The organism is Kaistia sp. SLG-1 (genome assembly GCF_059699055.1).
On record NZ_AP048544.1, the window covers coordinates 4133131 to 4190091 of the forward strand.

At 67.1% G+C, this 56961-nt stretch carries 51 protein-coding genes (2 of these 51 cut by a window edge); 30 read left to right on the forward strand and 21 right to left on the reverse strand.

Annotation, left to right across the window (positions count from 1 at the left end; genetic code table 11):
* On the reverse strand, positions 1–914 hold the 5' portion of the coding sequence (locus AC6HZP_RS19135) for an L-idonate 5-dehydrogenase (protein ID WP_497524125.1). 115 nt of this gene lie to the left of the window's left edge; 914 of the gene's 1029 nt are visible here — the first part of the coding sequence; the start codon lies at positions 912–914; its stop codon lies beyond the left edge, outside the window.
* A gap of 82 nt (positions 915–996) precedes the next feature.
* On the reverse strand, positions 997–1410 hold the full coding sequence (locus tag AC6HZP_RS19140) for a GFA family protein (RefSeq protein WP_497524126.1): 414 nt from the start codon (positions 1408–1410) through the stop codon (positions 997–999).
* Between the two features lie 179 nt (positions 1411–1589).
* On the opposite strand from AC6HZP_RS19140, the gene AC6HZP_RS19145 reads away from it, so the two are divergent.
* From AC6HZP_RS19145 to AC6HZP_RS19165, 5 genes are all read left to right on the forward strand, one after another.
* Positions 1590–2372, forward strand: a complete 783-nt coding sequence (locus AC6HZP_RS19145) for an SDR family oxidoreductase (RefSeq protein ID WP_201400595.1) — start codon at positions 1590–1592, stop codon at positions 2370–2372.
* Between the two features lie 220 nt (positions 2373–2592).
* Positions 2593–4086, forward strand: a complete 1494-nt coding sequence (locus tag AC6HZP_RS19150) for a sugar ABC transporter ATP-binding protein (protein ID WP_497524127.1) — start codon at positions 2593–2595, stop codon at positions 4084–4086.
* Between the two features lie 82 nt (positions 4087–4168).
* Positions 4169–5212, forward strand: coding sequence for an ABC transporter permease (locus AC6HZP_RS19155; protein WP_497526828.1), 1044 nt, complete (start codon positions 4169–4171; stop codon positions 5210–5212).
* A 29-nt stretch (positions 5213–5241) separates the two neighbouring features.
* Positions 5242–6351 (forward strand): substrate-binding domain-containing protein, encoded by a 1110-nt coding sequence (locus AC6HZP_RS19160; protein WP_497524128.1) that lies wholly within the window; start codon positions 5242–5244, stop codon positions 6349–6351.
* Between the two features lie 245 nt (positions 6352–6596).
* The gene (locus AC6HZP_RS19165) at positions 6597–7595 is read left to right on the forward strand and encodes a LacI family DNA-binding transcriptional regulator (protein WP_201404534.1); all 999 of its coding nucleotides are present in this window, start codon (positions 6597–6599) and stop codon (positions 7593–7595) included.
* Positions 7596–7685: 90 nt separating this feature from the next.
* Here the strand turns inward: AC6HZP_RS19165 and rhaM are convergent, their stop codons facing one another.
* From rhaM to AC6HZP_RS19200, 7 genes are all read right to left on the reverse strand, one after another.
* Positions 7686–8000: an L-rhamnose mutarotase gene (gene rhaM / locus AC6HZP_RS19170; protein WP_497524129.1), complete on the reverse strand. Its 315-nt coding sequence runs from the start codon at positions 7998–8000 to the stop codon at positions 7686–7688.
* Positions 8001–8057: 57 nt separating this feature from the next.
* Positions 8058–9449 (reverse strand): FAD-binding oxidoreductase, encoded by a 1392-nt coding sequence (locus AC6HZP_RS19175; protein WP_497524130.1) that lies wholly within the window; start codon positions 9447–9449, stop codon positions 8058–8060.
* Positions 9450–9479: 30 nt separating this feature from the next.
* Positions 9480–11126, reverse strand: a complete 1647-nt coding sequence (locus tag AC6HZP_RS19180; protein ID WP_497524131.1) for a GMC family oxidoreductase — start codon at positions 11124–11126, stop codon at positions 9480–9482.
* Entirely contained in the window at positions 11123–11632 is a 510-nt protein-coding gene (locus tag AC6HZP_RS19185) for a gluconate 2-dehydrogenase subunit 3 family protein (RefSeq protein ID WP_497524132.1), read from the reverse strand. Before AC6HZP_RS19185 ends, AC6HZP_RS19180 begins: the two co-directional genes overlap by 4 nt.
* A gap of 2 nt (positions 11633–11634) precedes the next feature.
* Positions 11635–12663 (reverse strand): ABC transporter permease, encoded by a 1029-nt coding sequence (locus tag AC6HZP_RS19190; protein WP_497524133.1) that lies wholly within the window; start codon positions 12661–12663, stop codon positions 11635–11637.
* A 5-nt stretch (positions 12664–12668) separates the two neighbouring features.
* Positions 12669–14186 carry a sugar ABC transporter ATP-binding protein gene (locus tag AC6HZP_RS19195; RefSeq protein ID WP_497524134.1) on the reverse strand — a complete coding sequence of 506 codons (1518 nt, stop codon included), beginning with the start codon at positions 14184–14186 and terminating at the stop codon, positions 12669–12671.
* An 89-nt stretch (positions 14187–14275) separates the two neighbouring features.
* Positions 14276–15253: a substrate-binding domain-containing protein gene (locus tag AC6HZP_RS19200; RefSeq protein WP_497524135.1), complete on the reverse strand. Its 978-nt coding sequence runs from the start codon at positions 15251–15253 to the stop codon at positions 14276–14278.
* A 406-nt stretch (positions 15254–15659) separates the two neighbouring features.
* Between AC6HZP_RS19200 and AC6HZP_RS19205 the strand changes: the two genes are divergently transcribed.
* The 3 genes from AC6HZP_RS19205 to AC6HZP_RS19215 all read left to right on the forward strand — a co-directional run bounded on the left by AC6HZP_RS19205 (position 15660) and on the right by AC6HZP_RS19215 (position 17833).
* A complete protein-coding gene (locus tag AC6HZP_RS19205) occupies positions 15660–16355 on the forward strand; it encodes a GntR family transcriptional regulator (protein WP_497524136.1) in 696 nt (231 codons plus the stop codon).
* Between the two features lie 81 nt (positions 16356–16436).
* Positions 16437–17234: a potassium channel family protein gene (locus AC6HZP_RS19210; protein ID WP_497524137.1), complete on the forward strand. Its 798-nt coding sequence runs from the start codon at positions 16437–16439 to the stop codon at positions 17232–17234.
* 44 nt (positions 17235–17278) lie between these two features.
* The gene (locus AC6HZP_RS19215; RefSeq protein ID WP_497524138.1) at positions 17279–17833 is read left to right on the forward strand and encodes a methylated-DNA--[protein]-cysteine S-methyltransferase; all 555 of its coding nucleotides are present in this window, start codon (positions 17279–17281) and stop codon (positions 17831–17833) included.
* Between the two features lie 285 nt (positions 17834–18118).
* Here AC6HZP_RS19215 and AC6HZP_RS19220 read toward each other — a convergent pair whose 3' ends face one another.
* Complete coding sequence (locus AC6HZP_RS19220; protein ID WP_497524139.1) at positions 18119–18961, reverse strand: NAD-dependent epimerase/dehydratase family protein; 843 nt, start codon at positions 18959–18961, stop codon at positions 18119–18121.
* Between the two features lie 443 nt (positions 18962–19404).
* Here AC6HZP_RS19220 and AC6HZP_RS19225 point away from each other — a divergent pair, with 443 nt between their 5' ends.
* From AC6HZP_RS19225 to AC6HZP_RS19285, 13 genes are all read left to right on the forward strand, one after another.
* Positions 19405–19764 (forward strand): DUF423 domain-containing protein, encoded by a 360-nt coding sequence (locus tag AC6HZP_RS19225; RefSeq protein WP_497524140.1) that lies wholly within the window; start codon positions 19405–19407, stop codon positions 19762–19764.
* Positions 19765–19895: 131 nt separating this feature from the next.
* Positions 19896–21482: a peptide chain release factor 3 gene (locus tag AC6HZP_RS19230; RefSeq protein ID WP_497524141.1), complete on the forward strand. Its 1587-nt coding sequence runs from the start codon at positions 19896–19898 to the stop codon at positions 21480–21482.
* A 100-nt stretch (positions 21483–21582) separates the two neighbouring features.
* Positions 21583–21930: an MmcQ/YjbR family DNA-binding protein gene (locus AC6HZP_RS19235; RefSeq protein ID WP_497524142.1), complete on the forward strand. Its 348-nt coding sequence runs from the start codon at positions 21583–21585 to the stop codon at positions 21928–21930.
* A gap of 149 nt (positions 21931–22079) precedes the next feature.
* Positions 22080–23282, forward strand: coding sequence for a lytic murein transglycosylase (locus AC6HZP_RS19240; RefSeq protein WP_497524143.1), 1203 nt, complete (start codon positions 22080–22082; stop codon positions 23280–23282).
* A 262-nt stretch (positions 23283–23544) separates the two neighbouring features.
* Entirely contained in the window at positions 23545–24090 is a 546-nt protein-coding gene (locus AC6HZP_RS19245; RefSeq protein WP_497524144.1) for an RBBP9/YdeN family alpha/beta hydrolase, read from the forward strand.
* Positions 24091–24449: 359 nt separating this feature from the next.
* Positions 24450–26894 carry a membrane-bound PQQ-dependent dehydrogenase, glucose/quinate/shikimate family gene (locus tag AC6HZP_RS19250; protein WP_497524145.1) on the forward strand — a complete coding sequence of 815 codons (2445 nt, stop codon included), beginning with the start codon at positions 24450–24452 and terminating at the stop codon, positions 26892–26894.
* 478 nt (positions 26895–27372) lie between these two features.
* A complete protein-coding gene (tauA, locus tag AC6HZP_RS19255; RefSeq protein WP_201400615.1) occupies positions 27373–28389 on the forward strand; it encodes a taurine ABC transporter substrate-binding protein in 1017 nt (338 codons plus the stop codon).
* 329 nt (positions 28390–28718) lie between these two features.
* Positions 28719–29489 (forward strand): taurine ABC transporter ATP-binding protein, encoded by a 771-nt coding sequence (locus tag AC6HZP_RS19260; RefSeq protein WP_497524146.1) that lies wholly within the window; start codon positions 28719–28721, stop codon positions 29487–29489.
* Positions 29486–30334, forward strand: coding sequence for an ABC transporter permease subunit (locus AC6HZP_RS19265; protein WP_497524147.1), 849 nt, complete (start codon positions 29486–29488; stop codon positions 30332–30334). Before AC6HZP_RS19260 ends, AC6HZP_RS19265 begins: the two co-directional genes overlap by 4 nt.
* An 89-nt stretch (positions 30335–30423) precedes the next feature.
* Entirely contained in the window at positions 30424–31887 is a 1464-nt protein-coding gene (locus AC6HZP_RS19270; RefSeq protein ID WP_497524148.1) for a patatin-like phospholipase family protein, read from the forward strand.
* Between the two features lie 159 nt (positions 31888–32046).
* Positions 32047–32601: a LemA family protein gene (locus AC6HZP_RS19275; protein WP_201400619.1), complete on the forward strand. Its 555-nt coding sequence runs from the start codon at positions 32047–32049 to the stop codon at positions 32599–32601.
* A gap of 7 nt (positions 32602–32608) precedes the next feature.
* The gene (locus AC6HZP_RS19280; protein ID WP_497524149.1) at positions 32609–34534 is read left to right on the forward strand and encodes a DUF2207 domain-containing protein; all 1926 of its coding nucleotides are present in this window, start codon (positions 32609–32611) and stop codon (positions 34532–34534) included.
* A 94-nt stretch (positions 34535–34628) separates the two neighbouring features.
* The gene (locus AC6HZP_RS19285; protein ID WP_497524150.1) at positions 34629–35063 is read left to right on the forward strand and encodes a DoxX family protein; all 435 of its coding nucleotides are present in this window, start codon (positions 34629–34631) and stop codon (positions 35061–35063) included.
* A 36-nt stretch (positions 35064–35099) separates the two neighbouring features.
* Here AC6HZP_RS19285 and AC6HZP_RS19290 read toward each other — a convergent pair whose 3' ends face one another.
* From AC6HZP_RS19290 to AC6HZP_RS19315, 6 genes are all read right to left on the reverse strand, one after another.
* Positions 35100–36518 carry a virulence factor family protein gene (locus AC6HZP_RS19290; RefSeq protein WP_497524151.1) on the reverse strand — a complete coding sequence of 473 codons (1419 nt, stop codon included), beginning with the start codon at positions 36516–36518 and terminating at the stop codon, positions 35100–35102.
* A complete protein-coding gene (gene mprF / locus AC6HZP_RS19295) occupies positions 36515–39148 on the reverse strand; it encodes a bifunctional lysylphosphatidylglycerol flippase/synthetase MprF (RefSeq protein WP_201400623.1) in 2634 nt (877 codons plus the stop codon). The genes AC6HZP_RS19290 and mprF overlap by 4 nt, the downstream gene beginning before the upstream one ends.
* 238 nt (positions 39149–39386) lie before the next feature.
* Positions 39387–40640, reverse strand: coding sequence for an aminopeptidase (locus tag AC6HZP_RS19300; protein WP_497524152.1), 1254 nt, complete (start codon positions 40638–40640; stop codon positions 39387–39389).
* 35 nt (positions 40641–40675) lie between these two features.
* Positions 40676–42112, reverse strand: a complete 1437-nt coding sequence (locus AC6HZP_RS19305) for an MFS transporter (RefSeq protein ID WP_497524153.1) — start codon at positions 42110–42112, stop codon at positions 40676–40678.
* A 144-nt stretch (positions 42113–42256) separates the two neighbouring features.
* Positions 42257–43729, reverse strand: a complete 1473-nt coding sequence (locus tag AC6HZP_RS19310; protein ID WP_497524154.1) for a M81 family metallopeptidase — start codon at positions 43727–43729, stop codon at positions 42257–42259.
* 105 nt (positions 43730–43834) lie between these two features.
* Positions 43835–44209, reverse strand: a complete 375-nt coding sequence (locus AC6HZP_RS19315) for a RidA family protein (RefSeq protein ID WP_497524155.1) — start codon at positions 44207–44209, stop codon at positions 43835–43837.
* Between the two features lie 183 nt (positions 44210–44392).
* Between AC6HZP_RS19315 and AC6HZP_RS19320 the strand changes: the two genes are divergently transcribed.
* Positions 44393–45148: an SDR family oxidoreductase gene (locus AC6HZP_RS19320; protein WP_497524156.1), complete on the forward strand. Its 756-nt coding sequence runs from the start codon at positions 44393–44395 to the stop codon at positions 45146–45148.
* A gap of 55 nt (positions 45149–45203) precedes the next feature.
* Entirely contained in the window at positions 45204–46271 is a 1068-nt protein-coding gene (locus AC6HZP_RS19325; protein WP_497524157.1) for a D-TA family PLP-dependent enzyme, read from the forward strand.
* Between the two features lie 57 nt (positions 46272–46328).
* Here AC6HZP_RS19325 and AC6HZP_RS19330 read toward each other — a convergent pair whose 3' ends face one another.
* Positions 46329–46691 (reverse strand): hypothetical protein, encoded by a 363-nt coding sequence (locus AC6HZP_RS19330; RefSeq protein WP_497524158.1) that lies wholly within the window; start codon positions 46689–46691, stop codon positions 46329–46331.
* Between the two features lie 249 nt (positions 46692–46940).
* Between AC6HZP_RS19330 and AC6HZP_RS19335 the strand changes: the two genes are divergently transcribed.
* The 3 genes from AC6HZP_RS19335 to AC6HZP_RS19345 all read left to right on the forward strand — a co-directional run bounded on the left by AC6HZP_RS19335 (position 46941) and on the right by AC6HZP_RS19345 (position 49828).
* Positions 46941–48218, forward strand: a complete 1278-nt coding sequence (locus AC6HZP_RS19335; RefSeq protein WP_497524159.1) for an L-fuconate dehydratase — start codon at positions 46941–46943, stop codon at positions 48216–48218.
* Between the two features lie 150 nt (positions 48219–48368).
* Positions 48369–49454 (forward strand): transporter substrate-binding domain-containing protein, encoded by a 1086-nt coding sequence (locus AC6HZP_RS19340; protein WP_497524160.1) that lies wholly within the window; start codon positions 48369–48371, stop codon positions 49452–49454.
* A gap of 26 nt (positions 49455–49480) precedes the next feature.
* Entirely contained in the window at positions 49481–49828 is a 348-nt protein-coding gene (locus AC6HZP_RS19345) for an MmcQ/YjbR family DNA-binding protein (protein ID WP_497524161.1), read from the forward strand.
* A gap of 99 nt (positions 49829–49927) precedes the next feature.
* Here AC6HZP_RS19345 and AC6HZP_RS19350 read toward each other — a convergent pair whose 3' ends face one another.
* A complete protein-coding gene (locus tag AC6HZP_RS19350; protein ID WP_497524162.1) occupies positions 49928–50110 on the reverse strand; it encodes a hypothetical protein in 183 nt (60 codons plus the stop codon).
* A gap of 177 nt (positions 50111–50287) precedes the next feature.
* Between AC6HZP_RS19350 and AC6HZP_RS19355 the strand changes: the two genes are divergently transcribed.
* Positions 50288–50530, forward strand: a complete 243-nt coding sequence (locus AC6HZP_RS19355) for a hypothetical protein (RefSeq protein ID WP_201400635.1) — start codon at positions 50288–50290, stop codon at positions 50528–50530.
* Positions 50531–50593: 63 nt separating this feature from the next.
* Here the strand turns inward: AC6HZP_RS19355 and AC6HZP_RS19360 are convergent, their stop codons facing one another.
* Positions 50594–51256 (reverse strand): hypothetical protein, encoded by a 663-nt coding sequence (locus AC6HZP_RS19360; protein WP_497524163.1) that lies wholly within the window; start codon positions 51254–51256, stop codon positions 50594–50596.
* A gap of 143 nt (positions 51257–51399) precedes the next feature.
* Positions 51400–53457 carry a choline-binding transcriptional repressor BetI gene (gene betI / locus AC6HZP_RS19365; protein ID WP_497524164.1) on the reverse strand — a complete coding sequence of 686 codons (2058 nt, stop codon included), beginning with the start codon at positions 53455–53457 and terminating at the stop codon, positions 51400–51402.
* A 318-nt stretch (positions 53458–53775) separates the two neighbouring features.
* Between betI and AC6HZP_RS19370 the strand changes: the two genes are divergently transcribed.
* The 3 genes from AC6HZP_RS19370 to choV all read left to right on the forward strand — a co-directional run bounded on the left by AC6HZP_RS19370 (position 53776) and on the right by choV (position 56843).
* Complete coding sequence (locus AC6HZP_RS19370; RefSeq protein WP_201400638.1) at positions 53776–54726, forward strand: choline ABC transporter substrate-binding protein; 951 nt, start codon at positions 53776–53778, stop codon at positions 54724–54726.
* Positions 54727–54810: 84 nt separating this feature from the next.
* Positions 54811–55662 (forward strand): choline ABC transporter permease subunit, encoded by an 852-nt coding sequence (choW, locus tag AC6HZP_RS19375; protein ID WP_201400639.1) that lies wholly within the window; start codon positions 54811–54813, stop codon positions 55660–55662.
* 2 nt (positions 55663–55664) lie between these two features.
* Positions 55665–56843 carry a choline ABC transporter ATP-binding protein gene (choV, locus tag AC6HZP_RS19380; protein ID WP_497524165.1) on the forward strand — a complete coding sequence of 393 codons (1179 nt, stop codon included), beginning with the start codon at positions 55665–55667 and terminating at the stop codon, positions 56841–56843.
* Positions 56844–56846: 3 nt separating this feature from the next.
* On the opposite strand, the gene AC6HZP_RS19385 is transcribed toward choV, so the two are convergent.
* Positions 56847–56961: the final stretch of a M24 family metallopeptidase gene (locus AC6HZP_RS19385; protein WP_497524166.1), read on the reverse strand. 1064 nt of this gene lie beyond the right edge of the window; only the last 115 of its 1179 coding nucleotides appear in the window; its start codon lies beyond the right edge, outside the window; the stop codon is at positions 56847–56849.

Consider the following 56961-nt stretch of genomic DNA (forward strand, 5'->3'; position numbering starts at 1 on the left):
CGCGCGTCGATCAGCTTCACCGCCAGCGCGAACTCGTCGTGGAAGCGGAACGAACCGGTGAGCGCGATCTCCTTCGCCACCACGACGTTCTGCGGCAGCGACAGCTCGCCACCGAGGCCGACCTGCACGATGGTGCCGCGCGGCTGCACCACCTCGAGGCCGGAGCGGAGCGCCCGCTCATTGCCCGAGCATTCGAACATCACGCCGACCGTGCCCTTGTCGACACCGAGCGCCGCCAGCGCCTCGGGTTCGGTCGCGATGTTGATGGTGCGGTCGGCGCCCAATTCGCGGGCAAAGGCGAGCGGCTCGTCGACGACGTCGGTGACGATGATCTCAGCCGCGCCGTGGAAACGGGCAGCGGCAACGACGAGCGCGCCGATCGGGCCGCAGCCGGTGACCAGCACGCGCTTGCCAAGCAGCGACGGCGCCCGCGACAGCGCATGCAGCGTCACAGCGAAGGGCTCGGCCATCGCCAGCTCAGCGACCGTGGCCTGGTCGCCCTTCTCGCACTGGATCGCCATGCAGACGAGTTCCTGCCGGAACGCGCCCTGGATGTGCGGCATCGGCATGGCACTGCCGTAGAAGCGCATGTTGAGGCACTGGTTCGGCAGGCCCTCGTAGCAGTAGCGACAGGCGCGGCAGGGGCGAGACGGGTTGACGGCGACACGGTCGCCCGGCTTGACGCGGGTGACGTCCGGCGCGACCGCGGTTACCGTGCCGGCGACCTCGTGGCCGAGGATCATCGGCTCGCGCAGCTTCACCGTACCGAAGCCGCCATGCTGGTAATAGTGCAGGTCGGAGCCGCAGATGCCGCCCGCCTCGATCCGGACCGTGACCTCGCCCGGCCCCATGGCGCCGGTTTCCCGGTCCTCGACCCGGAGGTCACGGGCGGCATGAATGACGACGGCGCGCATGGCGTCTCTCCCTGATCCGATTTTTGTTATCGATATCACGAAGTGGCGGCAAGGCAAGCCGAGTCACTTCGCCCACCCGGAATCACGACGGCTCGTCCGCTTCCGGCTCGACGGCCCCGGTATCGAGATGCCACCAGCCGGGCCGGCGATCCACGAACGAATGCCCCCGCGGCCGCAGTGCCGCCTGATCCGGCTCGTCGAACCCGCCGATCAGCAGCTCGATGGTTGGCGCGTCGTCGAGGGCGCCGATCGAGCTGCCGCATTTCGGGCAGAACGCCCGGCGGGTGATCTCCGACGAGCGGAAGGTCGCGGGCGCGCCGCCCGGCCCCGTCCAGCGCACGCTGTCGCGCGGAAACCCCGCCCAGGCCGCCGTGAGCGCGCCGGTATGCTGCTGGCACTGTCGGCAGGAGCAGGTGTGCGGATAGTCAGCCGGGCCGATCGCCTCATACCGAATCCAACCGCAGAGGCATCCGCCGCCATAGATCGTTTCTGTCACGCCCACTCCCAGCTTCCTGTCGCAATGCGGGTCGCGGCCTTGCATGGCTCGCCCGCGTCCGGTTCGGACGCCGCCTTTGTACAGCCGGCGGCGCGGGATGCCAGCGCCGGGACCGGCAGGCGCCCGCTTGACACCCGAATGTTATCGATACCCAATCCGCCCACCCCATCACCAACAGCATGATTTCAGGGAGTGATCGCGTGAACCTGTTCGATCTCAGCGGGCGACTGGCCCTCGTCACCGGCGCCAGCAAGGGCATCGGCTTCGCCATCGCCGACGCGCTAGCCTCGGCCGGAGCCCGCATCGTGCTCAACGCCCGCGACGCGGCCAAGCTGGAGGAAGCCCGCGCCGCGCTCGCCGCCAAGGGCTATGACGTCAGCACCGCCGCCTTCGACGTCACCGACCCGGACGCGGTGACCGCCGGCATCGAGAAGATCGAGACCGAGATCGGGCCGATCGACATCCTCGTCAACAATGCCGGCATGCAGCACAGGACTCCGCTGCAGGACTTCCCGCTCGAAGCGTGGCGCAAGATCACCGCCACCAACATCGACAGCGTCTACCTGGTCGGCCAGGCAGTCGGCCGGCGGATGATCCCGCGCGGACGCGGCAAGATCATCAATGTCGGCTCGGTGCAGAGCGAACTGGCGCGGCCCGGCATCGCCCCCTACACCGCGACCAAGGGCGCCGTGAAGATGCTGACCAAGGGCATGGCGACCGACTGGGCCCGCTACGGCCTCCAGGTCAACGGCATCGGCCCCGGCTATTTCAAGACCGAGTTGAACGCCGCGCTGGTCGCCGACGAGACCTTCTCGGCCTGGCTCGCCAACCGCACGCCGGCCGGCCGCTGGGGCGACGTCCAGGAGCTGGCGGGCGCGGCGATCTTCCTCGCCTCCGACGCCTCCAGCTTCGTCAACGGCCACATCCTCTATGTCGACGGCGGCATCACCGCCAGCCTCTGAGCGAACTTCCGAAGAGGAAGGCGGCCCGCGAGGCCGCCCTCCTCTCCCGGCATGAAAGTTCAGCGCCTCCTTGCCGATTCCGCCTCAAAGTCTTCGCCGGCCATAACCTTTCGTCAGCGACGCTTGACACCCCGCTTCTTGTTATCGATAACAAGGATAACCGGACAAAGAGCCGGATGGGAACGATAGCGGTGCCGCCCGCATCCGGGAGGATGAAAGCATGGCCGACGGGGGTGTCCTCCGCTTCGACGATGTCGCCAAGGCGTTTGGCGGCACGCGAGCGCTGAAGGGCGTGAGCTTTGACGTGGCGCGCGGCGAGGTCGTGGCGCTGCTCGGCGAGAACGGCGCCGGCAAGTCGACGCTGATCAAGATTCTGGGCGGCATTTTCCGCGCCGACAGCGGCCATGTCACCATTGGCGGCGAGCCGTACCGCCACCGAGCCCATGCGCGCGGCGAACGGCAGAAGGTCGCCTTCATCCATCAGGATCTCGGTCTCGTCGAATGGATGACGGTCGCCGAGAACATGGGCCTCGCCCAGGGTTTCTCCGGCCGCGCGCTGATCGACTGGAAGAGCACCGAACAGCGCGCCGCGACGGCGCTGGAGCTGGTCGGCTGCGACATCGATCCGACGACGCGGGTGCACAGCCTGAGCCGTACCGAAAAGTCGCTGGTGGCGATCGCCCGCGCGCTCGTCGTCGACTGCGATTTCCTCGTCCTCGACGAGCCGACCGCCAGCCTTCCGGCCGACGAGGTGGAACGCCTGTTCGAGGCGATCCGCCGCCTCCGCGCCCGCGGCGTCGGCATGATCTATGTCTCGCACCGGCTCGACGAGATCTTCCGCATCGCCGACCGCGTCGTCGTCATGCGCGACGGGCTCAAGGTCGGCGAGAAGCCGGTTTCCGAGACGACGCCGGACGAGCTGGTCAGCCTGATCGTCGGCTCGACGACGCTGGAGCTGTTCAAGAAGGGCGAGCTCGGCTCGGGCGAAATCCGCGTCGCCGTCCAGGATCTCGAAACGCCCTCCGCCGGCCCGGTCAGCTTCGACATCCGCCAGGGTGAGCTGCTCGGCCTCGTCGGCCTGCGCGGCGCTGGCCAGGAAGAGATCGGCCGCGCCCTGTTCGGCGCCGCCCCACATCGCGGCTCGATCCGGATCGACGGCGAAGCGCCGGACCTTTCCTCGCCCCGCGCGGCGCTCAATTCCGGCATCGGACTGGTGGCGCGCGACCGGACCGAGGAATCGGTGGCCTTCTCGCTAAGCGTCCGCGAGAACGCCTTCTTGAACCCGGCCGCCATCGGCCGCGGCCTGCTCTCCTATCTTTCGCCGCGCGCCGAGGCCCGCAAGGCGATCGCGCTCGGCGCGTCGGTCGGCCTACGCCCCAACGATCCCGACTTGCCGATCGAGGGACTTTCCGGCGGCAACCAGCAGAAGGTGGTCGTGGGCCGCTGGCTCGCCACCAACCGCCGCCTGCTGATCGCCGAGGACCCGACCGCCGGCGTCGATGTCGGTGCCAAGGCCGAGATCTACCGGCTGATCGCGCAGGCGCTGGAAAAGGGCCTCGCCGTCGTCGTCGTCTCGACCGATTTCGAGGAAATCGCCCATATCTGCCACCGGGCGCTCGTCTTCAACCGGGGCCGGATCATCGCCGAGCTGACCGGTCCCGCCCTCACCACCGAAACCGTGATCACCGCGGCCTCCGCCTCGGAAGCAGCCTAGAACCCTTCGTTTTGTCGCGTTTTCTTCACGCGAACCGGCACCCACTTCGCTCGAAAACGCTCCAGGAAGCTCGCCCATGTCCATGAACTCCGTCCGCTCCGATGCGCTGGAACCGACCCGCAGCGAACTGGAAAACGCTTCGTTCGGCGAACGTCTGCGCCGGCGCATTCCGGTCTACGGGCTACCGATCCTGCTGGTCCTGCTGATCGTTCTCTTCTCGCTCATCCTGCCGCAGACCTTCCCGACCATGCTGAACGTGCGGTCGATCATCTCGGACAAGGCGATCATCGCGCTGCTGTCGCTCGCCGCCATGATCCCGATGGCCGCCGGCAAGATCGACCTGACGGTTGGCTACGGCATCGTGCTCTGGCACATCCTGGCGATCAGCCTGCAGACCATGGCCGGCATTCCCTGGCCCTTCGCCGTGCTGATCGTCATCGTCCTCGGCGCCTGCGTCGGCCTCTTGAACGGCCTGCTGGTCGAGGTCGCCCGCATCGATAGCTTCATCGCCACGCTCGGCACCGGCACCGTGCTCTACGCCATCGCGCTCTGGCATACGGGCGGCCGCCAGGTGGTAGCGCAGCTGCCGCAAGGCTTCCTGGCGCTGAACGGGACGATGGTCTTCGGCCTGCCGATCACCGGTTACTACGTGATCGCGCTCGCCATCGTCATGTGGCTGATCCTCGAGCACCTGCCGGTCGGCCGCTATCTCTACGCCATCGGCGCCAACCCGAAGGCCGCCGCCCTGAACGGCATTCCGGTCCAGCGCTACACAATGGGCGCCTTCATCGCCTCGGGCGCGCTCACCGCGGTCGCCGGCGTGTTGCTCGCCTCGAAGCTCCGCATCGGCCAGGCCAGCGTCGGCCTCGAATATCTGCTGCCGGCGCTGGTCGGCGCTTTCCTCGGCTCGACGACGATCAAGCCCGGCCGCGTCAATGTCTGGGGCACGCTCGCCGGCGTCGCGATCCTCGCGGTCGGCATCGCCGGCATCCAGCAGTTCGGCGGCTCGTTCTGGGTCGAGCCGATGTTCAACGGTGTGACCCTGCTGATCGCCATCGGCATCGCCGGCTACGCCCAGCGCCGCCGCGGCGCCAGCAGCAAGCCATTCAAAAAGACGGGCGCTTAAGAAACCCGTCGCAACTCGGAGGGACCTTCATGAAGTCACGCAATCTGCTCTTCGCCGCCGCCAGCGCCGTCGCGCTGATGGCCATCCCGATGCTGGCGCATGCCGACGCCATCGTCGACGAGGCGAAGGCCATCGTCGCCAAGGCCGCCGGCCGCGCCGACAAATGGGACGGCCCGACCACCGGCCCGAAGGCCGTCGGCAAGAAGACGATCGTCTATGTCGCTGGCGACATGCGCAATGGCGGGATCCTGGGCGTTTCGCAGGGCGCCAAGGAAGCAGCCGCCGCCATCGGCTGGGACTATCGCGAGATCGACGGCCAGGGCACCGTCTCCGGCCAGGCCACGGCGCTCTCCCAGGCCATCGCGCTCAAGCCGGACGCGATCATCGTCGGCGGCAGCGACGCGGTCGAGCAGAAGGCCGGCCTCGAAGGCGCTGCCAAGGAAGGCATCCTGATGGTCGGCTGGCACTCCGGCCCCGTCCCCGGCCCGCTCGAAGGCACGCCGATCTTCGCCAACGTCACCACCGACGCGATGGAAGTCGCCAAGGTCGCGGCGATGAAGGCGGTCGCCGATTCCGACGGCAAGGCCGGCGTCGTCGTCTTCGCCGACTCGACCTATGCGATCGCCATCGCCAAGGGCCGCGCGATGGAAGAATGGATCAAGAAGTGCGCCGGCTGCACGGTCGTCTCCTTCCAGGACACGCCGCTCGCCGACGTCTCGACCCGCATCCCGCAGCTGACCACGACGCTCCTGCAGCAGAACGGCGCCAAGTGGACCCATTCCCTCGCCATCAACGACCTCTATTTCGACTTCATGCCGCCGGCGCTGCAGGCGGCCGGCATCGCCGGTAACGGCGACCCGCAGAACATCTCGGCCGGCGACGGCTCGGAATCGGCCTACCAGCGCATCCGCGCCGGAGACCATCAGGCCGCGACCGTGCCGGAGCCGCTCGCCATGCAGGGCTGGCAGCTGATCGACGAGCTGAACCGCGCCTTCGCCGGCGAAAAGTGGTCCGGCTATGTCCCGGGCGTCCATCTGGTGACGCCCGATAACGTCGCCTTCGACGGCGGCCCGAAGAACGTGTTCGATCCCGACAACGGCTATCGCGACGAATACAAGAAGATCTGGGGCGTCCACTGATCGCTCGCTGAGACCGGCGGCCGCCTCGCGCGGCCGCCGGATACGGTCTCGCGGGGCATCCATCGCCCCACGACAAGCTCTGGCACTCCCCGCCGGACTGCGGTAACGACGCCGCTCCGGCTTGAACTCGCAGGATCACGACCGGCCTTTTTTCGTACTTCACCGGAGGCGCCCGCGCGCCCAGGCATCAGGTAGAGAGAATGTCGACCGTCCCTCCCGGAAGAACGCCGAAGAGCCAGCCAACGATGGCCGACGTCGCCGAGCGCGCCGGCGTCTCGACGATGACGGTGTCGCGCGCCCTGAAGAAGGGCAGCCCGATCTCCGAGGAGACGCGACGGCGGATCATGACCGCGATCGACGAGCTCGGCTATGTGCTCGACCAGACAGCCGGAACCCTGTCATCGAAGCGCTCCGGCTTCATCGCGACGCTCATTCCGTCCGTCAACAATTCGAACTTCTCCGACACGGTGCGCGGCGTCACGGAGGCGATCGAGGGCAGCGGACTGCAGCTCCTGCTTGGCCACACCGACTATCTCGTCGAGAAGGAGGAGACGCTGCTGGAATCGATGCTGACGCGGCGGCCGGAGGGGATCATCCTGACCGGCGGATCGCACAGCGCCCGCTGCCGGCGCCAGCTCGACGCCATCGGCATTCCCGTGATCGAGACCTGGGACCTGCCGGAGAAGCCGGTCGAGCATGTCGTCGGCTTCTCGAACGCGGCGGCGATCCGCGCCCTGGTGCATGATCTCTACGCAGAGGGCTATCGCAATATCGGCTTCATCGGCGGCACCACCAACCGCGACACGCGCGGCGCTGACCGCCGCCTCGGCTACAGCCAGGCGATCGCGGAGCTCGGCCTGCCGCAGGCCCGCATCATCTCGTTCGGCAGTCCGCCGATCTCGATGGCGCAAGGGGCCGAGGCGATCGTGCAGCTGGTCACGCAATGGCCGGAGGTTGACGCCGCCATCTGCGTCTCGGACCTATCGGCCTTCGGCGCGCTGATGGAATGCCACCGCCGCGGCTGGGCGGTGCCGGGGCGGATCGCCATCGCTGGCTTCGGCGATTTCGAGGTGTCGCGCTGCAGCCATCCCCGGCTGACCACGGTCGCCATCGATGCGGTCGAGATCGGCCGAACGGCGGGCAAGTTGCTGTTGCGCGCCATCGAGGCGCGGCGTGGCGGCGAGGTGATCCCGCCGGAAACGCTGATCATGCCGTTCCGCGTCATCCATCGCGAAAGCACGTGACCGGGCCGAAGCCCGGTCACGATCGAGGTCCCGGCCCGACAGGCCAGCTCCAACCTCCCGAACGACGCCGGGACCTCAATTCGGGTAACTTCAGTCCATGTGGAAGACTTCGGGAAGCGGGATCATGACGGGCGTGCCGTCGGGATTGGTGTCCATGATGTCGCCCATATGCGCGAACCACTTCTGCATCAGCGGCTGTGCGTTCAAGTCGTCGGCGCGCGCGCCATCGGCGATGTGGTTGATCGCGAACAGGATGTTGGTCTCTTCGTCCAGGAAGATCGTGTAATCGCGGGCGCCGTGCTGGGCGAGCAGCTCGCGGAGCTCCGGCCAGATCTCGTCGTGGCGCTTCTTGTATTCGGCGCCGCAGCCGGGCTTCATCCGCATCTTGAAACCGATCCGCCTCATGTCTTTCCTCTCCCTTGAAACGGGCTGATGCCAGCCCTGTCTTTTCGACGGTCGCGATCAGTCGAAGATCGCGCCCGGGTTCATCAGATTGGCCGGGTCGATGCCCGACTTGATCGTGCGCAGAAGCGCCAGCTGCGTCGGCGAAACCCGGTCCGCGAAGGCATGGTGCTTTCGGCGGCCGATGCCGTGCTCGGCGCTGATCGATCCCTCATACCGGTCGACCACCGCGAAGATCGCCGTCTCGCTCGCCTCGATCATCGCGCGGCGCGGCTCGCCGGCCAGATCATCCGGCGGCACGACGACGAAATGCATGTTGCCGTCGCCGATATGGCCATAGGTCAGCACGATGCCGTTGCCGACGGTTGCCGCCAGCACCGCCTCGACCTCTTCGATGAAGGTGGCGACGCTGGAAATCGGCACGGACACGTCGGTGCGCAGATGCGTGCCGCGCTTGACCTGCGCCTCGACCACCGCCTCGCGGATCGCCCAGATCCTCTGTGCCTGCGTCGCGCTGGAAGCGCGGACGCCGTCGAGGATCATGCCCTCCTCCAGCGCATATTCGAGGAACCCGCCGACCAGCGCCTCGAGATCGAGCGGACCGCTCGAGGCCGCCTCCAGCAACACGTAGAAAGGCGACGACGTCGCCAGCGGATTGACGATATCAGGCATGGTCATCGCCATCGCGACGCTCTTGTCCGAGATCAGCTCGAAGGCGGAGAGCAGGTCGGCGAGCTGGCGGCGGGCCGCGGCGAACAGGCGGACGGCGGCCTCGGCGGATGAGACCGCCAGGAACATCGTCTCGACCTGGGAGGGTTTTGGAAACAGCTTCAGCGTCGCCGCCGTGACGATGCCGAGCGTGCCCTCGGAGCCGAGGAAGAGCTGCTTCAAGTCGTAGCCGGTATTGTCCTTGCGGAGCTTCTTGAGGCCGTTCCAGATCCGGCCGTCCGGCAGCACAACTTCCAGCCCCAGCACCAGATCGCGCATCATGCCGTAGCGCAGCACGTTGATGCCGCCGGCATTGGTGGCGACATTGCCGCCGATCTGGCAGCTGCCCTTGGCGCCGAGCGACAGCGGGAAGAGCAGATCCTCCGCCTCGACGGCCTGATGCAGCGCTTCCAGCACGCAGCCGGCCTCGACGACGACGCTGAAGTTCAGACCGTCGATCTCGCGGATACGGTTCATCCGCTCCAGGCTGACGAGCACATGGCCGCCCTCGATGCGGGCCGCAGCCCCCTCGACGAGGCCGGTATGGCCGCCCTGCGGCACGATGGCGAGGCCGTTCGCGGCGCAATAGCGCACGAGGTCGACGACCTCATCGACATTGCGGGGCCGCGCGATGAAGGACGGATTGCCATCCGCCTCGCCCGACCAGTCGCGAATATAGTGGGAGCCTGGATCGATATCCCGGATGACGATCGCTTCGTCCAGCTTGGCCTCGACCTTGCCCATGTCATGCATTCCTTCGGGGGGATCCAATTTTCAGACGAACGAACGCCCGAGACAGGCATCTTCGAACCGCTCGGCGAGGTTTTCGGCCGCGCGGTAGCTGAGCGCGGCGATGGTGCTGGTCGGATTGACGGCGGCGCCGGTCACCATGACGGAGCCGTCGATCACGAACAGGTTGGGGCAGTCCCAGGCCTGGTGCCACTGGTTGACGACCGAGCTTGCGGGATCATCGCCCATGCGCGCCGTGCCATAGAGGTGCCAGGCGTTCGGAACATAGTTGCCGTCCGCATCGCGAAAATCGTTGACCTTCATCTCGAAGGCACCGAGCGCCCGGCCGAGATCCTTTGCCCGCTCGATGCCGAACTCGATCAGCCGGCGGTCGTTGGCGCAGAGCTTGTAGTCGATCTTCGCCCCGGGCAGGCCGGAGCTGTCCCGAAGCTCGTCCGACAGCGTGACGCGGTTTTCCGCCTGCGGAAGGTCGTCGCCATAGACGAGCACGGACAGACCATGGCTGAAATGACGGCGGAACCAGTCGTGATGGCCCCGCCCCCAGGGCGCGCGATTGCCAGAATTGCTGCCGAGCGCCTGGATGCCGGCCCCGAGCTGGCGCACCAGATGCAGCGTGGTGCCGTTGACGAAGCCGCGCGAGGCGTCCGTCTCGGCGAATTCCGCCGAGATCAGCGTCGCGCCGACCGTGCCCATATGGTTCTCGGTCGGCTCGTCCAGCCACATCTCGACGAAGGCGAGCACGTGGTGCATCAGATTGCGACCGACCTGGTCAGACGAATTAGCGAGCCCATTCGGATGCGCCTCCGAGTCGGACATCAGCAGCACGCGCGGCGTGCCGATGCCGTTGCCGGCGAGAACGACGACCTTGGCCGCCTGGAAGCGGCGTTCGCCGCTGGCGCGGTCGATATAGGTCGCGCCGGTCGCCTTGCCGTCCGCATTCGTCTCGATGCGGGCGACGCGGGCATTGGTGCGGAGCTCGACGCCGGCTGCGAGCGCGCGCGGCCAATGGGTGACATGCATGCCGGCGAGCGCCCCGGTCGGGCAGCTCGCCAGGCAGTAGCCGCAATTATTGCAGGCGTTCCGGCCGAGATAATCCTCGGCGAGGATCGCGGTCGGCATCGGCCACCAGTGCCAGCCGAGCTCATCGAAGCCGCGCGCCGCATGGCGGGACATCTCGCCGCGCGGACAAGGCGGCGTCTGGAACGGGCCGCGCTCCGGCATGGACGGGTCGCCGAGGAAGCCATCGACGCCGCAATCGACGTCGGAGCGGTCATAGAATTCGGCGAGATCCTCGTAGGCGATCGGCCAGTCCGGCGCGAGGCCGTGCTCGGTGCCTTTTCGAAAATCGGAGGGGCGGAAGCGCGGCCAGGTGGCGGTGTAGAGATTGGTCGAGCCGCCGACACCGTTCCACATCAGCGATTTCTCGTCGCGCGTATCAAGCGGATAGTCGTTGGCGCGCCGGCGCTCATTCGGGAACAGCGCCCAGTCGGTGAAGCGTCGATACTCCCAGCCGGGATCGCCATGCGGATGATCGTCGACCCAGTCGCCCTGCTCCAGGCAGACGACCCTGAGGCCCTTCTCGGCCAGGATCATCGAGGTGATGGCGCCGCCGACACCGGAGCCGATGACGACGACGTCGACCGGATCGTTGCTGTGCTCCGTCGCGCTCATCCGACCCGCTCCATCAGATCGCCCAGCCCGTCCGTCGACACGCGCGTGACCGCGTCCGTCGCCACGAAATGGCCTCGCCGGTGCGTCGGCGCCTCGAGCGGGTCCTGGGCGTTGAACGCCGACATGCGATAGCCGTCCGGCTGCGGCGCGTCGGGATATTGCAGCCCCATCCGCCGGATCGCCGCCTTCACGGAAGCCGCGCCGTAGTAGGAGAGATAGAGGACGACGCAGACGGCCTGGACGTCGGACGGCTTCGCCCCCTCATGCGCCGCGAGGCGGGCGACCCGCTCCGCCTCCTCGGCGTCGGCGAAGGGCGCGCCGTCACGGTCGAGGGCTTCGCGCAGGCCGGTGAGGAAAGCCGGCCCCTGCATCTCTTTGGCGCGCGCCGCGACCAGCGCCGCGACGCCCGCTTCCGAGGCGCTCGGGAAATCCCCGTCGCCGGGGATCATGGTGTCGATCAGGGCGGCGACGAAGGCCGCGTCATCGGTGGTGTCGATGGCGCTCATGCTTACCTCCGCGACGCGATGTATTTCTGCAGGGCGTCGAGCAGCACGGCGGTGATGATGATCACGCCGGTCGCGAAATCCTGCCAGAAGATGTCGATCCGCGAGAGGTTCAGGAAGTTGCGGATCAGGACGATGATGACGACGCCGATGATCGTGCGAAGCACGTTGCCCTGGCCGCCATAGAGGCTCGTGCCGCCAATAACGACGGCGGCGATGACCTCGAATTCGAGGCCGCGGCCGGAATCCGCCTGGCTGGCGCCGACGCGCGAGAGCAGCAGCAGGCCGGCCAGCGACGCCGTCAGGCCGACGATCATCATGCAGGCAATCTTCACCCGGGCGACGCGGATGCCGGACAGCATCGCGACGGTGCTGTTGGCGCCGACGGCATAGACCTTCTTGCCGAAGGCGGTGCGGGTCAGGAGCACCCAGACCAGCGCATAGACGAGAATGGCGATCAGGAAGGGCAGCGGAATGTTCAGATATTCGAACGCGCCCGTCTCGGTGAAGCCGAGCACGTCGAGCAGCTTGCCCTGGCCGATGATCTTGAACTCGGCCGGGACGCCGGCGATCACCATGCCACCGGTGACGACGAAGGCGAGGCTTCGCGCCATCATCGACGTGCCCAACGTGACGATGAACGAGGGTATCTTGAACTGCGTGACGATGAAGCCGTTCAGAATGCCGAAGGCCGGGCCGATCAGTATGCCGGCGACGAGGCCGGCCGTGATGCCGTAGTTCACCATCAGATAGGCGGCGGTGGTCGAGGTCAGCGCCACGATGGCGCCGACGGAGATGTCGAGCTCGCCGGCAATCATCACCACCGTCATGCCGGCAGCGACGATCAGGATCACCGACATCTGCGCCATCAGATTGCTGATGTTGATCCACGTCATGAAGCGCGGCGAAAGATAGGACAGCACGATGATCAGCAGTGCCAAAACGGCGAGCGACTGGATCAGGCCGTAGGACCGCCGCAGCGTGTCCATCCAATTGCTCTGGCCCGGGGCGGGCTTGACGACAGCATCACTCATGGATTTCAGCTCCCGCTGATCGAGGCCGCCAGAACAGCCTCTCTGTTGATGTCGGTTCCGGCGTATTCGCGGATCAGCGCGCCCCGGTAGAGGATGAGGACGCGGTCGCACATGTCGACGATCTCATCGATCTCGGTGGTGACCAGGATGACGCCGACGCCCTGGGCTGTCAGATCGCGGATGATCGCCTTGATCTCCGCCTTGGCGCCGAGGTCGATGCCGATCGTCGGCTCGTCGAGGATCAGCACCTTCGGCCCGGTCTCGAGCCAGCGCGCCATCAGCACCTTCTGCTGATTGCCGCCGGAGAGCTGCCGGATGGTGGCGTTCGGCCCCGAGGTGCGGACGTTCAGGCGGCGAATGCCGGCTTCCGTCACCTCGCGACGCTGCTTCTCGTCGAGGAAGCCGGTCCCCTTGGAGAACCGGTCGAGGATCGGCAGCGTCATGTTGTCGATCAGCGAGAAATCGGGCAGCACGCCCTCGCGCAGGCGATCGCTGGTCAAAAGCGCGATGCGGTGCGACAGCGACTGGTGCGGGTTGTCGAGGCGAACCTCGCGACCCTCGAGGCGGAAGCGGCCGCCATCGCGGCGGATGTCGGTCGAGCCGAAGATCGCCTTGGCGAGGTCGCTGGCGCCGGAGCCGGTCAGACCGGTGACGCCGAGAACCTCGCCCTTGCGCAGGGTGAAGCCGACATCGCGCAGCTTGCCCGGCGCCGACAGACCCGCGACCTCGAACAGCGGTTCATCCGCGATCTCGCGCCGGGCGTGCTGGCCCGTCGCCTTGGCGGCGGCCGCCTCCGATCCCAGCATCGCCCCGACAACCACGTCGAGCGTCGTCGTCTCGCGCGGCAGATGCGCCGCGTTCTGGCCGTCGCGCAGCACGGTGATGTCGTTGCAGACCTGGAAGATCTCGGACATGTAGTGGGAGATGAACACGATGCCGACGCCCTGCTCGGCGAGCGAGCGGATCATGTCGAGGACGACGCGGACCTCGGTTTGGTTCAGCGACGAGGTCGGCTCGTCCATGATCAGAATGCGCGCGTCGCGGTTCACCGCCTTGATGATCTGGATCATCTTGCGGGCGTCGTTCGGCAACGTCTGCACCAGCGCGTCCGGCGAAACGTCGAGATGGTATTTCGCCAGCAGGTCGGCGACGCGCTTGCGGCCGTCCTTGCGACGCAGCAGCCCACCCTTCGTCAACTCGTTGTTGAGCAGGATGTTGTCGGTGACCGACAGCGACGGGATCAGGTTGATGTCCTGATGGATGGTGACGATGCGCCGGTCGAGCGCGTCGTTCGCATCGGCAAGCCGCAACTCCTCGCCGTCGAGACGGATCGAGCCTTCGTCCTGGCGATGGATGCCGGCGATGATGCGCGTCAGCGTGCTCTTGCCGGCGCCGTTTTCGCCGACGAGGCCATGAATACCGCCGCGCCGGATGGCGAAATCGACCCCGCGCAACGCACGGACGCCGCCGAACGACTTGACGATGCCGCTACATTGCAGAATTGGCACTTCCGCCCCGCTCATGGCTGCTCCCCGCTCATGGCTATTCCCTGGGCAGGGCGCCGCGCGGGCGCCCTGCGAGTTCAATGGTCGGTACGTTCGGGAAGCGGGCGTTACTTGCCGCCGGTGACCTGCGGGTCGTTGGCGAAATCGGCGGCCGTCTCCTTCGACAGGATCAGCGGCTCGATCTGCATGTCCTTCAGGACTTCGCCGCCGGTCAGCGACGCGACCATGTTGTTCATGCCGGCATAGCCCATCTCGAACGGCTTCTGGACGACGAGGCCGAGCAGCTTGCCGTCCTTGACCATGCCGTAGGAGATCGGATCGAGATCGAAGGCGACGAGCTTGACGCTGTCGGCCTTGTTGAGCGTCTCCAGCGCCGAGGCCGCGCCCTGGCCGCCGACCTGGTTCATGAAGAACACGCCGGCGACGTCCGGAATGGAGGTCAGCGTGTCTTCCATCAGGCGACGGGCATTCTCGAGGCTCAGCGTGTAGATCTTGCGCGGCTCGACGGTGAGGCCGAGCTTGACCGCCTCTTCCTCGAAGCCGCGACGACGCTCCTGACCGGCCGTGCTGTTCGGCAGGTGATCGAAGGTGATGACCTTGGCGCCGGCCGGCACGTTCTTCGCCATCAGCTGGGCCGCCAGCGCGCCGCCCTTGTAGTTGTCGGTGATGTTGAAGTGGACGTAGTCGCCCTTCTCGATGCCGATATCGGTGATCGCGACCGGGATCTTGCCCTTGTTGTAGAGGTTCACGATCGGATCGCCGACGACGATGCTGTCGCCCGGGAAGATCAGCAGGCCATCGACGCCGCGCGCATAGAGATCCTCGAGATCGGCGACCTGCTTGTTGACGTCGGTGTCACCGGCATTGGTCACGATCATGTCGACCGTGACGCCCTTGTCGGCCCATTCCTTCACGGCCTTCTCGGCGCCGGCGGCCTGCGCCAGCAGGAAGGGGTTGGTGCCCCACATCTGCGAGTAGCCGATCGTGAATTTCTTCTCTTCGGCGAAGCTGGGGCCGGACGAGATCACGGCAGTCAGGGCCGACAAAGCGAGCGCGTATTTGAACGCGGAACGGCGATTCAACATCGGTTTCTTCCTCCACAAAGCTAGCGATCGCTGCCGGCACCAAAGTCCCCACCGGGCGGCTAGTGATATCTCAGATATTTGAAAATTGACGAGGAGGCAACCCTGTCCTAGGAAGGATCCGGCGGGACGATGAAGCGGCGGTTCGGCCGTGATAGAGACGCAAAAGATGTCGAAGCGGACGGAATGCGACACGCGCCTGGACAGCAGCGCTTGGCCCCGCCGCCTCGATTTCCGGCCATGACGGGCAGTGGATGTGGATGATGACGAGCAAGCGACGCCGGGCGCGCCAAGCAGAGGCCTTCGCGACGCCCAAGCCTGGGCCATGCCATTTTTCGACGGCCGAAATATCTATAGACTACCGGACCGCCGGCCTATGGCTGGCGTCCACCAGGGGAGCGACCACCCAATGACGGCCCAGCAGATCGACCGCCCGAAATCCTTGACGGCGATGGCCTTCGACCGCCTGCTCGAAAGCATCACCCATGGCGAGATCGCCTATGGCACCATGCTGAGCGAGAAGGCCGTCGCCGAGACCTTCGGCACCAGCAAGACGCCGATCCGCGAGGCGTTCTTCCAGCTACAGTCGCTGGGGCTGGTCGAGATCCGCCCGCAGAAGGGCTGCTTCGTCCCCTTCCCCACGCTCGACCAGGTGCGCGAGCTCTGCGAACTGCGCATCGAGCTGGAATGCTACGCGCTGCGGCTCTCGATGAAGCGCGACCCGAAGAAGCTCCTGAAGGCCATGACGAGGACCATCGGCCAGATGGAGGCCATGCGCGACGACTACCAGCACGAGACCTACCACAAGCTGGACCAGGACTTTCACAAGGCCTTCTTCATCGCCTGCGGCAACGCCCTGCTCGGCGAGGTCTATGGCTCGATCGATCCGCGCATCCAGGCGCTCCGCGCCAATTTCTCCTCGCCCAACGAGACCTTGTTCGACATCTCGAAGACCGAGCATCACGCGATCGTCGAAGCGATCGCGAAGGACGACGTCGCCGCCGCGACGCAGACGATCCGCGACCACATCAGCCGCGTCCGCGACATCTATTCGGACGGCATCAGCAAGCTGAAGCAATCGGACCCGACGCTGGCCGATCACTAGCGGGTGCACCCGTCCGGACAAGCTATCGACGGACCGGCAGGCATGCTATGGCAGCAGTTCCGGTCGATCGCACGAGCCGAAATGGATACGAGCGCAAAGAGTTCGCTGGCCATCAGCTTCGCCCGGCTTCGGCGACAGCTGCATTACTTGTATCATGGCCGGTCTCGTCCGGCCCGGATCTTCCAGACCTGCGTCGTCACGATCGACCTGTTGATCATCGCCTTTTTCATCGCGACACCGATGATCCGCGATGCTTCGGCATTTCTCTGGTACGACTATGCGATCGCGGCGGTGCTGGCGCTCGACCTGGCCTGCCGGGGCCTGGCGGAGACGCGGCTGCGGCCCTGGCTGCGGCAGCCGACGGTGATCGTCGACATCTTCATCCTGATCACGCTGCTCTTCCCGGCCTATCTCGCCAATCTGGGTTTCCTGCGCATCCTGCGGCTGTGGTCGCTGTCGCGCAGCGGGATGTTGTGGCGACTGCTGACGCCGCGCCAACTCGCCCGTTGGCAGCTGCCGCTCCAGGCGGTGCTCAACCTGGTGACGTTCCTGTTCGTCGCCACCGGCTTCATCTACACCTTCTTCTTCCGCCACAGCCACGGCTTCACCGGCTATATCGACGCGCTCTACTTCACCGTGGCGACGGTGACGACGACCGGCTTCGGCGACCTCACCCTTCCCGGCCCCTGGGGCAAGCTCACCTCGATCGTGACGATGATCTGCGGCATCTCGCTGTTCGTCCGCCTGGCCCAGGCCATCGTCCGGCCCTACAAGGTGTTCCACCCCTGCCCCCGCTGCGCGCTGCAACGGCACGACCCGGACGCGGTCCACTGCAAGGCCTGTGGCGAGATCCTGGCCATTCCCGACGACGACGAGTGACGCCGCCATTTGGCTCCGTTCCCGTTTTGTGCTAGCCTCTTCGCATGAGCACAGAAGGCCTCGTCCTGTTCGAAACGCCGATCGGCCCCTGCGGCATCAGCTGGAGCGCGCGCGGCATCACCGGTCTGCAGTTTCCCGGCGAGAGCGCCGAGGCGACGCGTTCGGAGCTGGCGCGCCGTTTTCCGAAAGCGCGGGAGACGGAGCCGCCTGCTTTCGTCACCGAGGCGATCGCCGCGATCATCGCCCTGCTCGAAGGGGCGGACGACGACCTGACCAGCATCCCGCTCGATCCCGACCACATCCCGCCGTTCAACCAGCGCGTCTATGACGTGACGCGCGCCATCCCGCCCGGCGAGACGCTGACCTATGGCGAGGTGGCGGCGGCGATCGGCGAGCCGGGCGCGGCGCGCGCCGTCGGCCGGGCGCTCGGCGAAAACCCGTATCCGATCATCATCCCCTGCCACCGCGTGCTGGCGGCCGGCGGCAAGGTCGGCGGCTTCTCCGGCACGGGCGGTATCGCCACCAAGCGCCGGATCCTCGCCATCGAAAGCCGCGCCAAGCTCGACGAACTGCCGCTGTTCGGGGGTGGCGCGGACTGAGCGATCGCCTGTTTCGCGGCGCATGCAGACAGCTTCCGCCAATCAGGACAGAACTCCGTCATTCCTGCGAAAGCAGGAATCCATGCAGCCGAAGCCTCTCAGGCCGAGCCCGGGTCGAGTGGTGCGCGCTACCCCATAGCCCGGCTGCATGGCCCCCGGCTCGGAGGCCGGGGTGACGGCGGTGCTTGCCTCGGGGCTGCGTCATACCCCCGTTCGCCGTCCTCGACATCCTGAGGAGGTCCGGAGGGCCGTCTCGAAGGACGCACCGCGCACGCCCGCGCTCCCCTATCGCCAGCCAAATTGCGGCTTGTAGCCGAGGACTTTCTTCGCCTTCTCGATCGAGAGCAACGTCTCGTTCGGGTCGATCGGCCGCTTGCGAGCGATACCGGGAAACGCCTCGTCGAGCAGCGAATCGTTCGACCGGCTCATGACGCCGTCCTCATTGGCGATGACGAAGACGTCGGCGCCCTTCAGCGGCGATTCGAGCGCAAGGCGGCACGACTGCGCCGCGTCGCGCACGTCGATATAGGCCCAGAGGTTCCATTTGCGCGCGTTGATGTCGGCGTCGAAGGCGGGGAACTCGACATAGCGTTCCGGCGCGATGACGTTGGAGAAGCGCAGCCCGAAGATCTTCAGCTCCGGATCCCAGCGGCAGAACTCCTTCGCCATCTCCTCGCCCAAGAATTTCGACAGCGAATAGGCCGTCTCCGGCCGGCCGCGATAGTCCTCGTTGACCGGCACATAGGGCGGCGGCGTCTCGAACGGCAGGCCGAGAACCGTCTCGCTCGACGCCCAGACGACGTTACGAATGCCCAGCACCCGCGCCGCCTCGAACACATTGTAGGTCGAGATCATATTGGTCTCGAAGATCACGTGGTTGGGCGCCAGCCCCGGCGCCGGAATGGCGGCGAGATGGACGATGCCGGTGACCTTCTTGAACCGGTCGTCGATGCCGGAGAAGGCGGCGAGCGCCTGGCCGTAATCGGTCAGGTCGACCTTGCTGAACGGCACGCCCTGGCCCGCCGGCGGCGGCGCCATGTCGACCGAGGCGACGTCGTAGCCGTGCTCGACGAGGTCGCGAACCACGGCGCGGCCGGCAAGCCCGCTTCCACCCGTAACGATGATCATGATTTCCTCCGGTCCTACCGACGATGCGCCGACGAGACGAGGCCCGGCCGGCACGCGGCGAAGGTGGTCCTTGCCCGCCAATGCTAGCGCTAGCATAACAGCCGGACCGGCGCTGACAATGCCCTTGCGGCAGATCGACGGCGGCGAATCGGCCGATCAATCGGCTCGGCGACCGGCCGGCTGGGCGGATTTGCCACGAAGCCAATCCGGTCCGGTGCGGTCTATCCAGACGCAGACGCTTTCGCGATGCGAGTGGATTTTCGCCTCCGCACGCGGCATGAAGCGGCGTCGCTAGAGCCTTTCATCGCGTCATGGAAACGATGAAAGGCTCTAACTATTTGTTTGGTCGCGTTTTCTTCACGCGAGCCGGTATCCGCTTCGCTCGAAAACGCTCTAGGGATCGCGGCACCGGCCGGAAAGCGGCCGCCGACAGGAGAGATGGGATGAACGGACAACGCGCGCTTCTGGTGGTCGCCGGCCTTGCCGGCATGATCGGCGTGGCGATGGCAGCGGCCGGCGCGCATGTGCCGGGCGGCGAGCGGCTCGGCACCGCCGGCAACATGGCGATGGCGCAGGCGCCCGCCCTGCTCGCGCTCGGCTTCTTCGTGCCGGCGACGGCGCTTCTGATGTCGATCTCGGCCTGGGCGATCGCGCTCGGCCTGATCGGCTTCTCCGGCGCGCTCGCCTTCCATACGCTCTCCGGCAGCGCCGCCCTCTCCTTCCTCGCGCCGATCGGCGGCACGACGATGATGATCGGCTGGCTCGGCGTCGCCGTGTCCGCGCTGCACTTGAAGAAGCGCTAGAACGGGCGAAACGGGAACCGGTTCGCGCGGGAAAAAGTGCGAACCGACACGAAGAATGAGCCGGGGCTGGCCTTTCCAGCCCGTCTCGTCTATCGATGCGCCACCTCAAAAACCGTTAGAAGACTGTTTTCATGGACGCCCTTACCGGACCCGTCGATCGCCGCCGGACCTTCGCCATCATCTCGCACCCTGATGCGGGCAAGACGACGCTGACCGAAAAGCTGCTCCTGATGGGCGGCGCGATCCAGCTCGCCGGCGAGGTGAAAGGCAAGCGCGACCGCCGCCAGACCCGGTCCGACTGGATGGGCATCGAGCGCGAGCGCGGCATCTCTGTCGTCACCTCGGTGATGACGTTCGAATATGGCGACACGATCTTCAACCTGCTCGACACGCCGGGCCATGAAGACTTCTCGGAAGATACCTACCGCACGCTGACCGCCGTCGATTCCGCCGTCATGGTGATCGACGCCGCCAAGGGTATCGAGGCGCGGACCCGCAAGCTTTTCGAGGTCTGCCGTCTGCGCGACATTCCGATCGTCACCTTCATCAACAAGCTCGACCGCGAGACGCGTGACCCGTTCGACCTGCTCGACGAGATCGAGAAGACGCTGGCGCTCGACACCGTGCCGATGACCTGGCCGATCGGCCGCGGACGCGAATTCGCCGGCACCTATGACATCGTCGCGCGGACCGTCCGCCGGATCGACACCGACAATGCGGTCATCCCGGTCACCGGACCCGACGATCCGAAGATCGACGGCCTGACGACGCCCGAGGCGGTCGCCATGTTCCGCGAGGAAATGGAGCTAATCGAGGGCGCCGGCAATGGCTTCGACATGGACAGCTTCCGCCAGGGCCATCTGACGCCGGTCTATTTCGGCTCGGCGTTGCGGAATTTCGGCGTGCACGACCTGATCGACGCCATGGCCGCCTTTGCCCCGTCGCCGCGGCCGCAGCAGGCCGAGGGCCGGATCGTCGAGCCGACGGAGCCGAAGATGTCCGGCTTCGTGTTCAAGATCCAGGCGAACATGGACCCGAACCATCGCGACCGCATCGCCTTCCTGCGCGTCTGCTCGGGCAAACTGCAGCGCGGCATGAAGGCGAAGCTGGTGCGCACCGGCAAGCCGATCCCGCTCTCCAGCCCGCAGTTCTTCTTCGCGCAGGATCGTCTGCTCGCCGACGAGGCCTTTGCCGGCGACGTCGTCGGCATCCCGAACCACGGCACGCTCCGCATCGGCGACACGCTGACCGAGGGCGAGAACCTCGTCTTCCACGGCGTGCCGAGCTTCGCGCCGGAAATCATGCGCCGCATCCGCCTGCAGGATCCGATGAAGGCGAAGAAGCTGAAGGAAGCGCTGCAGCAGATGGCCGAGGAAGGCGTCGTGCAGGTCTTCGTGCCGCATGACGGCTCGCCGGCGATCATCGGCGTCGTCGGCGCGCTGCAGCTCGACGTGCTGAAGGAGCGCATGCAGGTCGAATACGGCCTGCCGATCGACTTCGAGCATTCGCGCTTCCAGGTCTGCCGCTGGGTGACCTCGACCGACAAGGTCGCGCTCGAGACCTTCATCGACCGCCACCGCTCGTCGATGGCGTCGGATCTCGACGGCGCGCCCGTCTTCATGGCGCCCTCCGCCTTCGAGCTGCGCTACGACCTCGAGCGCTCGCCGGAGATCGTCGCCAGCGAGATCAAGGACTACCAGCGCGAGAAGGCGGCTTAGCCGCCGGGACTGGCCGCCGGGACTGGTCGCCCGCGTTCGACTGGCGCAGACTGCACCTTCTGGCCCGTGTCCACGCGGTCCGGACGGAGCGGAGCTTGCCATGCCGGTGGACTGGCCGACGCTGAAGCAGATCTTCCTCGCGCTTCCCGAAGTGCGCGAGGGCGTGACGCACGGCACGCCCTCCTTCTATCTCGGCAAGACCTTCTTCGGCCGGATGCAGGAGGACGGCACCACCTTCGCGCTCAAGATGGATCGCGACGACCGCGACATGCTGATCGCCGTCGAGCCGGAGGTGTTCTTCACCAACGACCATTTCCGCGGCTACGCCTATGTGCTGGTGCGGCTTCCGGCGACCGACGCCGAACGGCTGACGCCGCTGGTGGAGAAATCCTGGCGCCAGACGGCGCCGAAGCGGCTGGTCCAGGCCCGGACCGCGCTGCGCAACTGAAACGCAACACCGCTCTCGCCTGCACGCTATCGGCGCGCTTCGTCATGGAATCGGCGGATTGGCCCGTTCATAGTCGCCCCAATCGATTCCGGCCCCAGGCCGGAGAGACATCTATGGCCAATCCTCGGCCCCTGCCCTCGGAGGTTCTCATGCGAAAAGCTGGCTTGCAGCTTGCGACATTCCTCGCGCTGACCGTTTCGGCGCTTCCCGCCTTCGCCGCATCCTGCAAGGACGCTTCCGGTTTTCCGGCCTGGCTCGAAAGCTTCAAGCAGGAGGCCGCGCAGAAGGGGCATTCCCCGCAGGCGATCGCGGCGCTGAGCGGCCTTTCCTACGCGCCCGACGTCGTCGCCAAGGACCGCGCCCAGAACGTCTTCTCGCAGAGCTTCCTGGAATTCTCCGACCGCATGGTCGCCAAGTACCGGATGCAGAAGGGCACGCAGCTGATCAAGCAGAATGCCAAGCTGTTCGACCGGATCCAGAAGGACTACGGCGTCCCGGCCCCCGTGCTCGTCGGCTTCTGGGGTCTGGAGACGGATTTCGGCGTCAATCTCGGCGACATGCCGACTTTGCGCTCGCTCGCGACGCTCGCCTATGACTGCCGGCGCCCGCAGCTCTTCCACGACCAGCTGATGGCGGCGCTGACGGTGATCGACCGCGGCGACCTGACGGCGGCCGAGATGAAGGGTCCCTGGGCCGGCGAGCTCGGCCAGGTGCAGTTTCTGGCGACCCATTACCGCGACTTCGCCGTCGACTATGACGGCGACGGAAGGCGCGACCTGATCAAGAGCGTGCCGGATGTGCTGGCGTCCGCCGCCAACCTGCTCGTCCATGAGGGCTGGCAGGCCAACCAGCCCTGGCTGACCGAGGTCCGCGTTCCGGAAAACCTCGACTGGGCGCAGGCCGACCTGCAGATCCAGCATCCGATCTCGACCTGGAAGAAGATGGGCGTCACCGTCGCGCCGGGCTCGCACCTGCCGGAATCCGACTTGAAGGCCTCGCTGCTGCTGCCGATGGGCCGCCATGGCCCGGCCTTCCTCGCTTACCAAAACTACCGCGTCTATCTCGAATGGAACCAGTCGTTCATCTACGCGACGACCGCCGCCTACTACGCGACGCGCCTCGCCGGCGCCCCGCCGGTCGGTCGCGGCAACGACGCCAAGCAGCTTCCCTACAAGGACGTCGTCGAGCTGCAGAAGCTGCTCGCCAAGCGCGGCCATGACGTCGGCAAGGCGGACGGCATGATCGGCGCGGGAACGCGCGCCGCCGTCAAGGCGATGCAGATCGAGCTCGGCATGCCGGCGGATTCCTATCCCGACGTCGCGCTGCTGCAGCGCCTACGCGCCGGGACCTGAGGCGGATCGGCCCCGGGAGCCGACTTCCGGGGCCACCCGACCGACGACGGCACCGCCGTCGCCGACGAGAATCGCGCCGCCAGGCATCCACGCCGCGGCGCGAGCTCCGCGCGCGAACCGCGAGCGGAAGGCAACTTCCGGCTGCCCGCCGGCCGGAGGGGTAATATAATCCGGCAGGGTAAAAAACCTTGGACCCTCATTTCTTCATGCCGGCGAGGCTCTAACTTATTCTTGGGACAACGCCCCCCGATAGAGCATGGACATGTCCCGACTGATCATTCCCGGCTGGCAGGGATCCGGCGCTGGCCATTGGCAGCGCCGCTGGCTCGACGTCGACGCCGATGCACGGATCGTCGAGCAGGACGATTGGCACGCCCCGGATCTCGAATCCTGGCTGCAGCGGCTCGACGCCGCCGTCCGGCGCGCGCGGCAGCCGACCCTGGTGGCGCACAGCCTCGGCGTCGTGCTCGTCGCGCACTATGCCAAGCGCTTTCCCCGCACGCCGATCACCGGTGCGCTGCTGGTCGCTCCCGCCGATGTCGAGAGCCTGCCCGGCGAGCATCCGCTCGCCGGCTTCGGCTCCATCCCGCTGGATCGGCTGCCCTTCCCGTCGATCCTCGCGCTCAGCCGCAACGACCCCTATGTCAGCGTCGAGCGCGGCCGCTTCTTCGCCTCCCGCTGGGGCTCCGAGCTGCACGACATGGGCACGGCCGGCCACATCAACACGGAAAGCGGGCACGGCAAATGGGCGGACGGCTTCCGCCTCGCCGCGCGCCTCGGCAACGGCACGGCGCAGGCCGCCGCTTGAACACGGCGGCCGCATCACGGATCAGCGCCGCGCGATAGGAGCGGGAGGCAGGCTAGGCTCTCCATCAGACGAGACCGGCCTCCCCTCCTCAAGCCCGCGCCACCGCGACGCCCGCTTGGCGCGCCAGATCGGTCGGGCACCTTCCGAATTACAGCCGGATCCCCACCGCATCCCATTGGCGCCGCTATCATTCCCCGTTCGATCGATGCGTTGAGTCCGTCGGCGTCGACGCCTAAACTTGCGGTAGGCTCCCGTTGAGTCGCCACGCCGCCCGGCGTGCATTGCGTGATTTGCCCCAGGCTCCATCGCAGATCGGCACCGGTTCTCCCCTCGCCGGCGCCTCATACCGAGGAAGAAACATGGCCCAATCGAGAACTCCGCTCGGCATAGGCGGATGGCTGCTTGTCCTGTTCGGAATCGTCGTCGCGCTTGTCGGCCTGCTGCTCGCCGGCCTCGGCGTCCAGCTGATCACCCTGGGCGGCTCGTGGTACTACGCGCTGGCGGGCGTCGGCCTGCTGATCGTCGGCGTCCTGCACATCCTGCGCCGGCCGGTGGCCACCTGGCTCTACATCCTGATCCTTCTGGCGACGATCGCCTGGGCGATCTGGGAAGTCGGCCTCGACTTCTGGCCGCTGGTGCCGCGCCTTGTCGCGCCCGCCGTCCTCGCCGTCATCGCGCTGATCCTCGTGCCGGCCTTCCCGGCCCGCAACGGTGCGCGTCGCTCGTCGGGCCCGGCCATCCTGCTCGCGCTCGTTCTCTTCGTCGCGCTGGGTGCCGCCGTCGTCTACGCCTTCAAGCCGCATGGCGTCATCCGCACCGAAATCGCCGCGTCCGCGCCAACGGCCGTGCCGCCGGCAGCCCTGAGCGCCACCGAGTGGCGCCACTATGGCCGCACGCCCAACGGCACGCGCTATGCCCCGATCGACCAGATCAACCGCGACAACGTGAAGAATCTGGAAGTCGCCTGGACCTTCCAGACCGGCGATCCCGCGGTTTCCGGCGCCGAGGACCAGAACACGCCGCTGCAGGTCGGCGACACCGTCTACACCTGCTCGCCGCACAACATCGTGCATGCGCTCAACGCCGAAACCGGCGCCGTACGCTGGAAGTTCGATCCGCAGGCGAAATCGCCGCTCTGGCAGCGCTGCCGGGGCGTCAGCTACTACGAGCCGGCCGTCGTCACAGCGGCGCCCGCGGCGACCGATCCGACGCCGGCCGAGGGTACCGGGGCGACCGCCGCCCCGGCCGCCCAAGCCCCGGCTCCCGTCGCCGACAATTGCGGCGCCCGCATCGTGCTGACGACGATCGACGCCCGCCTGATCCAGATCGACGCCAAGACCGGCGAGCTCTGCACCGGCTTCGGCAACAACGGCACCGTCGATCTCAAGAACGGCATGGGCGAGGTCAAGGCCGGCTTCTACTTCCAGACCTCGGCGCCCACCGTCATGCGCGACCTGATCCTGGTCGGCGGCTGGGTCTGGGACAATGTCGAGACCGGCGAGCCTTCCGGCGCCGTCCGCGCCTTCAACGCCCGCACCGGCGAACTGGCCTGGGCCTGGGATCTCGGCAACCCCAACATCACCAAGCTGCCGCCGGAAGGCGAGAGCTACACGCGCGGCACGCCCAACGTCTGGTCGACGCCGAGCTATGACGAAGCCCTCGGCCTCGTCTACCTGCCGACCGGCAACGCGACGCCCGACTTCTTCGGCGCGCATCGCTCGAAGGCGGCCGAGGACTACACGGCCTCGGTCGTGGCGCTCGACATCGAGACCGGCCGCGAGCGGTGGAAGTTCCAGACCGTGCATCACGATCTCTGGGACTACGACGTTCCCTCGCAGCCGGCGCTCTATGACGTTCCGGACGGCAAGGGCGGCAAGACGCCGGCCCTGATCCAGGTCACCAAGCGCGGCCAGATCTTCCTGCTCGACCGGCGCGACGGCACGCCGATCGCCGAGGTGCAGGAGAAGCCGGTGCCGCAGGCCGGCGGCGTCAAGGAGGACTTCCTGTCGCCGACCCAGCCCTATTCGGTCGGCATGCCCTCGATCGGTACCGAGCCCTTCACCGAGGCGCGGATGTGGGGCGCGACGCCGATCGACCAGCTGCTCTGCCGGATCGCCTTCAAGAAGATGCGCTACGAGGGCGAGTTCACCCCGCCCGGCACGACCCGCTCGCTGATCTACCCGGGCTATTACGGCGGCATGAACTGGGGCAGCGCCTCGATCGACGAGGCGAACGGCCTGCTCGTCGTCAACGACATCCGCATGCCGCAGTTCCTCGAGCTGCTGCCGCGCGAGGTCGCGGACAATTACGGCCCGTCGGCGGCGCATGACGGTCTCGGCACGCAGAAGGGCACGCCCTATGGCGCGCTCAAGAACGGCTTCATGTCGATCCTCGGCGTCCCCTGCCACCAGCCGCCCTACGGCACGATCACCGGCATCGACCTGAAGTCGCGCCAGATCGTCTGGCAGGTTCCGGCCGGCACGCTGCAGGATACCGGTCCGCTCGGCCTGAAGACCGGCCTGCCGATCCCGGTCGGCATGCCGTCGCTCGGCGGCCCGACGACGACGGCCGGCGGCCTCGTCTTCTATGCCGGCACGCAGGACTACTATCTGCGCGCGCTCGACAGCGCGACGGGCGAGGAGCTCTGGAAGGGCCGGCTTCCCGTCGGCGCCCAGGCGACCCCGATGACCTATGTGTCGCCCGAGAGCGGCCGCCAGTTCGTCGTCATCTCGGCCGGCGGCGCCCGCCAGTCGCCCGATCGCGGTGACTACATCGTCGCCTACGCCCTGCCGAAGGCGAACTGAGAGCCTTTCGCCGGATCAAAGCTTCCGAAGGGAGGACGCGCGAGCGCCCTCCCTTTTTCTTTGGTTTATCCCAACGACGCATTCCAGATGGCGCACGTCGAAGCCCATGCTCGGCATCCGACCTGCCGCAAAGTAAGCCCGGATCCGCGCGACGCGATAAACGCGCAACGAACGACCTCGACCTAGTTCAAATTTAAAAACGACTGCCTTTATCGCCTAAGCCGTCATTGCCTAAGCTGAAGGCACGGTCGGATGATCGACCGCCGCGGCGATTTCAGGATCGGCTTGCCCCGCGCCAACAACGGCTAAGCCCCAAAGGGAGACGCGCCATGACAACCCGGCTCTGTTGACCGACCGATCGGTCGAGGTCGCCTGACGGCGACGCCGCGCCCAGCGGCACATTCTCCAGAAATTCCTTTTTCTCCGCGCGCTCCCGTTCCGCGAACGGATGCCTGCGCGCCAATTTCAGGATCATCCCATGTCGAAATTCACCCGCCGCACCTTCGTCGCCACGGCCGCCGCGATCGGCCTGACGCTTGCCGCCGGCGCCACCGCCCGCGCCGACGAGACCAAGCTGACCATCGGCTACCAGACGGTGGTCGAGCCCTCGAAGGTCCCGCAGGCCGACGGCCTCTATGAAAAGGCCGCCAACGCCAAGATCGACTGGAAGAAGTTCGATTCCGGCGCCGACGTGATCGCGGCCATCGCTTCCGGCGCGGTCGACATCGGCTATGTCGGATCGAGCCCGCTAGCCGCCGCCGCCAGCCGCGAGCTGCCGATCGAGACCATTTTCGTCGTCGGCCTGATCGGCGATTCCGAGGCGCTGGTCGTGCGTGACGGCGCCAAGATCAGCGAGCCGAAGGATCTCGTCGGCAAGAAGATCGCCGTGCCCTTCGTCTCGACGACGCATTACAGCCTGCTCGCCGCGCTGAAGCACTGGGGCATCGATCCGAAGTCGGTCGAGATCCTCAACCTGCGTCCGCCGGAGATCGCGGCGGCCTGGGAGCGCGGCGACATCGACGCGGCCTATGTCTGGGATCCGGCGCTCGGCAAGATCAAGGAGAACGGCAAGGTGCTGACCGACTCCGCGCAGGTCGCGACCTTCGGCGCGCCGACCTTCGACGCCTGGATCGTCCGCAAGGAATTCGCCAACGCGCATCCGGAGGCGGTGAAGGCCTTCGTCAAGACGACGGGCCAGGCCTATGCCGACTTCCGCGCCAAGCCGGAGAGCTGGGACGCCAAGTCGGAACAGGCTGCCAAGATCGCCCGGCTGACTGGCGCCAAGGTCGAGGAAGTCCCTGCCCTGCTCAAGGGCTACCACTTCCCGCTGCTCGGCGAGCAGGCTTCGAACGAGCTGCTCGGCGGCGGCACGGTCAAGGCGATCACCGACGCCTCGGCCTTCCTCAAGGAGCAGGGCAAGATCCCGGCCGTGCTCCCCGACTACAGCAGCTACGTCACGACGAAGTTCGTGACCGAGGCGCAAGCTTCCAACTGATGTCGTCGCGGCGGCCGACGGCGGCCGGCCAATGCCGCGACAACATCCGGCCCGTTCCGCGCCCCTCTGTCGCGGAACGGGCCAACCGTTTTCTGGGGGGTGTGCCGGCAGTCGGCATGCAGCCTACCTCCGTCATCATCCTGAGGAGGCCCGAAGGGCCGTCTCGAAGGACGCACAATGGAAGTGCAGCGCGGCATTGCCGTCGTGCGTCCTTCGAGACGGCTTTCTGCGAAAGCCCCTCAGGATGATGGACATCGGTGTCCGGCAAATCGGTCTGGCAACTGGACATCCCCATGAAAGGGGATCGTCGGCAGCAAGGGAAATAGCCCATGCCCCATCTCGCGCTTGAAAACATCTCGCTCCGCTATGACGGCGGCGCGCCGGTGCTGTCGAACGTCTCGCTCGACATCCGCTCCGGCGAGTTCGTCGTCGTGGTCGGGCGGTCGGGCTGTGGCAAGACCTCGCTCCTGAACCTCGCCGCCGGCTTCCTCTCGCCCGCCTCCGGCCGCGTCCTCGTCGATGGCGAGCCGGTGACGGGCCCCGGCGCCCAGCGCGCCGTCGTCTTCCAGAACGACGCGCTGTTCCCCTGGCTATCGACCGCGGAAAATATCGCCTTCGCCGCCCGGCTTGCCGGCGTCGGCCCGGCGGAGCGGCGGCAGCAGGCCGACCGCCTGCTGGACGTCGTCGGCCTCGCCGGGCTCGGCGACCGGCCGGTCTGGCAATTGTCGGGCGGACAGCGCCAGCGCATCGGCCTCGCCCGCGCGCTTGCCGCCGATCCCGCCTTCCTGCTGATGGACGAGCCGCTCGGCGCGCTCGACGCGATGACGCGCGAAGGCATGCAGGATCTCCTGCTCTCCGCCTGGGCCCGGAGCGGCGCCGGCACGCTGCTGATCACCCACGGCGTCGAGGAAGCGCTCTATCTCGCGACCCGCATCATCGTGATGGCGCCCGGCCCCGGTCGCATCATCCGCCGGCTCGACGTCGATTTCGGCCGCCGTCGCCTCGCCGGCGAAAGCGCCCGTTCGATCAAGGCGAGCCCCGCCTTCGTTACGGCGCGCGAGGATCTCCTCGACAGCATTTTTGAGAGGGAAGCCGCATGAGCCTCGATCTCGCCGAAGCGAGCCTCGCCCCGGCGCGAGCCGCCGAGCCCGCCGCGACGGAGCCGCCGGCGGCGCGAAAGCGCCCGGTCGTCGCCATCACGGCGACCGCGACCGTCGCCGCGCTGCTGCTGGCCTGGACGGTCGCCGCCTATTTCCAGCTCGTCTCGGCCCTGTTCCTGCCCGCGCCTCTGGCGGTCGGCAAGGCGTTCCTGACGGTGGCGCGCGAAGGCTTCGTCGACGCGACGCTCTGGCAGCATCTCGCCGCCAGCCTCGCCCGCGTCTTCGCCGCGCTCGTCGCCGCGACGCTGATCGCCGTGCCGATCGGCTTCGCCATCGGTTCCAGCCGGATCGGCCGCGGCATCTTCGATCCGATCATCGAGTTCCTGCGCCCGATCCCGCCGCTCGCCTATCTGCCGCTGGTGATCATCTGGTTCGGCATCGGCGAGCCGTCGAAGATCCTGATCATCGGCATCGCCATGCTGGCGCCGATCGTGATCTCGACGGCATCCGGTGTGAAGGGCGTCGACGCCGACCGCCTGAACGCCGCCCGCTCGCTCGGCGCGACGCGCGGGCAGCTTCTGCGCCATGTCGTGCTGCCCAGCGCCCTGCCCTCGATCCTGACCGGCATCCGCATCGCGCTCGGCGCCGGCTGGTCGACGCTGGTCGCGGCCGAGCTCGTCGCCGCCTCGCGCGGCCTCGGTTTCATGATCCAGTCGGCAGCGCAGTTCCTCGTCACCGACGTGGTGCTGATGGGCATCCTGGTGATCGCCGCCGTCGCCTTCGCGCTGGAAGCGATTTTGCGCTGGATCGAGCGCCGGCTCGTCCCCTGGGCGGGCAAGACATAGGAAGGGCAGACCCTGCCCGGAGGATTCAAGGACGATTAAGCCCTCGCGCCTAGACTGCGGCTCTCCGATCGGGCTGGGAGAACGGACAGTTGCTGAAGAGGTTTGGGGCGGCGCTGCGGTTCGCCGGGCTCGCAGCGGCGATCATCACGTCGGGCTGCTCGGCGATCGACAGCACGCCGATCAACCAGACGAGCCGCGAAGCCGGCAAGCCGTCGCCGGACGCGATCCCCGATCCGGCTGACGACGGCAGCACGATCGTCGCGCTCGCCTTCTCGGGCGGCGGCACGCGCGCGGCGGCCTTCGCCTATGGCGCGCTCACCGAGCTCGACACGCTGATCATCGACGATCATCCGCGCGAGCGCAGCCTGGTCGACGACGTCCGCTCCGTCGCCGGCACGTCGGGCGGCGCCGTCATGGCCGCCTATCTCGGCTACAAGGGCAAGGACGAATTCGTCGATTTCCGCGAGCGCTTCCTCGAGCAGAACGCCGAGGCCTATATGCGGACATCCCCCAACCCGGCCAATCTGATGACCGCGGCGATGCATGGCGGCGCCAACGACCGCAACAGCTTCGGCCGCTGGCTCGACGAGAAGCTGTTCGACGGCCAGACCTATGCCGCCTTCGAAAAGCCGGACCGGCCGCTTGTCTGGATCACCGCGTCGGACATCTACAACAACACGCCCTTCCTCTTCACCCAGGACACGTTCTCGGCGCTCTGCAGCGATCTCGACCAGGTCAAGATCGCGGATGCCGTCGCCGCCTCGGCTGCCGTGCCGGTTGTCTTCGCCCCCGTCGTGCTCAATACGCCGGAAAAGGGGGCCTGCAACTATCAGAGGCCGGCCTGGCTGCAGAAGGCGCTTGCCTCCGACAACCCTTCCGTCCGCCTGCAGGCCTATGCGCGCGCGCTCGACTCCTACCAGTCGAAGGACGAGCTCAAATATGTGCGCCTGCTGGATGGCGGGCTGACCGACAATCTCGGCATTGGCGGCCTGTCGCTCGAGCGCGCCCGCGCCACCACGCCCTATGCGCCGCTCTCCGCGACCCAGGCGGTTCGCATTCACAACTTCCTGTTCATCGTCACCGATGCCGGCGTCGACGGGCAGTATGACTGGGGAACCTCGCCGAAGAGCCCGCATCTCGGCAAGATCCTGCGCTCCGTCGCCGACACGACGATCGCCGCCTCGACCGGCCACGGCTTCGACGCCGTCGACCTGACCCTCAACGAATGGCAGCAGCACCTGATCCGCTATCGCTGCGGACTATCGAGTGCCGAGGTGCTGCGCCATCGCGGCACGCTGGTCGGCTGGAACTGCCGCGATGTCATCGTCACCACCGAGCATCTGACATTCCGCGATGCCGACCCGTCGCTCTTTCGGGAGCTGAACAGCATTCCGACCCGGCTGCGCCTCGACAAGAAGCAGGTCGACTTGGTGATCGAAGCCGGTCGCCAGGCCGTTCAGCGCAATGCCAACATCCAGAAGATCGCCCGCGAGACGCGCCAGCGCTCGCGCATCTTCGACGCGATCGGCACCGTTCGCGAGGCGCGGAACTAGCGCCCGTCCGGCCGCTGGCTTTGCTGCGATTGTGACCGCCAGCCTTCGCAATCCGCCGCGCGAGCGCTATCAAAGGCTGGAGCCCGGTCCGGGCCGCCGAGATTCGCGCCACGCCGGGCCATGCCCGCCGGCAAGCCGTGGGAAAACCGAGGGAACGCAATGACCACATGGATTGTCCTGGCCGTGATCGCGGCTGCCGCGCTCTATGCGATCAGCCTCTACAACACGCTCGTCGCCAAGCGGAACCTCGCGCATGAGGGCTGGAGCGGCATCGACGTGCAGTTGAAGCGCCGCGCCGACCTGATCCCCAATCTGGTCGAGACGGTGAAGGGCTATGCCGCGCATGAGAAAGGCATCTTCGAGGATGTCGCGGCGAAGCGCGCCGCCAGCATGAATGCCGGCGACGTCAAGAGCCAGGCGGCAGCCGACCAGGCGCTCTCCGGCGCGCTCGGCCGGCTGATCGCCATCTCCGAGGCCTATCCGGAGCTGAAGGCGGACGCGAACTTTCGCGAGCTGCAGGGCCAGCTCGCCAATATCGAGGACGAGATGCAGATGGCGCGCCGCTACTACAACGGCACCGTGCGCGACCTGAACACGGCGATCCAGACCTTCCCGAGCGTGCTCGTCGCCAACATGTTCGGCTTTCGGCCCGAGGCCTTCTACGAGATCGAGGATCGCGCCGCCGCGCAGATCCCGCCCAAGGTCTCGTTCTGAGGCCGCCATGCGCGCCGACCGCCTCCGCGCCGCCTGCCTCGGCCTCGCCGCCGGCCTGCTGCTGGCGTTCGCGCCGCTCGCCGCCGGCGCCGAGGAGCGCATTCTTCGCTTCGTCTCGGATGTGACGGTCGAGCGGAACGGCGATCTCGAAGTCGTCGAGACGATCCGCGTCCAGGCCGAGGGCAACGAGATCCGGCGCGGCATCCTGCGCGATTTCCCGACCACCTATCGCGACGAGAAAGGCGGATCGGTCGTCGTCGGCTTTGACGTGGAATCGGTGACCCGCGATGGCCAGAACGAGCCCTTCGCGATCGAGACGCTCTCGAACGGCAAGCGCATCCGCATCGGCTCGGCCGAGACGCTGCTGTCGCCCGGCCCGCACGACTACGTCATCCGCTACCGGACGAACCGGCAGATCGGCTTCTTCGACGATTTCGACGAGCTCTACTGGAACGTTACCGGCACCGGCTGGACCTTCCCGATCGACGTCGCCGAGGCGCGCATCACGCTGCCGGAGGCCGTGCCGTTCGGCAATACCGCGATCTATACCGGCCAGCAGGGCGAACGGGGCCAGGATGCCCGGGTCGTCTCGAAGGAGCCGGGCCGCATCGTCTTCCGCACGACGGCGCCCCTGCCGGCGCATAATGGGCTGACCGTCGCCGCCGCATGGCCGAAGGGCGTCGTCGCCGCGCCGAGCTCCGGGCAGCGGACAGTCTGGTGGCTCCGGGACAATATCGGCCCCGTCTTCGCCCTGTTCGGCGCCGCCGGCGGCCTGCTCTATCTGTTCCAGGCCTGGCGCAAGGCCGGCCGCGACCCGAAGCCGGGCCCGATCATCCCGCTCTTTACACCGCCCGAGGGCCTCTCGGCGGCCGCGACGCGTTATGTCTCCGAAATGAGCTTCGACGATCGCGCCTTCACGGCCGCGATCCTCGATCTCGGCGTCAAGGGCCAGCTCAAGATCGCCGACAGCGGCAAGGCGCTGGCGCTGACCCGCACACCGGGCGGCAAGCCGGCCGGCCCGGCGGAGATGGCGGCGGCGCAGGTGCTGTTCGGCGGCGGCGGCGAGATCTCCCTGGTCCAGTCCAATCACGCGACGCTAGCGAGCGCCCAGGCGACGCTGGCGCGCGGGCTTGCCAAGGCCTATTCCGGCACCGTCTTCAACATGAACAGCGGCTGGCTGACCGGCGGCGTCCTGATCACGCTGGCGGCCTATATCCTGGCCGGGATAGGCCTGGTCAGCGCCACGGGCGAGAACGGCCTCATCGCCGCGTTCAGCCTCGTGTTCCTGTCGATCCCGGCCATCGTCGTCGGCCTCACCCTGCGGTCGCTGCGTGGCAGCCCCTGGTACAAGCGAATCTTCGCGTTGCTGTTCACCGGCATCTTCGCGCTCGCTTTCGGCGGCGCCGGGCTCGGCGTGTTCCTGAGCGCCGCGCGCGGACCGCTCGATTTCGCCGTGCTGCTGCTGCCCTTCGCGCTGCTGCCGGTGCTCGCCTCCGCCTTCTCGTGGATGCGCTCGCCGACGCCGGAAGGCCAGAAGCTGCGCGATGCCGTCGCCGGTTTCCGCCAGTATCTCGGCGTCGCGGAGGAGCACCGGCTGGAGATCCTGCACCCGCCGGAGAAGACGCCGGAGCTGTTCGAGCGCTACCTGCCCTATGCCGTCGCGCTCGACGTCGAGAATGCCTGGGCCAAGAAATTCGCCGGCGTGCTCGCCGCTGCCGGCGCGACCGCCGCGGTATCGAGCTGGTATCTCGCCAGCAACAACCGCAGCGCCACCGATCTCGTCGACCGGCTCGGCTCCGGCCTGTCGCAGACGGTCGCCTCGGCCTCGACGGCGCCGGGATCGAGCTCCGGCTCGGGCGGGTTCAGTTCGGGAAGCAGCGGCGGCGGTTCGTCCGGCGGCGGAGGCGGTGGCGGCGGCGGTTCCGGCTGGTAACAGCGGGATCGCACCCTTTCCCGGCCCTCCCCTGTCGAAATCGTCACCGTTCGATCGTCGTCGAACGAACGCATGATTTCAGGAGGGATCCATCATGGGAAAGACCATTGCCATCCTTGTCGCCCGGCTGATCTTCGGCGGCATCTTCGTCATGGCCGCCAGCTTCAAGCTCATCGATATCAACGGCACCGCCGGCTACATCGCGTCGGCGGGATTTCCGTTTCCGCTCTTTCTGGCCTGGGTGGCGGCTGTCTTCGAGCTGGCGCTCGCGGTCGCTCTGCTGACCGGCGCCTTCTTCTCGGAAGCCGCGCTGCTCGCCGCCGCCTATATCCTGTTCCTCGCCTTCGCCTTCCATGGACCGTCGCACTGGAACGGCAACCAGACGGAATTCGGCTTCTTCATCGACCACTTCACCTTCATCGCCGGACTGCTCTTCGCGGCGGTGCATGGACCGGGCAAGACGCTGGCGATCCATGCCTCCCTGCTCGGCCGCGCCCATGAGGGCGAAGCCGACGGATATCGGGCCTGACGCGAAGGCGAACGGGCGAGCGGCGGGCGGCGCCCGCTACTTCGCCGCCTGCGGGTTTCCCTGCCCTGCCGTGCGGCGCTTGAGGCCGTCGAGGATCTTCGCGGCGAGCGCATCATAGTCGCCGTCGAAGTGATGGCCGCCCGTCGTCTTGACCAGTTCCGCACCGGTTCCTTCCAGCTTCGGGCAGGCGGAATCGTCCTCGTCCTCGCCATAGACGCACTGGATCACGCCGGGCTTGATCTGCTTCAGCTCCGGCAGCGTCTCGCCCTCGCTCGAACTGGTGCCGAGGAACTCGCCGACCGAGATCTCGTAGTCGACCGTCTCGGACAGGCCGAGCAAGGAGAGCAACGCAATCCGGTCCTTCACCTCCGCCGGCAGACGGTTGTAGGCGCTCGGCAGCACGTCGGCGCCGAAGGAATAGCCGATCACGATGAAGTGCTCGACGTTCCAGCGCTCGCCATAGGCCTCGATGATGCGGGCGAGATCGGCTGCGGTCTGGTCCGGCGTCTTCTGGGACCAGAAATAGCGCAAGGAATCGACGCCGACGACCGGGACGCCATCCTTCTGCAGCGCCTCGGCGACCGACTTGTCGATGTCGCGCCAGCCGCCGTCGCCGGAATAGACGATGGCCATGGTGTTGTACTTGGTGGTCGCCGGCAGCTCGATCAGCTGCAGGTCGGCCAGCGGATCATCGCCGGCCGATTTCGGCGCCAGCACATGCAGCAGCCGCGACTCCAGCGCCGCATGAGCATCGCCGTCGGCTGCCTTGTCCTTGATCTTGAAGCCCTGCGCCTGCAGGTCGGCGACATGCGCCTTGCCATCGGCCGGCGCGGCGCTGGTGTAGAGGACGTCGACCGGGTTGGTGAGGTCGCCCTTGGCGAGGCCATAGACGGTGCCGCCCGCCGCGGCGGTCTTCGGCGCGTCCGTGCAGAGCGGCTTCTTCAGCGGCAGGACCTTGCCGGGATCGACGGCGACCGTCCTGCCGATCGTCGCGTCCGGCGTCTGCGCCGCAATGGCGAGGCCGAGCGTGCCGGCGGCGCCGATGCCGGCGATCACAGGCGAATGATAGATCTCGGTGCCGAGCGAACGCTGGATCTGGTGGCTCAGATCCTCGATGTCGGCGACGAGATAGACGCACTCATCGGCCTTGTCGACTTCGAGGCCTGCGAAGAACTTCGGCGTGTCGACGCCGACGACGATGGCTCCAGCCTTCTGCAAATTGACCGCCACCGCCTCGTCGGCCGGCGTCCAGCCATCCTTGTCGGAGAACAGGAACACGGTTCCGCCGACATCGCCTTCCGGCGTCAGGATCTCCGGCTTGCCGAGCAGTCCGGCATTGAACGTCGTGGCAGCTGCCGCTTGCGGCTCCTGCGGCTGCGGCGCCGGCGCATCGTCGGCCAGGGCAGGCGCGACGGTGCAGGAGATCAGCGCCGCCAATATGCAATTCCGGATCATTTCCCAACGACTCCCTTGAGGCTGCCACTGATCAGGACGGTTACGTCGGCCAGCGCAAGCGCCGGCGACATGCCGCCCGATACGGCCATGTAGCGAGGATGCCAATCGGGCTGGAACTTCGCCTTGAAGGCCCTCAGCCCGTGAAAATTATAAAAGCGCTCACCATGCTCGAACACGGCGCGTCCCATCCGGTGCCAGAACGGCGCCGCCGGGCTTTCGGACAGACCGGCGAGCGGGGCCATGCCGAGATCGAACCAGCGATACTCCTGGTCGCGCAGATACAGCAGCAGGCTGACGAAGAGGAACTCCATCGCACCAGCCGGAACGCCGGGCTTGAACCGCATGAGATCGACGGTCGCTTCCTGCTTCTGGGCCGTCGTCATCACCGTGGCAAAGGCGACGATGTGCCCGTCCCGCCGCACCACGGCGGCCGGCTGCGCCATGACATAGGAGCGGTCGAACGCTCCCAGCGAAAACCGCTTCTCGCGGGCGCGGTGGGCAGCGAGCCACTGGTTCGAGACATCTTCGAGCTCGTCGATCGCCTCGGCCACCTGATCCGGCTCGAGAAACTCGAAGCTCAGGCCCTCGCGCTGGCTGCGATTGAAGGCATGGCGCAGGCTCGCCCGCTTCGCGCCCTTCAAGTCGAAGGCCGCGAGATCGACGCGCGCCGCCTCGCCCAGCTTGAAGGCACGGAGGCCCGCATCGGCATAGAGCGCGAGATTCTCCGGCATCACCTGGTAGAACACGGCTCGCCCGCCCGCCGCCCGCGCCATCTCGACGAACTGCCAGATCAATCCCGGCCATGCCGCGCGCGGCCCGATCGGATCGAACAGCGCAACCCAGGAATGGGCCTGCCGGCCGAACATGATGAAGGCCCGGCGGTCATCGGAAAAGAGCAGGGTCTTGTCGCCCATCCGCACCAGATTGGCATCGGGATAGGGCTGCGCCTCGAGGATCCGAACCGCGTCGGCGATCTCTTCCGGCGCCGGCTGCCCGGTCTTGCCCTTGGAGGGCCGCAGGAGCGACCAGGCGGCGATCGAGCCGGCCGCGATGACGACGCCGAGCAGCGCGCGCAGGCTGCGCGGCGCTTCTTCCGAGAACTCGAACTGCCACCAGAGCTGGTTCGAATAGTCGACGTCGGAATAGACGAACAGAAGGACGGCGAGCGCGGTCACGATCACCGTCGCGATCGCCAGGAACCAGCCGGGCGTCAGGCGCTGATGCAGCAGCGAGGCCGGCCGGTTGAACTCGCGCCGCGTCGCGAGCAGAGCGACGAACAGCAGTGCCAGCGAGATCGACTCGCTGATCGCGATCGCCTTCAGCAGCGACAGCAGCACGGCCGCGCCGACGGCCATGATCGCCGCCCACCAGGCGCCGTCGAGCCGGTGCGCCAGCCCGCGCGCGACCACAATCAGGCCGAGCCCCAGCACGCTTTCGATGAAATGAGCGCCTTCGACGACCGGCAGGGGCAGCAGGGCGGAAAGCAGGTCCAGCCGCTGGTCGGCCGCCGGCGTGACGCCGGAAATGACCAGCACCGCGCCGAGCGCGAAGGTCAGCGTCGCCAGCACGCGTGGCGACAATTGCGCGCCGGCCCGGAGAACCCGGGATGCCTGGGCGCCGGACGTGGCGCGCCGGACCTCGAGACCGGTCACCAGCGCCGAGGCCGCCAGCAGCGGCACGCCATAATAGATCACGCGGTAGAGGATCAGCGCCGACAGAACCTGGTCGACGGACGAGGCGCGGCCAACCACGGCGATAATCACCGCTTCGAACACGCCGAGGCCGGCCGGCACATGGCTGGCGACGCCGAGGCCGATCGCCACCGCATAGACGGCGATGAAGGCCGGCAGGCCGATATCCGTCTGCGGCAGGAGCACCCAGAGCACGGCGGCCGCCGCCGAGACGTCGATAAGGGTGGCGCCGAACTGCGCCAGCATGATGCCGGGGCGCGGCAGCACGATCGAGACGCCGCGCCATCCGATCCGCCCGCCGCCATAGGCGGCATGGGCGAGCAGCCCCGCCAGCGCGGCGAGGATGGCAAGGCCTATGCCCCGGAGCAGATTGGGCGGGAGCTCCAGCGGAGCCGCCAGGTCGCGCGCGGCGAAGGTGAGGCCCAGCGCCGTGACGCCGGCAAGGCCGACGCCGAAGGCCAGGGTGACGAAGGCGACCACCTTGGCGACGTCGCCCGGCTCGAAGCCGAGGCGCGAATAGAACCGGTAGCGGATGGCGCCGCCGGTCAACGGGCCGAAGCCGGCGGTGTTGCCGACCGCATAGGCGCAGAAGGCGGTAAGCGCGACGATCGGATACGGCACGTCGGAACGGCCGAGATAGTGAAGCGCCGAACGATCGTAGATGCTGAGCGCGAGGAAGCTCAGCACCGTGAAGCCGAGCGCCGCGATGATCGTGGAAATCGGCGTCGCGTGCAGCGTATCGAGAACGTCGTTGTAGTCGACCTCGGAGATCAGGCGGGAAATCGCCAGCCAGACGAGAACGACCACAGCGACGCCGACCACGGCCGTGATGGCCGGGCGCCAGGGCGCCAGGACGGCCCGCAGCCTTTCATAGCGCGTCTCCGACAACGCGCCGGCCTCCACGTAATCCGGCGCGTCGTCCCTGAACTCGTCGGTCATGTCTTCACGCCGCTTTTCCACGCGATGCCGTTCGGACCGCGCGAGCATTGTAACGCTTTCGCTCATCATGACATTGGGCGCTGGCGCCACGATGACACTTCGTCAACGCGGACCGCTGCCCTCTCCTTGCATCCGATGCAAGGTTGAAGAGCCCCAAATCTGGCTGCATTGAGGCCGTTCCAGCGGATGGCAGGAGATTTACATCACATCTCCTGCACCTTCCGTCGCTGAAGCCGCCTCAGGCCCACTCGCCCTGCCGCATGATCGGCTCGGCGCTGCCATCGGCGGCGATGCCGTCGATGTCGATATGGCGCGATCCGATCATCCAGTCGATATGGATCAGGCTCTTGTTGGCGCCCTTTGCCGCCAGTTCATCCGGGCTAAGCTTGTCGCCGCCGCGGATGCACTTCGAATAAGCCTGACCGAGCGCGATGTGGCAGGCGGCGTTTTCATCATAGAGCGTGTTGTAGAACAGCAGGCCGCTCGCCGAGATCGGCGAGGAATGCGGAACCAGCGCCACCTCGCCGAGCCGCCGCGCGCCCTCGTCGGTGTCGAGCACCTTCGCCAGCACGTCCGCGCCGGTCCGCGCTGTCGATTCGACGATGCGGCCATCCTCGAAGCGGACCGCGATGTCCTCGATCAGGGTGCCCTGGTAGGAGAGCGGCTTGGTGCTCGTCACATGGCCGGAGACACGGCTCTTGTGCGGCGTGGTGAACACTTCCTCGGACGGGATGTTCGGGTTGCAGACGATGCCGTTCTTGGCCGTCGAGGCACCGCCCGCCCAGTCGTGATCGTCGGCGAGGCCGACGGTCAGGTCGGTGCCGGGCCCGACGAAGCGAAGCGCCGAATAGCGCTTGTCGTTCAGAAGCTTGGTGCGCGCGTGCAGCGCCTTGTTGTGCTCGCCCCAGGCGGCGATTGGATCGTCGAGATCGACGCGCGACGCGGAGAAGATCGCATCCCAGAGCTTCGCGACGGCGACCTCTTCCGGCTCGTTCGGGAACACCGCCCGCGCCCAGGCGGGCGACGCGAAGGACGCGATGGTCCAGTTGATGTCGAAGCCGACGATCAGTTCCATGGCCGGCGTATAGGCCTTGGAGCGGGCGCGGTTGGCGCGCGAGACCTTCTCCGGATCCTGGCCCGACAGCAGCGACGGGTTCTCGCCGGCGATGGCGAGCCGGGCGGCGCCGTTGCGGAAGGCCGAGGCCATGCCGTCGAACAGCCAGCCCGAGGCGACGTCGAAGGAGCCGTCGCGGCCATGGCGGAAGCGCATCAGCGTCGCCTCCTCGTCGGAGAACAGCGTCGTCACCAGCGAGGCGCCAGCCTTGTAGGCGTGCTCGGTGATCCGCCGCACCAGCGGCAGCGCGTCGAGCGACGCCGTCATCACCAACTCCTGGCCTTCCTGGAGGCCGAGACCGACGCGGACGGCCACCTCGCCCAGCCGGTCGAGCTTCTGCTCATGGGTAAGCGAGGGATCGCGGACAAACTTGGTCATGACAGACACTCCACTATGGATCGAATTCTTGGTGGTCAGGACTCCGCCGGCGCGGGCGTACTGCCGCGCGGACGATGCTTGCTGACCGCGGTGCCGGCATCGCGCGGCAACGCGAAGGAATCAAACAGGCCGATCAGGCCGACGACGCCGACGATCAGGAAGGCGGCATGGAAATCGCCGAGCGTCAGCCCCTCGACGTCAGGCGTCAGCCAGGCGTCCGCCAGCCGCAGCGCGATCGCGCCGAGCGCGATGCCGAGGCCGAAGGTGATCTGCTGCACCAGGCTGAACAGCGTGTTGGCACCGGCCATGCGCGCCTGCGGTACATCGACGAAGGCGAGCGTGTTGATCGCGGTGAACTGCATCGAGCGGGCCGCGCCGCTCAGGAACAGCACGACCATGATGATCGGCCAGGGCGTCGCCGGCGACAGGAATGCGCAGGCAAGCATCGTCGCGACGAAAAACAGCCCGTTGCCGATCAGCGTAGTGCGGAAGCCGAAGGTCCGGAGCACCAGGCTCGTCAGCGGCTTCATCGCCAGATTGCCGGCGAAGAGCGCCAGCACGTAGAGACCGGCCTGGAACGGATCGAGACCGAAGCCGAGCTGGAACATCAGCGGCAGCAGGAAGGGGACGGCGCTGACGGCGGTGCGGAACAGCGAGCCGCCCTTCATGGTCACCGCGAAGGTCTGGATGGCGAGGCCGTAGAGATCCGGCAGCGGGTGCGGATGGCGGCCGGAATGGCGAAGCGCGATCCAGAAGAACAGCGCGCTCGCCGCCAGGATGCCGGCGCCGACGACCCAGTCGACATGGCTCTGGCCGACGAGGTCGAGCCCGTACATCAAGCCGGCGCAGGCGATGCTGGTCAGGACGAAGCCGAGCCAGTCGAAGCCCTGGCGCGCGTCGAGCTTCTCGTTCGGGATCAGCCAGAAGGTGAGCGCGAAGGTGACGATGCCGATCGGCACGTTGAGGATGAATATCCAGTGCCAGGAAGCGTAGGTGGTGATGAAGCCGCCGAGCGGGGGCCCCAGGATCGGCGCCGACAGCGCCGGCCAGGTCAGCACCGCGATCGCCCGCATCAGCTCGCTCTTCGAGGCGTTGCGCAGCACGACCAGCCGCCCGACGGGCACCATCATGGCGCCGCCCGCCCCCTGCAGGATGCGGGCGAGCACGAAGCCGAGCACGCTCTCGCTGAGCGCGCAGAAGATAGAGGCGATGGTGAACACCGCGACTGCCCAGGCGAACACCGTCCGCGCGCCGAAGCGATCCGCCATCCAGCCGCTCGCCGGGATGAAGATCGCCAGCGTCAGCATGTAGACGGACATGCCGATGTTGAGATCGACGGGCGCCACGCCGAACGAGGCCGCCATCTGCGGCAGGGACGTCGCGATCACCGTGCCGTCGAGGTTCTCCATGAAGAACGCGACGGCAACAAGCAGGGCGATCCAGGTCGATTTTTGCGGTGCTGTGAAGGTCATGCCGGCCGACGGCGAGAAGAAAGAAACAAAGGACGCGACGCGGTGCCAGCCGGCGACACATCGGACCTCCGATTCATCGCGCTTTCGGCCGGCGGACACAAGGGGATTGCGGCGTGCCCCGCGCGCCGCGCCTGCGAAATCGCGTCAACCGTGCGGATTCTCGACCCGCGGCCAGATCGGCCGGGTGAGCTTGCGGTAGTCGGTGACGCGGGGGTTGGACGGATAGGGCGCGCCGGCGTCGATATAGACGATCTCCGCCGCGATCGGCGCGAAACCGGCGTGGAAATGGTTGGTCGACTTCACCAGCAGGATGTCCTTCGACATCGGATCGAGGCCCAGATTGGAATAGACGTCCGGCTCGAAGGTCTGGGTGCGGTTGGTGTTCAGGATGATCTCGGTCCTGGTGCCGACGATCCGCACCAGCGCCGCCGGCCCGAGCGTGACGCGGCTCTTGCCGAAGCTCTGCCAGCTCTCCGGCACCGCGCGGACGACCTCGACCCGGGCGTCGATCGGCGCGCCGCCGTCCGGTCCCGCCTTGCCGCCGAAGCGGAGCTGGATCTCGGCCCCCTCGCCCGCCGCCAGGCAGAAGGTCACCGCGATCGGATCCCAGATCGTCGCGACGGCGACATTGTCGATGCCGCGCTCGATCATTCGGCGCAGGATCAGCGTGCCGTCGCCGGCGACGCCGCCGCCCGGATTGTCCCAGGTATCGGCGATGACGACGGGCTTGCCGGGCCGGCCGGCAATCAGGCCGAGCGCGTGGTCGAGGCCGGCGTCGATGCCGAATTGCGGCATCATCGTCTTGCCGCGCAGCGAGAAGATCTCCATGCCGAGTTTCTCGGCCAGCGCGTCGCCCTCGGCCTTGCGGTCGTCGGTCACGACCAGCACGCGCGTGCCCATCTCCGGCACGTCACCGGCCATGAAGCCGTGGATGAGCGACACCGACAGGATGCCATTCTGGCCGTGCATCGCCTTCATCCGGTCGACGAAGGAACGCATCGGCTCGCGGCTGGTCGGGAAGACGTCGATCATGCGGCAGTCGAAGGTCGAGATCAGAGGCTTGATCTCGCCGCGCAGCGTCCGGATCGCGAGGTCGACGACGTGCTCGCCGCGCTCGTAGAAATCGGTGTGCGGAAATTCGAGGAAAGCCGCGAGGATGTTGGAGTTCTCGACCCGCTTCGGCGTCAGATGGCTATGCGGATCGAGCTCGGCGGCGATCAGGACATCCGGCCCGACGATCTCGCGGATGCGGGCGAGCAGGTCACCCTCGGGATCGTCATAGCCCTGCGCCACCATCGCGCCATGCAGGCCGAGCACGACGCCGTCGACCGGCAGCGCCGCGCGAAGCTGGTCGAGGATCTCGTCGCGCAGGCCCTCATAGGTGGCGCGCTGCAGCAGACCGCCCGGCTCGGCCCAGGTCGCCGTTCCCTCCACCAGGTCGATACCGTCCGCCTCGGCGCGCTTCCGGAGCGCGACGATCGGCGAGGAGCAGAGCGTCGGCGTCTCGGGATGCTGGCCGGGTCCCGCATAGAACGCCATCTCGAAGCTCGCCCGGTCGGTCGGAACCGGTGCAAAGGTGTTGGTTTCGGTCGCGAGCGAAGCGGTGAAGATGCGCATGATGCGGGATGATCCTGGCGATGGCGGCGAGGGACCCCGAACCCGCGGCGGGTCCAGGGCCCAGGGGTCGAAGGCGGTTCCGGCGATCGCGGAACCGCGAGACGGCTAGCCGAGCGGCGCGTAGGCGATCGCCTCGATCTCGACCTTGATGTCGATCATCAGGCGCGCCTCGACGGTGGTGCGGGCCGGCGGATCCTTCTCGAAGAAGGTGGCATAGGTCTTGTTGAAGCCGCCGAAGTCGCGCGCGTCGGTGATGATGGCGAAGGTCTTCACGACCTGGTCCATCGTGCAGCCGGCCAGCGCCAGCGCCGCCTTGACGTTCTCGAGCGTCTGCCGGGTCTGCGCCTCGATGCCACCCGACACGACCGTGCCGCTGGCGTCGGTCGGCACCTGGCCGGAGACGTAGACGAAATCGCCCGCACGAACGGCCGGGGAAAGCGGCACATGCGAGGCGCCGTAGACGGTCTTCAATTTGCTCATGAAACTAGCCCCTTGGGTTTTATCAGGCGGCCCGATCGCGGACCGGAAGACCGCCCCTGAGTAGCGGCGCGGAGGCTAGAGTAAATCGTCCCGATTATCGACAGGAAAGCAGCATATCTTCATATTTCGCCGGTTGCTTTGTTGGCGGATCCGAAAGAGCCTTGCGTAAGCGGAGGGAAACTAATGTTCGGTCTCAACGACAAGCACGTGGTGATCAGCGGCGCGGGCGGCGGCATCGGCCGCTCCATCGTCGCCGCGTTCCAGGCGGCGGGAGCGCGGGTGACGGCCTGCGACCGCGACGAGGCGCTGCTCGACACCCTCGACGGCGTGGCGAAATCGGTCTTCGAGCTGACGGACGCGGACGCGACCGAGCGGGCAGTCGCCGCTATCGTCGCCGAGCACGGCGCGCCGGACGTCCTCGTCAGCAATGCCGGCTTCAGCCGCGCCGAGACGATGGAATCGGTCAACCGCCAGAGCTGGGACCAGGAAGTCGAGATCAACCTGACCGGCAGCTTCAACCTGATCGACCCGACGATGAAGGCGATGATCGCCAATGGCGGCGGCGCCATCGTCATCACCTCGACCGTCAATGCGCTCAGCCACTACGGCAACCCCGCCTATGCGGCGGCAAAGGCCGGCCTCGTCGCCTATATGCGGGCGATCGCCGTCGAGAACGGCCGCCACAACATCCGCGCCAACTGCATCTGCCCCGGCTCGGTGCGCACGCCGGCCTGGGATCACCGCGTCGCGAAGGATCCCGACCTGCTTCCCAAGGTCGTGGCACATTATCCGCTGGGCAAGCTGGCAACGCCGGTCGACGTGGCCAACGCGACCGTCTTCCTGGCCTCGCCGCTCGCCGGCGCCATCACCGGCGTCGCGCTTCCCGTCGACGCCGGGCTGACGGCGGGCAATCTGCGCTTCATCCGCGACGTGTTCTGAACAAAATCCCTGTTATCAATCCCAATCGCCGCGACGGCGCTTTGGCGAGGAAATCATGCCGAGACATATCGATACCCTCCAGACTCCCTGCGTCCTGATCGACCTCGACCGGGCCGAGGCCAATCTGAAGCGCGCGCAGGACTATGCCAACGCGCATGGCGTGCGCCTGCGGCCGCATATCAAGACGCACAAGCTGCCGCTCTTCGCCAAGCGCCAGCTCGAGCTCGGCGCCATCGGCATCACCTGCCAGAAGCTCGGCGAGGCCGAGGTGATGGCCGACGCCGGCATCGAGGACATCTTCCTGCCCTACAATTTGGTCGCGCCGGAGAAGCTTTCCCGCCTGAAGGATCTGGCCAAGCGGGTGACGCTCACTGTCACCGCCGATAGCACCTATGTCGTCGACGGCTATGCCACAACCTTCGCGGACTCCGCCGACGCGCCGCTCGAGGTGCTGGTCGAATGCGATACCGGCGCTGGCCGCTGCGGCGTGCAGACGCCGGACGACGCCGTCGCGCTCGCGAAGCATATCGCCTCGAAGCCCGGGCTCGTCTTCGGCGGCCTGATGACCTATCCGCCGGCGGGCGGCACGGCCGGCGTCCGCGCCTGGCTGCAGGAGGTGTCCGACAAGCTGACCGCGGCGGGACTGCCGCCGAAGACGATCTCGACCGGCGGCACGCCCGACATCTGGCGCGCGCACGAGACGCCGATCGCCACCGAATACCGCCCCGGCACCTACATCTATTTCGACCGCTCGCTGGTCGCCCGCGACGTCTGCACCGTCGACGACTGCGCCCTGCACGTGCTCGTCACCGTCGTCAGCCGGCCGACGGCCGACCGGGCCATCATCGACGCCGGCTCGAAAGCGCTGACCAGCGACCTGCTCGGGCTGAACGGCTATGGCCAGGTGGTCGGCTATCCCGACGCGGTGATCTACGGCATGAGCGAGGAGCACGGGAACATCGACTTCTCCGCCTCGGCGAAGAAGCCGGAGATCGGCGAGCGGCTGCTGATCCTGCCGAACCACGCCTGCCCGGTGTCGAACCTCTACGACCACGTCCATCTGGTCTCGGGCGACCACGTCGTCGAGACGGTGGCGGTCGCGGCGCGCGGTCGGGTCGACTGATCGATGGAATGAGAACGGCCCCCGGCTCCGGCCGGGGTGCTACGCCCGAGGCCCCGCCTATTCGCCCTGGGCGGCGTATTCCTGCAGGCGGGTCGATTCCGACACGGTCCGTTGGTGCAGGTCGCGCAGGAAGGCGAGATTGCCGTGGATCTCCATCAACCGCACGTCGCCGCGCACCAGAAGACGCTCGGCATCCGCCAGCATCGCCGCGGCGCCTTCGACATCCGGGTTCTCGCCCTCGATCATGTCGCCATAGAGAAACGCGGCCCGGGCGCGGGCCTCCTCGATGCGGGCGGAGAGACCGGCCAGTTCCAGCTCGACCTCGTCGATCACCTTCGATATCGCGTTCCCGACCGAAGAAAGCCGTTCGACATCGCTGCGAATATCGCGTTCCTTGGAGCGAAATCGAGGAAACAGCACGTCTGGTCTCTCCCGGTAGAGATCTATTCGTTCGGCTTGTTCGCCGAATCGCCTTTCCGATAATGGCGCAGGACTTTCGGATGGGCGATAGCGAAACCGCCCGCATCGTCCGGTTGCGCCCAGCCCGCACGTTGCCGAGCCGCGGGCAGTAAGGTATTCCGGGGCAGGTCGCATCCACCACGGCGCCCCCCACCGTGATGTCCGGGCGGTTTTCGACGACCGCGCCGACCAGACGAAAGCAAAGAAGAAATGACACGTATTACAGGCCTCCGCGTCTTTGATCTCCGCTTCCCGACCTCGCAATCGCTTGATGGTTCGGACGCGATGAACCCGGATCCGGACTACTCGGCCGCCTACGTCATTCTCGACACCGACAATCCGGAGCTTTCCGGCCACGGCCTCACCTTCACCATCGGTCGCGGCAACGAGATCTGCTGCGCGGCCATTCGCGCGCTCGACCATCTGGTGATCGGCCTCGAACTCGACTGGATCAAAGAAGATCCCGGCCGCTTCTGGCGCCACATCACCGGCGACAGCCAGCTGCGCTGGATCGGCCCGGACAAGGGCGCCATCCACCTCGCCACCGGCGCCGTCGTCAACGCCGCCTGGGACCTCTGGGCCAAGGAAGCCAAGAAGCCGGTCTGGCAGCTCGTCGCCGAGATGACGCCGGAAGAGCTCGTCAAGATCGTCGACTTCCGCTACCTGACCGACGGCCTCACCCCCGGCGAGGCCCTCGCCATCCTGAAGCAGGCCGAGATCGGCAAGGCGGAGCGCATCGCCGCGCTCAAGGCCGAGGGCTATCCCTGCTACACGACCTCGGCCGGCTGGCTCGGCTATAGCGACGAGAAGCTGCGCCGCCTCTGCCAGGAGGCCGTCGACCTGGGCTTCAACCACGTCAAGATGAAGGTCGGCCGCGACCTCGAGGACGATATCCGCCGCCTGAAGACCGCGCGCGAGGTGATCGGGCCGGACCGCTTCCTGATGATCGACGCCAACCAGGTCTGGGAAGTCGACACCGCGATCGACTGGGTCAAGCAGCTCGCCTTCTCGAAGCCCTACTTCATCGAGGAGCCGACCAGCCCGGACGACATCGAGGGCCATCGCAAGATCCGCGAGGGCGTCGCCCCGATCAAGGTCGCGACGGGCGAGATGTGCCAGAACCGCATCCTGTTCAAGCAGTTCATCATGCGCAACGCGATCGACATCGTACAGATCGACGCATGCCGCATCGGCGGCCTGAACGAGGTTCTGGCCGTCCTGCTTCTCGCCGCCAAGTACGGCAAGCCGGTCTGGCCGCATGCGGGCGGCGTCGGCCTCTGCGAATACGTGCAGCACCTCTCGATGATCGACTATCTCGTCGTCTCCGGCACCAAGGAAGGCCGCGTGATCGAGTATGTCGACCATCTGCACGAGCACTTCGTCGAACCTTGCGACATCCAGAACGCGGCCTACATGCCGCCGAAGCTGCCGGGCTTCTCGATTGAAATGAAGCCCGAGTCGATTGCCGCGCACATCTTTGCCGGCTAAAGCAGAATCCGAAGGGGCCACTTTCGTAGAAGTATCGGCCCCGGGATCCTGCACGGAATGATGCATTGAATATCGTGGTCGCGCCGATCCGGAGCGACCACGACATGGCCGTGACATTGCGCCCTGATATCCGCAAGTGGTGACAAGGCAATGCGTCGAGCCCTTCCGTTTCTGATGGCCGGCCTGCTGGTGGTCCTCTCGGGGCTGCCGGTCCTCGCCCAGCCGACGCCCGCCCCTGCCGCGGCGCGGGAACTCGTCGTCGCCACCAAGGTGGCGCCGCCCTTCGCCATGAAACGGCCGGACGGCAGCTGGACCGGCATCAGCATCGATCTCTGGCAACGCATCGCGGAGAAACTGGGCGTCCGATATCGCCTGGTCGAGGAACCGACCGTCGACGCGCTGATCGCCGGCACGGCCACCGGCCGATACGACGCCGCCGTCGCCGCGCTGACCATCACGGGCGCGCGCGCCGAGATCATCGACTTCAGCCAGCCCTTCTACCGCACCGGCCTCGGCATCGCCGTGCCGCCCGGCGACGGATCGCGCTGGAACGTCATCCTGCGGTCGATCCTGTCGCTCGGCTTCCTGCAGGCCGTCGGCGCGCTGATCGGGCTGGCGCTTCTGGTCGGCCTCCTGATCTGGCTGTTCGAGCGCCGTCGCAACGAGCATTTTGGCGGCACGCGAGGCATCGGCGCCTCGATCTGGTGGTCGGCCGAGGCGATGACGCAGGCGAGCACGGGCGTGCACACGCCGATCACGCTGGCCGGACGATCGCTCGCCATCCTCTGGATGGCGGTCTCGATCATCGCCATCGCCGTCTTCACCGCCGGCGTCACCTCGGCGCTCACGACGAGCGCGCTGCAGGGCCTCGTCACCAATGCGCACGACCTGGCATCCGTCCGGGTCGGCGCGGTCGAGGGCTCCTCGACGATCGATTATCTCGTCAACGAACAGATCAAGTATCGCAGCTTTCCTTCGGCCGATGCCGGCCTGAAGGCGATGAAGGCAGGCGCCATCGACGCGTTCGTCTATGACAAGCCCTTGCTCGCCTGGATCGTCCTGCAGGACTATGGCTCGTCGCTGAACGTTCTCGACATCGTCTTCGACGCGCAGAATTACGGCATCGGATTGCCGCTCGGCAGCCCGCTGCGCCGGGATATCGACGTCGCCCTGCTCGATAGCGTCCACAGCGACTGGTGGAAGCAGACCCTGTTCCGCTATCTCGGCGAACGCTGATGAGCCCCAACCGCGCTGGAGCCGCGATGCCGCCGGAACGACCGATCGACCATCTCCGCAGGATATGCCTGGCCCTGCCGGAAGCGACCGAGCAGGAGACGTGGGGCGATCCGACCTTCCGCGTCCGCGGCAAGATCTTCGCCATGCAGAAACGCGGCGACGGGCGGGACTCGGTCTGGGTCAAGGCGCCGGAGGGCAGCCAGATGGTCCTGGTCGGCGCGGATCCCGCGCGCTTCTTCGTGCCGCCCTATGTCGGACCGAAGGGTTGGATCGGCATCCGCCTCGACGACGATCCCGACTGGCAGGAAGTGTCGGAGCTGATCCGCCGCAGCTACCGGCTGATTGCGCCGAAACGACTGGCGAATTCATTCTAGGAATTGCGAATCCGGGCGCGCCACGGCGACCGTCCGGCGGGAACGGCGGCATCCGGACGGCGCGGATCGCGGGGCGACGGGAGCGGAGGCTCCCGCCGGTCAGCCCTTGGCGTTGCCGAGATCTTCCATCATGTGCTCGACCGCCATGATGGCGTTCTCGAGGTCGGAGATCTTGCGAAGCGCGCCGTCGGTCGGCAGGCCGCCCGCCTCCACCGCCTGGGAGATGAGCTTCTGCTGCGCTTCGACCAGCCGAGCACGAAGCGCCGTCAGTTTCTTGTTCATGGATAGGTCCCCTGTTCCGGCAAACGTATGACAGATTTTGCCTGAGGCGTTGACACAAAAAGCAGTCCAATGCCGATGCGACGCAACCGCGCAACAACCTGTGGATGGGCGCATGGGGGCGAAAGGCGTGCAAACACCGCCGCTTGACCGAATCTCGTATCAGGCAGAGTCTAAGGATTGGTTCTTCTCGACAGGGTGGTCGGAATTATGTCGCGACGAATTTTCCTGACGACGGCGCTGGATCGGTTGCTCGACGAAGGTCAGATTTCCCGCCGCTCCGATGCGCACCGCATCATCAAGCTGGTAATCGAGAACGGGGTCACGGCCCTCGATGAAGACCAGCGCTTCATCTACGACAGCGAACTGATCCCCAAGATCGAAGACGTGCAGATCCGCCGCGGCACCTTTGCCGGGCTCTGAGGTCCCGCTTCTCCGAGCGAAATCGGGGCGGTCCCGAAGACCCGCCCCGCTGTCTCGAGATAACTACTTCGCCGCGAAGCAATAGAGCAGCCCGGCGCCGCCGGTTCCCTTGAGCGCCTCCTGCGAACAGCCGCCGCGCGACAGATGCGACGCGTTCCAGGATTTCGCCGCGTCGGATTCGTCCAGCCCCTTGCGATCGTGATGACCGAGCATGGCCGCTCCCTCGGCGCCGCTCTTCGTCCAGTTGCCGCAGGTCTTGTCCTCGCCGGCCGGGAAGGCCGTGCCGTCGGGCTGGCTGCCCGTCAGGATGTCGTGCGTGTTCGGCGTGTCGCCGCGACCGTTCACCGGCGCGCCGGTCTCCGTCAACGCCGTTTCCTTCGAGATCTTGTTGGCCGCGTGAAGATCGGCGACATCCTTGGCGATGACGACGCCCTTGGCGTTCTGCCATGGACCGGTGCCGATGCGATCGCGCGCACTGACGGCGGTCGCGCCGCCCTCCGCCTGGGTCGAAAGATAGGCCCGCCATGTCCGCGCGCCGGCGCCCGCCTTCTCGGCCAGCGTCTGGCAGAGCTTGTCGGCGCCTTCGAGGCCGCCGAGATCGGCGCCCTTGCCCGAACCCACGCTGGAAACGAAGAAGCTCATGCCGCTTTCCTGCGCGCCGGCGCTACCTCCTAGCGCCAGCAGAACCATCGATGCGGCAAACGCCAGTGATCCCGAAGTCCTCATCTCGTCCCTCCTCTCGTACACGGCGCCCTGCCGGCGCTCCCTGTCGGATATAGAGAGCTGTCGGCACCGGGCGAGAGGCAGTCTCAACCAGAGCGGGAGCCGATGCAACGAGCCTCGCTCCGGCGAGCTCTCCGCGACCTCGATCAGCGAGGCGCCGCGAGGCCGTCCAGCTGCGCATAGACGTGCTTCAGCCTTGTATAGGGTTCGAGCGCCGAGCGGGCGTTCGCGCCGCCGGTCGTCGCCTGGCGGAAGCCGCCCAAAGGCGCTCCGGCCAGCATCGGCTGATAGTGATTGAGCCAGCAGGTCCCGGCGTGAAGACGGGCGACAACCTGCTGACCACGCGCCAGATCCCGGGTGAAGACAGCCATGGCGGGGCCGGCAAGTACCGCATTCAGCCGACCGATCGCCTCCTCCTCGCCGTCGAAGGAGAGCACCGGCACGATCGGGCCGCCTGAAGGCTCGTGGACGATCGCCATCGCGTCGGTGCAAAGATCGAGGACCGTCGGCGCGAGAAAGGCCCCGCGCGCCAGCGGACCTTCCGCCAGCCGATGGCCGCCGACAAGCACCTGGGCGCCCGCCTCCCTCGCCTCTGCGATCTGGCGAAGCGCACCCTCCATCTCCGCCTCCGAGGCCAGCGCGCCGATTTGCGTATGCGGATCCATGGGATCGCCGACCACGAGACGGCCGACGCGAGCAACCAGAGCCTCGACGAAGGCTTCGCGCACAGTGGACTGCACGAGCACCCGCGCGCCGGTCGAGCTCGCCCCGAGGCCGGCGGAGAGCGCGCCGGAGACGGCGCCCTCGAGGTTCGCACCATCGAGGACGATGACGGTCGACGTGCCGCCCGCCCGCTCCGCGATCGCGGTGACGGCGGGATGTTTCCTGAGGAGCCGGTCCGTCTCGGCGGGTCCGTGCAGGACATTGAAGACGCCGTCCGGCATATCGGCTTCGGTCATGATCTCGGCGAGCCTGGCCGCCGAAAGCGGCGCCCGCTCGGACGTCAGGAAGATCACGGCATTGCCGGCCGCGAGCGCCGGTCCGGCGTTCCGGCAGGCGGCAAACAGCGAAGCGCTCGCCTCTCCGAACGCCGCGACGATGCCGAGCGGATCGCGCCTGGAATAGCCGATCGCGCCGGATCCGAGATCGACATGCTCGTCCGCCAGGGCACTGGCGAGAGCGACGAAATGGTCGAGGCAATCGGCGGCCGAGACGACGTCGACGGTCGATGTCTGCTGAATCGGCCTTCCCGTATCGCGGGTCTCCAGCCGCGCCAGTTCGTCATTGCGCTCACGCAGGATGGCAGCGACGCGGCGGAGGATCCGTCCTCGCTCGCCGCCGGTCATGCCGCCCCAGATCGCCTGGCCATGGCGCGCGCTTTCGACCGCCGCCTCGACTTCCGCCGCCCCGGCGATCTCGACCCTGGCGAGCGTCTCGCCGGTCGCGGGATTGACCGTCGCGAACGTCCGGCCCTTCCCCGCCGCGAGGCCCCGGCCGGCGATGTGGCTGCGGATCACGGCGTGGCGGCCATTGGTTGCCGGCCCGGCATCGGCCGCGCTCACGCGGGCGCGAACAGTGGCGATCTGGATGTCGGCGAAGGCGGTGGCGATGGCCCGCGCGCCCGCGCTTTCTGGTTCGCCTTCGGCCGCGAGCGTCTCGCGCAGCCACAGCCCGTCGATCACCGCGGCGATCGCGACCGCGACCTGCTGCGCCTCGCGCGGCGGCACCATCTGCTTCAGCGCATGGCGCAGATTGGATAGCATGCGGCGCTGATAGACGTTCTGCACCCGCTTGAAGCGGGCGGAATGGATGACCTGCCCCCAGAAGGCGAGCCAGACGCTGGCGGTGCGGCGGTCAAACTCCTCGGGCGCCAGATTGGCGTCGATGACGGCCTGGACCCGGGCGCGGGGCGACTTCGCCTCGGCGAGCCGGATCGAGACGAGCCGGCTCAACCGGCCGGCCATGGAGCGCAGGGTCGCCTCCAGCAGGCCTTCCTTGTCGCCGAAATAATGCGCGACCAGTCCGGGAGAAACGCCCGCGCGCCGGCCGATATCCATCAAGGTGCAGGCGGCGAAACCGACCTCGGCCAGCGATTCGATCGTCGCCTCGATCAGCTGTCGTCGGCGCACATCTTCGGCTTCGAGTCGGGCGGAACTTGTCCCACTCATGACAATCCTCTCCGTCATCTCGCGGCCATTCGTCATTTATCCCGATTGAACGGCCAATCAAAGCCCTCCGCGTATTTCCTGACGCCCTCTCCGGCTTCGGCACATCGGAAAGACAAGACTGTCACCGAAACGGCATAATTGACAGGATCTTGGACTTTGAACGCCCGTTCAACGGACGATCAGAAACAAGCCGATGCGGATTGATTGGATAAAGGAAGGACGACGAACGGACATAACGCCACGGGGACTATAACAAGATCTGTCGCTAGGACGCTTCATCGCGTCCGTGACTGCGCTATGCTTGGCCTCAACCAGGGGTCGCCTGGCGAGGCCGCATGTTGGGAGAAGTAGAGAATGCTCAATTCGGTACTATCGAGATCCGTGGCAGCCATGGCCTGCGTCCTCGGCCTGGCCGGGACGGCCGCCGCCGCGGAGCCGGCGTCGTGCAAGACCGTGCGGTTCTCCGATGTCGGCTGGACCGACATCTCGGCGACGACGGGCCTGACCTCGCGCATCCTCACCGGCCTTGGCTACGAGCCCAAGCTGCAGGTGCTGTCGGTGCCGGTCACCTACGCGTCGCTGAAGAACAAGGATATCGACGTCTATCTCGGCAACTGGCTGCCCTCGATGGCCGCCGACCTGAAGCCGTACCAGGACGACGGCTCGGTCGAGGTCGTGGGCGTCAATCTGGAAGGCGCGAAATACACGCTCGCCGTCCCCGCCTACCTGTTCGACGAGGGCCTGAAGACCTTCCAGGACATCGCCAAGTTCAAGGACAAGCTCGGCGGCAAGCTCTACGGCATCGAGCCCGGCAATGACGGCAACCGGCTCATCCTCGACATGATCAAGGACAACAAGTTCGACCTCGGCTCGTTCGAGCTGGTCGAATCGAGCGAACAGGGCATGCTGGCCCAGGTCGACCGCGCCGGCCGCAAGAAGGACGCGATCGTCTTCCTCGGCTGGGCGCCGCATCCGATGAACGAGAAGTTCGCCATGCAGTATCTCGATGGCGGCGACGATGTCTTCGGCCCGAATTTCGGCGGCGCGACGGTCTCGACCAGCGTGCGCAAGGGCTATCTCGAAGAGTGCCCGAATGTCGGCGCGCTCATCAAGAACATGAAGTTCACCCTGCCGATCGAAGGCCAGGTGATGTCGAGCATTCTCGACGACGGCAAGGAGCCGATCGCCGCCGCCGAAGCCTGGCTGAAGGCCAACCCGGCGCAGCTGGATGTCTGGCTCGCCGGCGTCAACACGATCGACGGCCAGCCCGGCCTCGACGCCGTGAAGAAGAGCCTCGGCCTCTGAGCCTGGAGACGACCGGGGCGGCGCGCGCCGCCCCGGAAGGCCCGCGCCGGGCCACGGAGCGACAAACGATGACGGCTTCCCGCCATGTATAGCTGGCTGACCGAGCACAAGATCCCGCTCGGATCCTGGATCAAGAGCTTCGTCGACTTCCTGAACCAGCACGCCCAGTGGCTGTTCGACGGGATTTCGCTCGTCCTCGGCACGATGATCGACGGCCTGACGCGGTTTCTGCTGGCCGCGCCGCCGCTCGTCCTTGTCGCGGTCTTCGCGGCCATCGCCTATGCGCTGCACCGCTCGTTCAAACTCGCGGCGTTCACCGCCCTCGCCTTTCTGCTCGTGATCAATCTCGGCTACTGGCAGCCGACGATGGAGACGCTGTCGCTGGTGATCTGGGCGGCGCTGGTCTGCGTCGTGATCGGCGTGCCGGTCGGCATCGCCGCGGCGCACCGGCCCTGGCTCTATGCCGGCATCCGCCCGATCCTCGATTTGATGCAGACGATCCCGACCTTCGTCTACCTGATCCCGACGCTGGTGCTGTTCGGGCTCGGCACTGTGCCCGGCCTGATCTCGACGGTGATCTTCGCCATTCCCGCGCCGATCCGGTTGACCCATCTCGGCATCACCTCGGTGCCGGCCCAATTGCGCGAGGCCGGCCAGGCCTTTGGCGCCACCAGGCGGCAGCTGCTCTACAAGGTCGAGCTGCCGCACGCGATGCCGACGATCATGGCCGGCATCACCCAGTGCATCATGCTCAGTCTCTCCATGGTGGTGATCGCGGCGCTGGTCGGGGCCGACGGGCTCGGCAAGCCGGTCGTGCGGGCGCTGAACTCCGTCAATATCGGCATGGGCTTCGAGGCGGGCGCGGCGATCGTGCTGCTCGCCATCGTGCTCGACCGGGTCTGCAAGCGCCCCGCGCGCAAGACGGGAGGGCGCTGAGCATGCCGGCCATCCGCTTCGACAAGGTCGACATCGTCTTCGGCGATCGTCGCAAGAAGGCGCAGGCGCTGATCGACCAAGGCCGGACGCGCGACGAGATTCTGGCGGAAACCGGCGCTGTCCTCGGCGCGGCGGGCGTCGAGTTGACCGTCGAGCGCGGCGAGATCTGCGTGCTGATGGGCCTCTCCGGTTCCGGCAAGTCGACGGTGCTGCGCGCCGTCAACGGATTGAACGAGGTGGCGCGCGGCAAGGTCCTCGTCTCGCACGACGGCGCCGAGGTCGATGTCACGCATTGCAGCGCCGACATGCTGCGCGAGATCCGCATGCGCACCGTCTCGATGGTGTTCCAGCAATTCGGCCTGTTCCCGTGGCGCACCGTGCGCGAGAATGTCGGCTTCGGGCTGGAAATCCGAGGCATTCCGGCCGCCGAGCGCAAGCGCATCGTCGACGAGAAGCTCGCCATGGTCGGCCTGTCGCAATGGGCCGACAAGCATGCGCACGAGCTTTCCGGCGGCATGCAGCAGCGCGTCGGACTGGCGCGGGCCTTCGCCACCGATGCCGAGATCCTCTTGATGGACGAGCCGTTCTCGGCGCTCGATCCGCTGATCCGCGACAAGATGCAGGACGAGCTGCTCGACCTGCAGCGCCGCATCCAGAAGACCATCCTCTTCGTCAGCCACGACCTCGACGAGGCGATGAAGATCGGCAGCAAGATCGCCATCATGGAGGCCGGCCGCATCGTCCAGAGCGGCACGGCAGAGGACATATTGCTCCGGCCGGCGACGCCCTACGTTGCCGATTTCGTCAAGCATACCAATCCCTTGAACGTGCTGCGCGGCCGCTCGGTGATGACCCCCGCCGGCGCGCTCCGGCGCGGCGACGGCACGGTGCTGCTCGATCGCGAAGGGCTCGTCCGCGTCCGCGTCGATGCCGGCGACCGCCCGGTCGGCGTCGACGTCAACGGCCGCGAGGGCAGTCTCGGCCGCGTCAACGGCAATGCCGCCGCCTTCGATACGCCCTGCGACCTCATCGTCGCCCCGGTCGATCTGAAGCTCGCGACCGCGATCGCGCTGAAGCGGAAGTCGGAGCATCCGATCGTCTTCGTCGACGCGGACGGACGGCTCGCCGGCCTCTGCGGCGACGACGAGATCTATTCGAGCCTGCTCCGCCGCACCGCCTAAGAGTCAGACAAGTCTGACGATTTCGTCCTGGATCGGCGTCGTGACGGTGGGGCCTGCGGCCGGATCGAGGAAGACATTGATCTCGAGCCGGACGCCGAACTCGGGCAGGTAGATGCCC

Coding starts and splice junctions, on each gene's coding strand:
- AC6HZP_RS19185 (WP_497524132.1), bottom strand. CDS start 11,632: ATGAGCGCCATCGACACCACCGATGACGCGGCCTTCGTCGCCGCCCTG.
- AC6HZP_RS19265 (WP_497524147.1), top strand. CDS start 29,486: ATGAGCCTCGATCTCGCCGAAGCGAGCCTCGCCCCGGCGCGAGCCGCC.
- AC6HZP_RS19175 (WP_497524130.1), bottom strand. CDS start 9,449: ATGGGCAAGGTCGAGGCCAAGCTGGACGAAGCGATCGTCATCCGGGAT.
- AC6HZP_RS19345 (WP_497524161.1), top strand. CDS start 49,481: ATGCCGCCGGAACGACCGATCGACCATCTCCGCAGGATATGCCTGGCC.
- AC6HZP_RS19285 (WP_497524150.1), top strand. CDS start 34,629: ATGGGAAAGACCATTGCCATCCTTGTCGCCCGGCTGATCTTCGGCGGC.
- AC6HZP_RS19165 (WP_201404534.1), top strand. CDS start 6,597: ATGGCCGACGTCGCCGAGCGCGCCGGCGTCTCGACGATGACGGTGTCG.
- AC6HZP_RS19210 (WP_497524137.1), top strand. CDS start 16,437: ATGGATACGAGCGCAAAGAGTTCGCTGGCCATCAGCTTCGCCCGGCTT.
- AC6HZP_RS19320 (WP_497524156.1), top strand. CDS start 44,393: ATGTTCGGTCTCAACGACAAGCACGTGGTGATCAGCGGCGCGGGCGGC.
- mprF (WP_201400623.1), bottom strand. CDS start 39,148: ATGACCGACGAGTTCAGGGACGACGCGCCGGATTACGTGGAGGCCGGC.
- AC6HZP_RS19155 (WP_497526828.1), top strand. CDS start 4,169: ATGAACTCCGTCCGCTCCGATGCGCTGGAACCGACCCGCAGCGAACTG.
- AC6HZP_RS19310 (WP_497524154.1), bottom strand. CDS start 43,729: ATGCGCATCTTCACCGCTTCGCTCGCGACCGAAACCAACACCTTTGCA.
- AC6HZP_RS19275 (WP_201400619.1), top strand. CDS start 32,047: ATGACCACATGGATTGTCCTGGCCGTGATCGCGGCTGCCGCGCTCTAT.
- AC6HZP_RS19335 (WP_497524159.1), top strand. CDS start 46,941: ATGACACGTATTACAGGCCTCCGCGTCTTTGATCTCCGCTTCCCGACC.
- AC6HZP_RS19290 (WP_497524151.1), bottom strand. CDS start 36,518: ATGATCCGGAATTGCATATTGGCGGCGCTGATCTCCTGCACCGTCGCG.
- betI (WP_497524164.1), bottom strand. CDS start 53,457: ATGACGAATGGCCGCGAGATGACGGAGAGGATTGTCATGAGTGGGACA.
- AC6HZP_RS19220 (WP_497524139.1), bottom strand. CDS start 18,961: ATGATCATCGTTACGGGTGGAAGCGGGCTTGCCGGCCGCGCCGTGGTT.
- AC6HZP_RS19370 (WP_201400638.1), top strand. CDS start 53,776: ATGCTCAATTCGGTACTATCGAGATCCGTGGCAGCCATGGCCTGCGTC.
- AC6HZP_RS19300 (WP_497524152.1), bottom strand. CDS start 40,640: ATGACCAAGTTTGTCCGCGATCCCTCGCTTACCCATGAGCAGAAGCTC.
- AC6HZP_RS19195 (WP_497524134.1), bottom strand. CDS start 14,186: ATGAGCGGGGCGGAAGTGCCAATTCTGCAATGTAGCGGCATCGTCAAG.
- AC6HZP_RS19245 (WP_497524144.1), top strand. CDS start 23,545: ATGTCCCGACTGATCATTCCCGGCTGGCAGGGATCCGGCGCTGGCCAT.
- choW (WP_201400639.1), top strand. CDS start 54,811: ATGTATAGCTGGCTGACCGAGCACAAGATCCCGCTCGGATCCTGGATC.
- AC6HZP_RS19200 (WP_497524135.1), bottom strand. CDS start 15,253: ATGTTGAATCGCCGTTCCGCGTTCAAATACGCGCTCGCTTTGTCGGCC.
- choV (WP_497524165.1), top strand. CDS start 55,665: ATGCCGGCCATCCGCTTCGACAAGGTCGACATCGTCTTCGGCGATCGT.
- AC6HZP_RS19150 (WP_497524127.1), top strand. CDS start 2,593: ATGGCCGACGGGGGTGTCCTCCGCTTCGACGATGTCGCCAAGGCGTTT.
- AC6HZP_RS19190 (WP_497524133.1), bottom strand. CDS start 12,663: ATGAGTGATGCTGTCGTCAAGCCCGCCCCGGGCCAGAGCAATTGGATG.
- AC6HZP_RS19240 (WP_497524143.1), top strand. CDS start 22,080: ATGCGAAAAGCTGGCTTGCAGCTTGCGACATTCCTCGCGCTGACCGTT.
- AC6HZP_RS19325 (WP_497524157.1), top strand. CDS start 45,204: ATGCCGAGACATATCGATACCCTCCAGACTCCCTGCGTCCTGATCGAC.
- AC6HZP_RS19205 (WP_497524136.1), top strand. CDS start 15,660: ATGACGGCCCAGCAGATCGACCGCCCGAAATCCTTGACGGCGATGGCC.
- AC6HZP_RS19280 (WP_497524149.1), top strand. CDS start 32,609: ATGCGCGCCGACCGCCTCCGCGCCGCCTGCCTCGGCCTCGCCGCCGGC.
- AC6HZP_RS19215 (WP_497524138.1), top strand. CDS start 17,279: ATGAGCACAGAAGGCCTCGTCCTGTTCGAAACGCCGATCGGCCCCTGC.
- AC6HZP_RS19340 (WP_497524160.1), top strand. CDS start 48,369: ATGCGTCGAGCCCTTCCGTTTCTGATGGCCGGCCTGCTGGTGGTCCTC.
- AC6HZP_RS19225 (WP_497524140.1), top strand. CDS start 19,405: ATGAACGGACAACGCGCGCTTCTGGTGGTCGCCGGCCTTGCCGGCATG.
- AC6HZP_RS19230 (WP_497524141.1), top strand. CDS start 19,896: ATGGACGCCCTTACCGGACCCGTCGATCGCCGCCGGACCTTCGCCATC.
- AC6HZP_RS19305 (WP_497524153.1), bottom strand. CDS start 42,112: ATGACCTTCACAGCACCGCAAAAATCGACCTGGATCGCCCTGCTTGTT.
- AC6HZP_RS19145 (WP_201400595.1), top strand. CDS start 1,590: ATGATTTCAGGGAGTGATCGCGTGAACCTGTTCGATCTCAGCGGGCGA.
- AC6HZP_RS19180 (WP_497524131.1), bottom strand. CDS start 11,126: ATGAGCGCGACGGAGCACAGCAACGATCCGGTCGACGTCGTCGTCATC.
- AC6HZP_RS19160 (WP_497524128.1), top strand. CDS start 5,242: ATGAAGTCACGCAATCTGCTCTTCGCCGCCGCCAGCGCCGTCGCGCTG.
- rhaM (WP_497524129.1), bottom strand. CDS start 8,000: ATGAGGCGGATCGGTTTCAAGATGCGGATGAAGCCCGGCTGCGGCGCC.
- AC6HZP_RS19350 (WP_497524162.1), bottom strand. CDS start 50,110: ATGAACAAGAAACTGACGGCGCTTCGTGCTCGGCTGGTCGAAGCGCAG.
- AC6HZP_RS19360 (WP_497524163.1), bottom strand. CDS start 51,256: ATGAGGACTTCGGGATCACTGGCGTTTGCCGCATCGATGGTTCTGCTG.
- AC6HZP_RS19260 (WP_497524146.1), top strand. CDS start 28,719: ATGCCCCATCTCGCGCTTGAAAACATCTCGCTCCGCTATGACGGCGGC.
- tauA (WP_201400615.1), top strand. CDS start 27,373: ATGTCGAAATTCACCCGCCGCACCTTCGTCGCCACGGCCGCCGCGATC.
- AC6HZP_RS19315 (WP_497524155.1), bottom strand. CDS start 44,209: ATGAGCAAATTGAAGACCGTCTACGGCGCCTCGCATGTGCCGCTTTCC.
- AC6HZP_RS19235 (WP_497524142.1), top strand. CDS start 21,583: ATGCCGGTGGACTGGCCGACGCTGAAGCAGATCTTCCTCGCGCTTCCC.
- AC6HZP_RS19250 (WP_497524145.1), top strand. CDS start 24,450: ATGGCCCAATCGAGAACTCCGCTCGGCATAGGCGGATGGCTGCTTGTC.